Here is a 55566-nt window from a genome sequence, read left to right as displayed (position 1 = left end):
GCCTTCGGCAGCTCCTACAGTAGGTCAGCGTCCCGAAAAGTACAGTGGGGCCAGCGTCTAGAAAATTGAATTGCACACAATTCAATTGCTCGCTATGTTTGGCTCATCATCCTGAAACCGGAGCCTTCTTCATGAGCGACAACCTGCTGAGCATTCCCTGCACCACCATCAAGGGCGAGCAAAAGACCCTGGCGGACTTCGCTGGTAAAGCCGTGCTGGTGGTCAACACCGCCAGCAAATGTGGTTTTACCCCGCAGTACAAAGGTCTCGAAGAACTGTGGCAGACCTACAAGGACCAGGGCCTGGTGGTGTTGGGCTTTCCCTGCAATCAATTTGGCAAGCAAGAGCCGGGCAACGAAGGGGCGATCAGTGAGTTTTGCGAGCTGAACTTCGGTGTCAGTTTCCCGCTGTTCAAAAAGATTGAAGTCAATGGTGCGGATGCCCATCCGCTGTTCGTGCAGCTGAAAAAGCGCGCTCCGGGTGTGCTCGGTTCCCAAGGCATCAAGTGGAACTTCACCAAATTCCTGATCGGCAAGGACGGCCAGTTGGTCAAGCGTTTCGCCCCGGCCACCAAGCCGCAGGATCTGAGCCGCGAGATCGAAGCCTTGCTCAAATGAACAGCTTGTCAGCCGAGTCCCTGGACCTCGACAGCCAGCTCTGTTTCAAGCTTTACGCCGCTTCCCGGGCAGTGATCCGTGCTTACAAACCGATGCTGGATCAGTTGGGCCTGACCTACCCGCAATACCTGGCGATGCTGGTGTTGTGGGAATGGCAGGAGATCACCCCGGATCAACCGACGGTCAAGGCGCTGGGGGAACGTCTGGCGCTGGATTCCGGCACGCTGACGCCATTGCTCAAGCGCCTTGAGCAACTGCAACTGGTTCAGCGTCAACGTTCGGCGCGGGATGAGCGAGAGGTGCACCTGAGCCTGTCGCCAGCCGGCAAGGCATTGCGCGATCAGGTCGGGCCACTCAAGGCTCGCCTACTGTGTGACAGTGGCGTGGACCTCAATCGCCTCAGTGAACTGCGCGAAGGACTTGATCATTTGTTGGGCCAGATCAAGGCACTGTCGTAGCGGGAACCCACGTGTCCAGCAGCGCGGCCAGCTCTTCCCGGCGGAAGGGCTTGGCCAGGTAATCGCTCATGCCCGCCGCACGACAGCGTTCGCGCTCTTCGGACATGGCGTTGGCGGTCAGGGCGACGATGGGCAGCTGGGGCCAGCGGCCGCTGCGTCGGATTTGCCGGCTGGCTTCATAGCCGTCCATCACCGGCATGTTGCAGTCCATCAATACCAGATCGAACTCGCAGCTTTCCAGTTGATCCAGTGCCTCGATACCGTGGGCGGCGACGGTCACGTCGCAGCCGAGTTTGCCGAGCATGCCCTTGGCCACCAGTTGATTGACCGGGTTGTCCTCGACCAACAGCACCCGTGCGCGTCGTTGCGGGGAGTGGGTGTCGACCGGGGGATCGGTGAGGGTGTTGGTTTCCGATCGCAGGATTCGCCGCAAAGTCTGGTGCAGCGCGTTGCGTGCCAAAGGGCGTGCCTGCTGTTGCAAAGGGGCGAGGGCGTTGGCTTGTTCACTGGGCAGGAAACTGCCGTAGGCCGTCACCAGCAGTATCGGTGCGGTGATCGTTGGGCGCAGATTGAACAGGCATTCCGGGCAATCGGTTATCAGCACATCGGGATTCAGGCCGAGTAACGGGTCATCAATCGAACGCTGCTGGTATTGCAGTCCCCAAGTTGGCAACACGCTGCCGAGCAGTTCGGCCAAGCCGCTGCTGGCGGCGGTTATGGCGACGACCTTGCCTTGCAGCGCAGGCGGAACAAGCGCCCTGGTGTGGCGGGGCAGTGGCAGTTCCGCGCAGAACTGGCTGCCAAAACCCGCTTCCGAGCTGATGGTGAGGCGCCCTTGCATGGCTTCACAGAGGTTGTAGGTCAAGGCCAGTCCCAACCCGGTACCGCCGAATTGCCGGGTAATTCCGGCGCCGGCCTGGGTGAAAGGCTGGAAAATTTTTACCTGGGCATCCTGAGGGATACCGATGCCGGTATCACAGACTTCGATCCTCACGCCATCGCCGGCGGTTGACAGGCGTACATCGACTCTCCCGAAACGGGTGAATTTGAGGGCATTGGATAGCAGGTTGCTGACTATCTGCCGCACGCGCGTCGGATCGCCGAGCACCAGCGCGGGAAACTGCGGATCGATCAGACACGTCAGCTCGACACTCGGTGCGGCGTTCTGCGACAACAGGTTGGCCGTGTCTTCAACCAGTGAGCCAAGGTCGAACGGGATGTGTTCCAGCTCAAGTTGGCCGGCATCGAACTTCGACAGATCAAGAATATCGTTGAGCAATTCCACCAGCACTTTGCCCGAATCGTGGGCGATGGCCAGCTGTTGCTGTTGCTCGGCACTCAACGGACCGTCCAGCGAAAGCGCGATCATCCCCAGCAGGCCATTGAGGGGCGTACGAATTTCGTGACTCATGTTGGCCAGGAACACCGATCGCGCTTCGGCCATTTCCAGCGCCGTGCTGCGAGCTGATTCCAGTTCCTGGTTGGATTGGCTGAGGCGGGCATTGATTGCCTTGAGCTCCGCGGTGCGGGCTGAGACGATGTTTTCCAATTGGCTGAGGTAGTCGGTCAGGCGGTTTTCCGCATTGCGTCGCTGCTGGATTTCAGTGGCGACGTTTTCGAATTGTTGGTTGGCCACATTTACCAGCACGCCTATCTCATCGTTGGTGTGCCCGATCGGACACTCCAGTGGCGTCGGTTGCGCGTTGCTTGAATCTCGACCGCTGAGTTCGCGGATGATTCGCACCAAGGGTTTGGTCAGCATCACATAGAACAGCGTCAGCAGAATGCCGGTCAGGATCAGGCTGCGGGCGAAACCATTGAGCATGGTCACCTCTGCCCGACGCAGGAACCGATAGCCGAACGAGTACGTGTCGACGTCCAGTTGCAGTGTGCCAAGGGATTCGCTCGGCAAATGGTCCAGATAGAGGCGGTCTTCGAACTTGCGGTCGGCGCCGAACAACATATCACTGATGACCCGATAGCCACTTTGCAGGCCGGGTCGCTTGACGTTGGCCAGTACGTTGCCGTTGTTATCGGTCAGCCTGGCGCCGATGATTGCCGGGGAACGCAGCAGGCCCAGCGTCAGTTCCTGGGCGAGTTCAGCGTCGATGTTGTAGGCGATGCGAGAGGCGGGGTTGTGGCTGATTTCCAGCAAAGACTGTATTTCGCGGTTGATGGAGGCGTCTTCGCTGGCATAATCGATGCCTATTTGCAGCAGGCTGAGCAGCATGCCAAGAATGAAACCGACGAGCACAGTAAGCCGGGCTTGCTTGTAAGACAGCCGGTTGCTGAATTTGATATCCATGGGGTGTTGAATCACTGTCCGTTTCCCTTCGCTGCTCAAGCATAGTCGATCATGCATGGATACCGATGTTCTCGCGAGCCCTTGTACAAGGGCTTGAGCACGCATTGAACGCTATGTTTCGTCGCTGTACCGCCATCATTACTGTGAACGTGTCCGAGGAAAAGACGTGGATTCCCGATTGAATGCTTTTCTTGAACGTGCCGATGCCGTTCTGGCCCGAATCGAACCGTTGCTGCCCACACCTCGGCAAGCCATTGACTGGACCCATTGCCTGGCCGCGCGCTGGCAGCGCGAAGGGCGCAGCGGTTTTCTGTTGCCGCTGGAAGTCAGCCTCGACATGCGTCTGTCCGACCTGATCGGCGTTGATCGGCAACTGGAGCAACTGGGCCGCAATACCCAGCAGTTCCTCGATGGCATGCCCGCTAACCACGCCTTGCTCTGGGGCTCGCGCGGCACCGGCAAATCATCGCTGGTGCGTGCCTTGCTGGCTGAGCACGCCAAGGCGGGCTTGCGCCTGATCGAGATCGAACGCGATCACCTGGCTGACTTGCCGCGGGTGGTCGAACAGATCGCCAAGCTGCCGCAGCGTTTCGTGTTGTTCTGCGATGACCTGTCGTTCGAATCGGGTGAGGGTGATTACCGGGTGCTCAAAAGCGTGCTCGACGGATCTCTTGAACAAGCGCCGGACAACGTCTTGCTCTACGCCACCTCCAACCGTCGTCATCTGGTGCCGGAAAAAGAAAGCGATAACGAAAACTGGAAACGGGTCGACGGCGAACTGCACCCCAGCGAAGCGGTGGAAGACAAGATTGCGCTGTCGGACCGCTTCGGCCTGTGGCTGTCGTTTTATCCCTTCACCCAGGAACACTATCTCAACGTCGTGGAGCACTGGATCGGTCAACTGGCCGACAAGGCCGGCCTCAAGTGGCAGCGGGACGAGGATCTGGACATCCTCGCGGTGCGTTGGGCCACGGGGCGCGGCAATCGCAACGGGCGTTGCGCGTATCAATTTGCCCGCTATTGGGTGGGGCTGAAACTGTTGGAGCACAAGGCATGATCGATTTACAAAAGAGCGGCCAGGGCCTCGAAGGCTACGGCATGCTGCACGCGCAGCTGGAGTCGCTGCTGGCGGACGAGCGGGATTTCATTGCCAATGCCGCGCAATTTTCGGCATTTTTGTTCAATCAACTCGATGACCTGAACTGGGCGGGTTTTTACCTCAATCGCAACGAAGAGCTGGTGCTGGGTCCGTTCCAGGGACAGATCGCCTGCGTTCGAATTCCGTTTGGTCGGGGTGTTTGCGGGGCAGCGGCGGCGACCTTGCAGACGCAACGGGTTGAGGACGTGCACGCATTCCCGGGGCATATCGCCTGTGACAGCGCATCGAACAGTGAATTGGTCGTGCCGCTGGTCAAGGATGGTCGACTGATCGGTGTGCTCGATCTCGACAGCCCGAAACTGGCGCGTTTCACCACGCAGGATCAGGCCGGTATCGAGCAATTGGCGGCCATTTTCCTGCGCCTGACCGATTGCTGATCAAGCCTTCAGGCCTGCTTTGACCAGCAGGCCTGAAGTGTCTACCGCATCGATTTGTTGAGGGGCGAGGAAGCGCTCGGCGTACAGCAGATAAATGCGTGCATCGATGAATAGCCCGAACAATTGCGGGTCGATGTGGGCGTCCCTGCACATGAACGCCATGATGCCCAGTGCTTCGCTCAAGGACTTGGCTTTCTTGTAGGGGCGGTCGGCGGCAGTCAGCGCTTCGAAAATATCGGCAATCGCCATCATCCGGGCCGCAAGGCTCATCTCCTCGCGTTTCAACCGTTTCGGGTAACCGGTGCCGTCCATTTTTTCGTGATGACCACCGGCAATCTCGGGAACGTTGCGCAGGTGTTCGGGAAAGGGCAGGTGGTTGAGCATCAGAATCGTCTGCACCATGTGGTGGTTGATGATGTAACGCTCTTCACTTGTCAGCGTGCCACGGGAGATGCTCAGGTTGTAGAGTTCGCCGCGGTTGTATTTGTAATGGGGCACATCGAGCTTGAACCCCAATGGGTTGTCCGGCGCTATCAGCTCAGCGTCTGCGCGTTCAAACAGATGCTCGGGTTTGTCGGCCAGCAGCGGTTCAGTGACCGGCAGTGTCGGCGCCGGGGTGCGAGCCTGACGCTGGTTCTCTTCCCAGGAAACACCCAGGCGGTCATCCAGGGTTCGGGTCCAGGTGCGTTGGCCGATGCTGCGCAGACGCTGTTGATCAGTCTCGGCCATAGCCTCACCACCCAGGTTGCAGTGAGCGATGAATGCAAAATCATCGTCCAGCTCCGTCAGGGCTGCATCGCGCTGTTGCTCCAGGTGTTGCTCGTCGCCTCCCCGGGCAATGGCTTGCCAATAATTGATCCAGACGTCGCGCTTGAGCACTTCGACGCGGGTGCGGATTTCGTGGATGCGATCGTTCAGGGCTTCCAGTTTCGTGGCTTTATCGACGACATACTCCGGAGTTGTGACCTTGCCGCAATCATGCAGCCAGGACGCGATGTGCAGCGCTTCCCATTCATCGTCGCTGGGCTGATAGCCGGCGAAGGCCGGGTCCTGACTGGCGGCAGCAGCCTGGGCCAGCATCAGGGTCAGAGCCGGCACCCGCTGGCAATGACCACCGGTGTAGGGACTCTTGGCGTCAATCGCACCGGCCAGCAGTTTGATAAAGGCGTCCAGCAGTTGCTTTTGCCTGGCTTGCAGTCGCTGGCTTTCGATACTGACTGCGGCCGCACCGGATACTGCCTGTAGAAACGCGATGCGATCCGGGCGCAGCTTTTCCAGGTCACTGCGTTCACCGCTATCGGCCAGCAGAAACACCAGCAGCCCGACGGTTTCGTTGTGACGATTGTGCAAACGAATACCGATCAGATGAACCCGCGGACAGGCCATGGCGAGCAGGACTTGCTGCAAATCTGCGGCCTCTTCGAAACCAAGGCTGGTCACGACGTTGTCGGCACCTGACAACTGCTGCATCCACTGCGGGCTCTTTGAGCCTTGCAGGTCGTGCGCACGAATGTCGAATGACGACAGCGGCTGAGCAGCATCATTGATGACCAGGCCTTGGGGTTCCATGCGGTCACCGTCACCTTCGCGCAGGTAAATGATTCCGGCTTGGGCCTGACCGATCTTTACCGTTTCAAACAGCACCCGTTCCAGCAGCGGTTCGAAACGAGTCTCGGCGCTCAGGCTGTCGGTGATTTGGAAGAAGCTCGCCAGGGTGTCTTTCATGCGTGCCATCGACACACTTAGTTGATCGACCTCCAGCACCGGCGAGCGCCGGGACACCGGGAAGTTGAAATCGAAACTGCGTATCGCATCCGCTTCCTGTACCAATGCGCGCAGGGGCTTGACCAGAATCCGCGATGTCAGCCAGCCAAGCGGCAGACATAACAACAATACTGCCAACGTAATCAGCGCTCCCTGCCAGCGCATGCGGTAAGCATCGACGAGCAATTCATCTTCGGGTACCAGCATCGCCAGTTGCAGTCCCCGTGGCCCGCCTTCCTGCATGCTGCTGCGGGCCACGATCCACTCGCGGCCGGCGACATTCAGACGATTGCCTTGCGGTGGGCTGTTGAGCAGTGCGCCAAGACTGGGGCTCAAGTCGGCAGCCTTGATCAGGCGGGCGGTCTGATCGTCGACGATCAGTCGACTGCTGTCTGGGTAGGCAATGGCATTGCCTTGGGCGTCGAACAGCACGATTTCGGTAGCCGGCGTCACCACATGCTTGGCCAGCGTTGCACTGAGTGCGGCCAGGGTCAGGTCAGCGCCCATCACCACACGTTCACCACTACGTCGAGCCAGCGTGGTGCCGACGTTGTGGGTGGAGAAAAAAATGTAGGGTTCGGTAGTGATCTGATCGTTGTCGTGGCTGGCGCTGGAAAACCAGGCGCGGCTACGGGGATCGTAGGTATCGTCGGGGTTGTCGTGACGACTGATATACGTCAGGTTTTGGTCGTAGAACAAGGATTGCGAATTAACCTTGCCACTGGCGTTTCGCTCGATGCTCCATACCTGATAGGCCGCTGTATCGGGGGCTTCCAGCAGGGTTTTCAGCTGCTGGGTGTTCAGCGGGCGGACCATGAAAAAATCACCATTGCTGTAGCCCAGGTACAGCGAAGCCAGATCGGGGTTGTCCTTGAGTGTCTGGCTAAAAGGGGGGAGTAACGCCAGGCGCTGGTCCAGGTTGGGAGCCTGGATTGCCGACATGTGCACCAGCAGGCTCAAGAGATGACGAATCGGCTCGTAGGTAGCGTGCAAATCCAGGCGCACGTCCTGCTCGATTCGATCGAACAGCTTTTCACTGCTGGACAGGATGATCTGCGTAGTGTGGCCATAGTTGAAAATGCCCAGCACCACGCCGGTCAGCAATAGCAGAACGGTGAACATCACGCTGATATGCACGTGCAGGGGAAAACGTCGCTGATCCGCGCGCAGTGGGTTGGGCATGCAAGTCACTCCATGAGGGTTAACACACTGCTCAGCGTCCAAGCATAGTTAAGCCTTTGTCATTCTGCTCTCGTCCTTTTTGCCGATTTTATGCAGCAATTGCTGGTCCAGTTCGAGCATGGCGTGCTCTATGGCGGTGCAACGTTCGGCCACTTTTTCGGGCTGGAACACATCACGACAGGATGCTTCGAGCGCTTCGCAGCTCTCGATCAGTCGGCCAGCCTGAACGATTCGCGCGGCGCCTTTGATTTTGTGAGCAATGTCGAGAAATGGCTGAGGATCCGTTGAACCCGACAACGCCAGCAAGCCCTGGCGGTCCAGGCGGTTGCTGTCTAGCAACTCGCTCAACAATCGCTGATTCAATATCGGGTTACCGCCGGTTAGTTGTTGCAACGCTTGCAGGCTGAAGGCGGGTGTCATAAAAGCAGGCCCTATGCCTTTGACCCATTGACTCAGGGCGGTCAACGTCAGCGGTTTGAACAGGCAATCGTCCATCCCCGCTTGCTTGCAGCGTTGTACTTCTTCCGGTTGTGCGTTGGCGGTAAAGCCCAGGACGGTGCACGGGGGGCGGTGCGTTTGGTGTTCGTATTGGCGAATGGCCCGTGCCAGCTCGTATCCATTCATGACTGGCATGTTGCAATCGACGATCACCAGATCGAAGGAGTCGGCTTTCCACGTTTCGAAGCCTGCCTGGCCGTCTGCTTCCACACGGGATCGATGTCCCAGAAACTCCAGTTGCTGACACATGAGCAAGCGATTGGCGGCGTGGTCATCGACGACCAAAACGGTCAACGGAACTTGCGTGCAGGGTAGCTGTGTTTCGGCTTTTTCCGTCCGGGGCTCGCGGGGCAGTGTGGGTAGAAGGAGCGACATTTGCACTTGTGTACCTACCCCGTGCTGACTGCTCAATTGCAGGCTGCCACCCATCATTTCGCACAGGCTGCGGCTGATGACCAGGCCAAGTCCGGCCCCACCTCGGGCTGACTGCCCGGTAGCAACGGCTTGAGCGAAAGGCTCGAACAAGCGCTGTTGGTCCTGCTCACTGATCCCTTTGCCGCTGTCTTCAACCTGCAACAGCATTTGCACTTGATCAGGTTCTGCGCCTGAGCGAAGGCTGACAGTAATCCTGACCTGGCCTTGCTCGGTAAACTTGATGGCGTTGCTGATCAGATTGGACAGCACCTGCTTGAAGCGCAGCGGATCCAATAGAACATCGATTGTCGGGTCGACTGCATTGAATTCCAGCAGCAGCTCAAGCTCTTTCTGCCGGGCCAGTCCATCGAATATCCGTACCACCGACGCGACGATTTCTTGCGGATTGACGCGTTCAGGACTCAGGCTCAGATGACCGGATTCGATACGTGCGATATCGAGTATGTCGCCGATCAGTTCCAGCAAGTCCTTCGCCGAGTGGTACGCCACATCGATGGCCGGTCGATCGGGGTGGTTGTGTTCAATACGCTTGAGCGTCAGTTCGAGCATGCCGATCACCGCGTTCATTGGCGTGCGGATCTCGTGGCTCATGGTGGCCAGAAATGTGCTCTTGGCCCGGTTGGCTTCATCGGCGCGCTCCTTGGCGCAACGAAGGTCATCGAACAGTTGACGGCGCTCACTGATGTCGATCCAGCCACCGATGATGCCCTGCACCTCGCCGCTTGAGTCTCGGTAGGGAAGGATCCAGTGATAAATCGTCATCCGGCGGCCGCCGATGTGCAGTACGCGGTCAAGAATCAGGGGTTTGCCCTGGGCCACGACGCGCTGGTAGTCAGCCTGATACTCCCGCGCTTCGAATGCGTTGCCCGTCCTGCCCTGGATCACGCTTTTGCCGATGACATCTTCGCGCTCTGCGCTGAAGGCTTGCAGGTAACTGTCGTTGCAGCTTTGCAGCAAGCCCTGGCGGTCACGCACATAAATGGGGTGGGGCGTGCCATTGACCAGTGAGCGCATGAATTCAAGCTGATCGTTCAGTGCTCGCTCAGCGGCCTTGCGTTGATTGATCTGACGTCGCATGTAAGCGTTCCAGGCCACGGAAATCATTAGCAGCACGCCGGCCCCGATAACGATCTGATAGAACAATCGGTGCCAGGTGCGCCAAGTGTTTTGCGAGGATGCGGAATAGCCACGCCAGCGGCTGTTGATGATGCCCAGTTCCTCCGGCGAGATGCTCAATAATGCCTTGTTGAGAATGTCGTTGAGTTCCTTGGCCGTTCGGCCAGTCGCCAGCGAGAAGGCGGCTTGTTCGGTACCGATAGTGGTGCTGATCTGCAGGGTGTGCTCGAACAGGCGCGATGAAATGAAGTAGTTGGCAATCACCAGTGAATTGACCGCGCCTTCTGCCAGCCCCATCGCCAACATCTCTACCGCGCTGAATGAATCCGGGGTTTCGATGAGACTAACCTTCGGGAACTCGTTGCGCAGGTACTCCATCAGTGGATTGCCTTGGGCGATTGCCAGGCGCTTGCCTTGAAGCTGCTCAAGATTGATTGGGCTGTCAGCAGCCTGTCGCGTCAGCAGGACATAGGAGTTTTGCAGGTAAGGGCGGCTGAAATGAAGCAGGGTGTCCCGTTGTGCACTGGGGAGCAGGGCGGCGATCACGTCGGCCTGGTTGTTGTTGATCCGCTGGATCATGTCGCTGTCGCTGCGGCTGCGCTGGATGTCGAAGCGCAATCCGGTGCGAAGCCTGATCAACTCCAACAAGTCCGCGACCACGCCACGAAAGTTGCCGGTGCTGTCAAAAAACGTGAGTGGCGCGAAAGCTTCGTTGACCACCACTCGCACCACTGGATGTTGGGCCAGCCAGCGTTCCTCGCTGTAACTGAGCTCCAGTTTGTGATCGGTTAGCAAAATGTCGCTGCCAGCACTCCAGCGCTTTGCAATGTTTTCTCGAACGCTGGTCGGGACCGCCATCAACATGGCGTTGATGATACTGAGCAGTTGTGGATTGTTCTTGTGTACGGCGAAGCTGAAACCGTGGGCTTCGTGTTTGCCGAAGTTGGCCATGCGAATGTTGTTGAGATAGCCCTTGTTAATCATGTAATGGGTAGAAATGGTATCCCCGAGAAATACATCAGCCTGGTCGAAGGCCACTGCGTTGATAGCGTTTTGATAGGAGGGGTAGGACGCGATGATCGCCTTCGGATACAGCGCTTTGACCTCCTCCAGTGGCAAATAGTGATAGACCATGCTCAGTCGCATGCCGGAGAGGCCATCGGTCAGTGATCTGGTTTCACCTTCACGTGTCACCAGAACAGGTTGATCCACGGCATAAGGCGCGGAAAGTACGATTTCAGCATTGTGTGCTTCAAACCCGTTGGCGGTCCCCAGCAGGTCAACCTCGCCATTCTCCAGTGCCTCGATGGCGGCGCCCCTGGATGCAAAGCGTTTAACCCTGACGGGCAAGGCGGTGGCGGTACCCAGAATACCCGCGTAGTCGGCGGTGAAACCTTCGTAATCATGGCCGCTGAGTGTCAAGTCGAAGGGGGGATAATCCGGTGCTGATGTCCCCAGGACCAATTCACGCTTGCTCATGAGCCATTGTCGTTGCGCGGGATCCAACTGCACATCCAGCTGCCCGACTGTCGAGCGACTTAACAAGGCGTAGTCTTCACTGCCCTGTGCCGTCAGCGATGCAATGCCCAGGCAAAGGCCTGCGGACAGCGATATCAGTTGGACTTTCAAACGACTGAGCATCCTGCTTCTCACACCAGTGCGTTACGTTTTGCCATTTCGATAAGTTCGACCAGTGATTTGGCTTTGAGCTTTTGCATCAGGCGTTTCTTGTAAGTGCTTACAGTTTTGTTGCTCAGAAACATGCCTTTTGCAATTTCCTTGTTGTTCCGACCCTGTGCAAAAAGTTGCAATACCATCAGTTCCCGGTCGTTGACAGACTTGAATAACTCCAGTTCGGCGCATCGTAGTTCATCGCCCCGGACCGGGTTTAACGCTTCGCTGGGGAAATAGTTGTAACCTGATAGTACCGCTTTTATTGCACTGATCAGTTCACTGAGTTCTTCCTGTTTGCAGACATATCCCGAGGCACCGGACTGCATGCAGCGAATACCAAAAAGTGTTGGGCATTGTGCAGTTAATACCAATGTTTTTATCGGGGTGCTCATGGCGTTGAAACGGGCGAGTACTTCCAGACCATCCAGTTTGGGAATACTGATGTCTAGAATGACCAGGTCGGGCATGCATTCTCGAACCATTTGCATGGCGTCGACCCCGTTATCAGTTTCACCGACGACTTTAAAACCTTCGTGCTCAAGCAACATACGGACGGCGAGTCGGATGACAGGGTGATCGTCGACAATAAAAACGGAGTTCATAATCAAGTCCCATGCGAGCTCAAATAAAGCGCGCACCTTAGCTCAGATGATTGAGGTGACGTATGAAAGGGTGTAGCTGTAGCAGCAATATAGGAATGTTCCTACAAGCAAAAAGGAATAGGACTACGTGTCAACTAGGTTTTTTGTGAGGACAAATGAAAGTTGTTTTTACCTGGTTGGTGTTTTGATGAGGTGATTCATGAGTCTTTAGATGTTTTACGTTTGTAGGTTTATAACCATCTTTCTGCGGTGTAGTGGTCAATAGTTTTATAAAATCGGATTGTTTCAATGGCTTTGTCAAACAACCCAGTAAAGGAAGTTGATGGCTGTTAGCCTTGTTTTCAATCCCGTGCAGTTCGGCAGGTGTCAGGCTGCTAAGAAGTATTGCCTTTTTGATCATCCCTAGGCGACTGCCGAGTTTGACCAGATCAATTCCGCACATATCGGGAAGACACTGATCGCATAAAAGAAGATCGAAAGGCTGCTCAGTGCCTAGCATTTCTTGCAAGGCACCTTGGGCACAGTCGGTCGTGATCACTTGGGTGAAACCGAAGCTTTCAAGCAGATATTGAGTTGCAAGGCGCTGGAATGGATGGTCTTCCACCAGCAGGATACGCTGATTGTCTTTGATCATTTATTCACGCTTCTTTTGTAGAACAAAGTAGGCGTGATTGTTTCGCGTCAAAACCGAGCAATCGATCAGTACACTCGTCATCAGCTGTAGGGATATTCCGCGAATGTTGAATGCCTTTGAAGCTTTCGGGGCTGATCGGCCATTACCGATGGGGTAATGGCCGATCCCCATGTCTGTTCAGCGACTGGAGCGACCGGTCATTTCCAGCGCCATATCGCTGGCGTAACTGTCGGTCATGCCAGCGATGAAGTCGATCATTCGTAAAAATGAAGTGTGTAAGGCACCGTGCGGATCGGGTGCATTGTTGCCTAGCAGGTCGAGAATCCGCCGGCTTTTGAAGGACGGCGTTCGACCGTCATGTTGTTCCAGCGCTGCGCCACAGAAGGCGTTGAGCAAAATTTCCAACGTGGTGTAGGCGCCGATTTCGTGCAACGTCTTGCGCTTGTCCTGGAAGATTTTTTTGCGCGCCATGTCCTTTGCATTCAGGACGCAACGCTTGGCCGGGCCGTGCATGTGTTCAACCAGGTCGCCGGGCAGCGTGCCAGCCAGTAATGTGTCTTGCTGTTCGACAAAGGCGCGGGCCGCAGCGTTGGTCAGGTGTTCGATCGCCTTGCCTCGTAAGATGGCGAGTTTGCGTCGCCGGGAGTCCTTGGGGCCAAGCAGACGATAGGTTTCCGGCAAGTCGTCGCCCACCAGGTCCAGCAACAGGGACTCGACTTCGGCGTATTCCAGCAACTCCATTTCCAGGCCGTCTTCCAGATCAATCAACGCGTAGCAGATGTCATCGGCGGCCTCCATCAGGTACACCAGCGGATGACGCGCCCAGCGCTGATCCTCGAGTTGTGGCAAACCGAGTTTCTGGGCGATCTGCTCCAGTAGTGGTAGCTCGCTTTGGTAACAACCGAATTTGTGCTTCTTGTAACCCAGCGAGTCGGCGTGTTTGGCCGTCCATGGGTATTTCAGGTAGGTGCCAAGGGTGGCGTAGGTCAGTCGTGTACCGCCGTCGAACTGGTGGTATTCAAGCTGCGTCAGCACCCGAAAGCCTTGGGCGTTGCCCTCGAAATTAAGGAAGTCATTGCGCTCGGCATCGGTCATTGCATCCAGCCAACCCCGGCCGGCGGCTTGCTGGAACCAGTGACGAATTGCATCTTCGCCAGAGTGTCCGAACGGCGGGTTACCGATGTCATGGGCCAGGCAGGCCGATTGCACGACCATCCCCAGATCGCTCGGATCACACCAGTCGGGCAGGGCGCTGCGGATGGTTTCACCAACGCGCATGCCCAGCGACCGGCCGACGCAACTGACCTCCAGTGAATGGGTCAGGCGTGTGTGGATATGATCGTTGCTGGACACCGGATGAACCTGGGTCTTGCGTCCGAGACGGCGAAACGCCCCTGAGAAAATGATCCGGTCATGGTCTTTGTGAAAAGGGCTGCGCCCGAGTTCTTGCGGGCTGTGCAGAGGCTTTCCAAGGCGTTCGCGGGTGAGCAGGGTATGCCAATCCAAGGCTGGTTCTCTCCGTCAGGTGACTGATTGCCTAGCTTCCCGGTTCGCATCGCGACCTGCAAGTGGAACTACATTCAGGCGGCATCGATATCGAAAGGCCTCCCTGGTAGATCTTGTTGTTTGGATTTGGCTTGGGCACCGGTCCGGCGCGCAGGATTGAACCTCTCGATAAAGAGGTTCATCCGACGTTGTTGAAAGAATGCAGCCAGACAGTAGCTACTTAGTGTTTGCGCGAGGAGCCCTGCATGATCAACTTGATCAGTGGCCCCAACGTGGTGCCCAGCCGAATAAGCCGAGTCAGGCTACTGATGCCGCCGCCGTTTTTTGCACCCTTGCCGGTCAGAAATCCGATCAGGGTCACGGCAGCCACGCCCCATAGCGGGGCGTGCTTGATGCCCAGGCTGTCGTGCAGGTTGTGCGTCATGCCGCGAACCCGCTGCAAGGGTTGCAGCAGTTGTGCGGATTCGTGGCGGATTTCCTGGCGATGCATTTCCATGCGCAGGCGAATCAGTACTTTGCGCATTTCCGTTCGCGAACTATTGGCAGGGAGTTCAGGCAGGCTCATGGCAGCAGGCGCTCCCGATCATTGGCCAGTTCTTCCAGAGTGCCGTGGAAGGGCGAAGATTCATCGAAAATCGCTGCTCTCAAGCGTATGCCACAGAAGATCGCCGCGAGGGCATAGAACACGCAAAGTCCGATGATGGCCGCCAGGCGATAGGTGTCCCAGAACAGGATCAACACCAACGTCGACAGCCCCACCAGCAACAGCAAGGCAAACACCAGCGCCAGGCCTGCGAACAGCAGCAGGCTGACGGTGCGGGCTTTTTGCTCCTGCAATTCAATGCCGAAGAGTTCGACATGACTGTGTAGCAATCCAAGGAACGCGGCGCCTAAACGCCGCGGTGAGGAGCCTGGGCCTGTCTCGGACGAGCCGAAATCACCGATCGCCATATCAGCGCCGGGTCGCCAAAAGGCCAATCAGGAAGCCCACGCCGGCCGCGATCCCAACCGATTGCCATGGATTGGCCTGGACATAATCCTCGGTTGCGGTGACGGCTGCCTTGCCGCGTTCGCGCAGGGAGTCTTCGGTCAGTTTCAGGGTTTCGCGCGCGCGCAGCAGGCTGTCGTGGATCTGCTCACGCAGTTCATCGGCCTGATCACCCGCCAGGGATGCGGTGTGTTCCAGCAACCGTTCGGTGTCGCTGACGAGTGTTTGAAAATCGCTCATCAGGATTTCTTGAGCAGTCTTTGCCTGGGTGCTGGCCATTGGTGATCTCCATAGGTGGCTTCTGAATCGTTCGAGTATGAGCCTTGCGCGAAGGTTCAGTACAAATGACTGGTACAACTTTTGCTGTGTCGTGGTGCGTCAGTCAGCGCAGTCGCGCTGTTGCTGGGCATGATTTCAGTAAAACCATAACTCAAACAATCGAAACCCGCGTGAATAGCCGGTCAAGATTGGCCGTGACGAACCCAGTGCGCCAAAACGGTTCATCTGGAGTGGTCTGCTCTTAATGAGGGGCCACAACTTGGTGCATGGATTGCCCGCGCGAACTGCTTTGGTGCTTTTTTCAGCCTTAAGGTCTGCCAAATCCATGGAAAATATGCAAAGCGCTGTGGACAGTCTGGTTCATAGCTCCAACACGTTGTTCATTCTGATCGGTGCAGTCATGGTACTTGCCATGCACGCCGGTTTCGCCTTCCTTGAAGTGGGCACGGTGCGGCAAAAAAACCAGGTCAACGCACTGTCGAAAATCCTCAGCGACTTCGCGGTTTCGACATTGGCTTACTTCTTTATAGGCTATTGGATTTCCTACGGGGTCACCTTTATGCAACCGGCGGCGGTGATCAATGCCGATCACGGTTATGGCCTGGTGAAGTTTTTCTTTTTGCTGACTTTTGCCGCAGCGATCCCGGCGATCATTTCCGGTGGTATCGCCGAACGTGCGCGATTCGTTCCGCAACTGTGCGCGACAGCGCTGATCGTGGCGTTCATCTATCCCTTTTTCGAAGGCATGGTGTGGAACGGCAACTTTGGTTTGCAAGCCTGGTTGCTTGAGCGTTTTGGCGCCGGTTTCCATGACTTTGCCGGATCCGTGGTGGTCCACGCCATGGGCGGCTGGCTGGCGCTGGCGGCGGTGTTGCTGCTTGGGCCTCGCAATGGTCGATATCGTGAAGGGCGCTTGGTCGCGTTCGCTCCGTCGAGTATTCCATTTCTGGCATTGGGCTCGTGGATTCTCATTGTCGGCTGGTTCGGATTCAACGTGATGAGCGCGCAAACCCTGCAAGGTGTCAGCGGGTTGGTAGCGGTCAACTCGCTGATGGCCATGGTTGGCGGCACTGTGTCGGCCTTGATTGTTGGTCGCAACGACCCGGGCTTTCTGCATAACGGCCCATTGGCTGGACTGGTCGCGATCTGCGCAGGCTCCGATCTGATGCATCCGGTGGGCGCGCTGGCGACCGGTGCTGTGGCGGGGGCACTGTTCGTTTGGTGCTTTACCGCCGCGCAGGGCAAATGGCATATCGACGACGTGCTGGGTGTCTGGCCGCTGCATGGTTTGTGCGGCGTGTGGGGCGGTATTGCCTGCGGCATCTTCGGCCAGAGTGCGCTGGGCGGCTTGGGTGGCGTGAGTTTGATCAGCCAGTTGATCGGCACCGCATTGGGTGTGGTTGTCGCATTGGCCGGCGGCTTTGCGGTCTACGGCGCGATCAAGGCGCTGCATGGTTTGCGCCTGAGCCAGGAGGAAGAGTATTACGGCGCGGATTTATCGGTGCACAAGATCGGTGCTGTCAGCCAGGATTGAGTTCCCGCCTGCTGGGCGCTCGACGACTTTTCGGGGCCGGCCTAGAATAGTCACTTCAATTTTATGGTTAAGCGCTCATGCTTCCTGAATGTCAGCTGTTCGGCACCCTGGGGTGCCATCTGTGTGAAGTGGCCGAAGCCCTGCTGATGGAGTTTGTCGAGCGCGGCCTGCTGGTGGAGCTGGTGGACATTGCCGACGATGAAACCTGGTTCCAGGCTTATAGCCTGCGCATTCCGGTCTTGCGTCGGGTTGATACCGGAGCTGAACTGGGCTGGCCGTTCGGCTCCGACGATGTGGCGGACTTTCTGCGTTAAACGGTTTTCGTGATAATCGGGTCCACCGGTCTAACTTCACGATTGATCCCCTTGGCTTTACCTGTGTAATTCGGATACTGTATGCGCATACAGTTATTCGGGTTGTTGCCTGCTGTCCCCGGTTCAGGGTCGAGCGGGCAAATCCGGGCGTGAGAGGGATGAATCGTGGTCAATGTCGAGCAATTGAAGAGCAGCGTTAACCGGATGTCGGTGGACGTGGTACGCGAGGCAGTCCTCGAATTGCGTCTGGACGGGCTGGTGACGGAAGGGAAGACCCCCTTCAACAAAGTGCATTTCAATACCTGTTTTGCTGAAATCGAAGCCTTGTTCCAGCGTGCGGGTTATCACCGACAACTGGACGTCGTGGGATATCAGGGCTTGCTGTACGCGCTCTATGATCCGGGGCGCTGGGAAGCGGTCGATGTGCTGCGCTGGCTCAAGGAGTACACCGAGGCGGCGCGCACGCAGATACCGGCCTGACGAATCTCTGCTAGGTTCGATCCTGTCGCTGTTGGATAATGCCGCCCTGAAATGAGGGTTAGAGCTTTCGAATGTCCACGTCATCTTTTTCTGCCGCACACAGCCAAGCCAGCACACTCTACCTGCCACCGGGTTCGTGGCAGACCGTGCTTGATTGCCTGTGTGAACACTTCAGCGCCATCGGTCGAGAACAGTGGCTGGACAGAATTGCCCGTGGCCGTGTCCTCGATGGACACGGTGCGCCAATTGCGATTGATCTGCCGTACAAGGAAGGTCTGCGGATTCATTATTTTCGCGAAGTGCCGGACGAAAAACCGATACCGGTGATCGAGTCGATCCTGTACGCGGACGAGCATTTGGTGGTGGCGGACAAGCCGCATTTTTTACCCGTGACCCCGGCGGGTGAGTACGTGGAGCAAACATTGTTGAGACGGTTGATCCGCCGTCTGGATAACCCGCATCTTGTTCCGTTGCATCGCATTGACCGGCACACGGCAGGTTTGGTGCTGTTTTCCGCCAACCCCCAAAGTCGTTCGGCCTATCAGTCGTTGTTTCCTACGCGTCAGATCGAAAAACGCTACGAGGCTATTGCCCGCGCATTGCCTGAATTGTCTTTTCCGCTGATCCATAAAAGCCGGCTCATCGATGGCGAGCCATTCTTCCGCATGCAGGAAGGGCCGGGTGTACCGAATACCGAAACGGCCGTAGCGGTCAAAGAGAAAAATGGTGACCTCTGGCGGTACAGCCTTTCCCCGGTGACAGGCAAGAAGCATCAGTTACGGGTTCACATGACTGCGTTAGGCGCAAGCATCTGCAACGACCCGTTTTATCCGCAAGTGCTCAAGGATGTGGAAGACGACTACGCTAATCCTTTGAAGCTGTTGGCTCAGGGATTGAAATTTGTTGATCCGGTCACGGGCGAGCACAGAGAGTTCGAGAGCGCAATTACCCTGCAGTGGTAAGCGTGGGCCTTAAAAAATCGAATTCCTGCGCCGATAAACAGTCATTTGTTCAGGCACCACGAATGTGGCGTTCAATGACCTCGGCACAGCAGTCAGATCGGCAGCACCGAGACCTTCCAAGCCAGGAGATACTCATGAAACGTACCGTTTTCGCTGGAATGTTCATTTGCGCTGCAGTGTTGGCCTCTCCCGTATTCGCTGCAGACCACGACCTTTGCATGATCAAGCTCCAGGAGCTCAGGGATAAAGTCACCACCCTGCCGGCTACCTCCGAAAACACCGCCATGGAAGTCAAACGATTGCAGGCCAGCGCGGAAGCTGCAAACGCATCGAACGACGACAAAAAGTGCATCACTGAAGCTACGCAAGCAATAACCCGCGTGGACAAGTTGGCGAAAGAACCTAATCCGTAACTCAGCGGGATCCAGATAACAAAATGCCCCGACAAGTCGGGGCATTTTTATGTATCCGGCAGTTTTCGCGAAGATTACAACTCTTTGACAGTACGAACCTGATCCTTGTTGATGCGGGTCTGTTTGCCATCCAGCTGTTCGAATTCGTAGAAGCCTGAATCTTTATCGTATTTTGGTGTATCGACGGCCTGGATTTCGCGACCGTCATTCAAGGTGATCACTGAAGGCGATGCGCAACCGGCGAGGGTAGCCAGGCCCAGTGCGAGCATGAAAGTGGCCAGGGTCCGTTGAGTCATGGATGTGTCTCCGAAAATGAATTCTTTTGGTTACCTGAGCTTGAGACGTAAACAGCGCCAGCAAGTTCCTTGGGTAATGTCAGTCTGACACAGTGGCGTGTGTGCTTAAAAGTTGCGGGGTATTGAGGTTTGCCAGGCGCGGGTCGTTGTCGGGGCACTGCAATGCAGTCGCGCCCAGCTTGCGCATCAATCGGCCGGGACTGCGCTCACCCTCACTCCATGCGGATTCGAAATCAGCGCGAAGCGCCACAGGGATAATGCAGAGCAAAGGTTCCCAATGCTCGCCATGGCGCAACATCAAGGGTTTGTCTGGATGCTGGCTGGCGGCTTCGCGCATGCTGGCAAGCAGCGCGGCATCGATACGCGGCACGTCACACGGCAATACCAGAAGATGCCGATGGCGGGCCACTTTAAGGCCTGCACGAATACCGGCCAGTGGCCCCGGAAAGTCGCCTTCGTCGTCATGAACCAACTGGTCGGCGAAGGGCGCGTACTTTTCCAGATTGCGGTTGCAAGAGATGATCAGGTCATCGCTCAGTGGACGCGTCTTGCGATGCAAATGCGCAATCAGTGGTTCGCCGTGCCATTCCAGCAGTCCTTTGTCCTGACCGCCCATGCGTTGGCCGCGACCACCTGCCAGGAGCAGAATGGAGCAGGGCGGCAACTGATTGGTGGTCATGGCAGTTTCCATCAAATGAGGGGGCGGCGAAAAAATGGAGTGCTGTGATATAACACCGGGCTGTTTCTCCTACAACTGGATGAGCCTATGAAAGCCAAGGCTGATGTACCTTTCGCGCCGCTGAACATTGCGGTGTTGACGGTCAGCGATACCCGCACCCTGGAAACCGATACCTCTGGTCAGGTCTTCGTCGACCGCTTGACGGCCGCCGGCCATAACCTGGCTTGCCGGGTATTGCTCAAAGATGATCTCTACAAAATCCGTGCGCAAGTGGCGAACTGGATTGCCGACGATGTCGTACAGGTGGTGCTGATCACTGGCGGCACCGGTTTTACCGGGCGCGACAGCACGCCTGAAGCGGTGAGCTGCCTGCTCGACAAACAAGTCGATGGATTTGGCGAGCTGTTCCGGCAGATATCCGTGGCTGACATCGGCACGTCGACGGTTCAGTCCCGCGCTTTGGCCGGCCTGGCCAATGGAACGCTCGTGTGCTGCCTGCCAGGTTCGACCAATGCAGTGCGCACTGGTTGGGACGGCATCCTTGGCGAGCAGCTGGACTCACGCCATCGCCCGTGCAACTTCGTTACTCATTTGAAACAGGCAGCGCCTTGTGAATCCCGTGGGTAAGCCGGGCAAGACGGGCAGTTTGATGCCGGTCGAGGTAGCGCTGGCGCGGTTGCTGGAAATGGCTGACGCCTCGAGGATCGTTGAACGAGAGCACTTGCCGTTGGCGCAGGTTCAGGGTCGGGTACTGGCTGATGATCTGGTATCAACGCTTGATCTGCCGCCGTGGCCCAACAGTGCCATGGACGGTTATGCGCTGCGCATGGCGGACTGGACAGGCGAGCCTCTGGTCGTCAGTCAGAAGATTTTCGCTGGCCAGGCTCCCGCTCCATTGAAGGCGGGCACCTGTGCCCGGATCTTCACAGGAGCACCTGTTCCCGCCGGAGCGGACTGTGTCGAGATGCAGGAGAATGCTCAAGTCCAGGCGGATGATCGAGTGGCTTTCACTGAAGTCATGACCGCTGGACAGAACATCCGTCCACAGGGCCAGGAAACGACGGTCGGTGAGCTGATTTTGCCGGCAGGTACGCGCCTGGGGCCGATCGAGCAAGGTTTGGCTGCATCGCTGGGTTGTGCCGGGCTGGACGTGATTCGCAAGGTCCGCGTTGCAGTGCTGTCCACCGGGGATGAGCTGGTTGAACCGGGACAAGCGTTGGGGCCTGGGCAGATCTATAACAGCAACCGCGTCCTGCTCTGCAGCTGGCTACAGCAGTTGGGTTGTGAAGTGGTTGACGCCGGTATTCTTCCGGATGATCTGATGGCCACGCGCACGCGTCTTGGCGAATTGAACAATGTCGATCTGATCCTCTCGACCGGTGGCGTATCGGTGGGTGAAGCTGATTTCCTGGGTGTTGCCTTGCGGGAGGAGGGGGAGTTGAGTTTGTGGAAGCTCGCCATCAAACCCGGCAAACCGCTGACATTCGGGCATTTTCGCGGCGTGCCGGTGATTGGCTTGCCCGGTAATCCGGCGTCGACGCTGGTGACCTTTGCCTTGTTGGCCAGGCCTTTCCTCTTGCGTCGTCTGGGTGTTCAAGCAGTCGAGCCGTTGAAGGTTCAAGTGCAGGCCGGGTTTGACTGGCCGATCGCTGGCAATCGACGCGAATACTTGCGCGGACGGTTGGAGAATGGTCGGGCGATCATCTACAAAAATCAGAGTTCCGGGGTGCTGCGCAGTGCCGCTTGGGCTGATGGACTGGTTGAAGTGCTTGAGGGTCGCACGCTGGTAGCAGGTGACAGCGTCAGCTTTATCCCCTTGAGCGAAGTACTGAGCTGATTCGTACGGTTTCTCTCTGCAAAACCCGGTCGATCGACCGGGTTTTGCGTTTTTGTCTGCTCAATGGGCCAGCAGCAGTGTGACGAGTTGCTCGAAACGGCTATTGGCAATCCATCCCAGGAGTGCAAGAACCACTACCGTACCGCCAGCGGAGTAGGCCAGCCTGTGCTTGATGGATTTGACGTCATTGCGCGCTTCTTCCATGTCTCGACGAATGTATTTGAGGTGTTTCTCCAGTTCAGTGACGCGAGGTTCCATGTCAACTTCTCCTTTGGATTTTGTGCCGCTGATGGCTGAAATACGTGGACACCAAAGTGTACTAATCATGATTTTTGGTCAATTGAGCCGATTCCTCATGTTTTGTAAGAAAAATCTCGCTGTCTAGGACCAAAAGCCATTTGCCTGGAAAAAATTCATTGTCTTGCGACCTTTAAGGGGCGCGACGAGGTCAACATCTCCCATACGCCATTCAATTCCAGGAGTGAACGCTATGAGCGAACGCAAGGCGCTGTTGATTCTGCATGGCAAGCAAGCGCTCAACGAGCAAGTGCGCACTGCCGTCCAAAGCAAGCGCGAACAAGGCTGGGAGCTTGCCGTGAGGCTGACATGGGAGGCAGGCGACGCCCAGCGATTGGTGGGCGAGGCGCTGGCTGCTGGTTATCGGCAGATCGTTGCCGGCGGTGGTGACGGTACTTTGCGCGATATTGCCGAGGCTATGGCCGCGCATTCGACGCAGGTCAGCCTGGTGTTGATGCCGCTGGGAACCGCCAATGATTTTGCGCGGGCTGCCGGGGTTCCACTGGAGCCGGCGCAGGCCCTGGATCTGCTGGACGTCGCTGCGACTGCCATTGATCTGGGCGAGGTCGGCGGTCAAGTGTTTCTGAACATGGCCACTGGTGGTTTTGGCAGCCAGGTGACAGCCAATACCTCCGAGGAACTGAAAAAGGTGCTCGGGGGCGCGGCTTACCTGTTCACAGGTTTGTCCCGGTTCAGTGAGCTGCATGCGGCTTACGGCGAGTTGCAGGGACCAGGATTCAACTGGAGTGGCGAGTTGCTGGCCTTGGGAATCGGTAACGGCCGACAGGCGGGCGGTGGTCATGTGCTATGTCCACAGGCGCTGGCTGACGATGGATTGCTCGATATCAGTATTTTGCCGGCGCCACAGGAGGTGGTTGGCACCTTGAAAAACCTGTTGACCGACGGGTTCGGCATCGACAGCCTGTTTGTCCGGGCGCGTCTTCCATGGGTCGAGATCAAGGTCGCAGAGGGCCTGTACATCAATCTCGATGGCGAACCACTGGAGGGCGACAATCTGCGTTTTTCAGCGCGACCGGGAGCGTTGTTGGTCCATTTGCCTGAGGGCTCGCCGTTGTTGAGTGCGACGGAGCCTGTCAGTCGTCCAGACTGATGATTTGTTCGCGTACGGCGAACAGTACAAGGCCTGCCACATCGTAGATCTGCAGACGCTTCATGATCTGCGAGCGATGGGTCTCGACGGTTTTGACGCTCAAACCCAGGCCGTTGGCGATTTCCCGCGTGGATTTCCCACGCACGATCAGCCGCAGGATTTCCAGCTGGCGAGCCGTCAGGTTGTGCGAGTCCGCAGGTTCGGGGCTTTTCTGGGTTCGGATCAGCGCCTGGGTAATCACGGTATGGGCGATGGCAGGGCTGAGGTAGCGTTCATTATTACGCAGGGCTTCCAGTGCATGCTCCAGTTCGGTGGCCGTGGTGTCCTTGAGCAGATAGCCGTGGGCACCGGATTCCAGCGCTTGCATGATCAGCGCAGGGTCGGTGTGCATCGACAGGATCAGCACCTTGCTCTGCGGACGAATCCGCTTGAGTTGCGCCAAGGCTTCAAGGCCTCCGGTCTGCTTCATGGAAATATCCAGCAGCACGATGTCCGGGCACAAGTGCTCGACCATCGTGAGCAGTTGTGAGCCGTCATTGGCTTCACCGATGACCGCGTAGCCAGGAAGGTCCAGTACCAAGGCACGCACGCCGGCCCTGATCAGCGAGTGGTCATCCACCAGAAGTAAGTTACAAGTCAATGCAAAACCTTATCCGTACTGGCCCGTTCAAGCGCACGGGGCGCCCAGGGAAAGAGAGCTTCGATTTGGGTGCCTTTGCCCGGTTCGCTGGTGACGGCCAAAGTGCCGCCCAGTTGTTTGATCCGTTCCGACATCCCGGCCATTCCGCGTTGGCCCTCGCGGCCCGGGTCAGTGGCTGGTGCGAAACCCTGGCCATCGTCACTGATCAACAGGCTCAGGCCCTGGGGTAGACGTTGCAGGCAGACCAGCAGGTTTTTTGCCTGGGCGTGCCGCAGAATGTTGGTGACCGCTTCCTGGGTGATGCGAAAGGCTGCCACCGCCATTTCTTCCGGTATCCCGGTCAGGCGCTGATGGCACTCAAGACTCCAGTGAATCGGAGTGTTGGCCAGTGTCTTGAGCAGGTGCGCGCGCAGGCTGGCCTCCAGGCCAAGGCTGGTCAATTGCCGCGGATTGAGAATGGCCGAAACATCGCGCACTTTGGTGAGTGTTTCTTCCAGCGTGTCGCAAAGCACCGCGCACTGTCCCTGAAGTTCTTCCGGCATTCGGCGTTTGAGCCATTCACTTTGAATTTTTGCGGCGGTCAGCAACTGTCCGATGTCGTCATGCAGTTCCCGACTGAGCCGGTGACGTTCATTCTCCTGGACCTGCAAAAGGCGGTCGGCCAGTTCTTGAGGTTGAAACTTGATCGATTTTCGCGACAGGCGATATTGCACCCAGACGCAACCCAGGGCCGCGATATCGAGCGCCAGAAGACTCAGTGGCAGGTGAGTGGACAGGGCATAGATCACCAGACTGCCGAGCGTCGAGCAGGCACACAGCAATAGCGTGAACCGGCGAGCGTTTTCTCGGGAGGGTCGCCACAGGGAGATTGACTTGAGGCTGGCGTACATAGCGGATGGAGCCAATGGAGGTTCGCTGCGGGTAGACCGGTCATGCTGGTTGACCGATCTCTGTTTTGTAGTGTTTTGCATCGACTTCTACGGAGGGTACGTTTTTGTATAAGAAATCCAGGCAAGAACTTGATTATTACAGCCGTCGGCAATCACCTTGTGATTAATTGACGCCAACTAATGGGCGGCATAATAGCACTTAAGATACCGTTGGTCGCGCTTGCGATATATGTCCGTCGCGTCAGGAAAGACGCCATTATGGACTGGGGTCCACATTGGAAAAGTGTGGTTTTTGTCGGCGCAGCAGCCTGTTATCCGTGGCTTTTGGTCTTTTGATGCCAGGCAAAACCTTAGTCAAGGCACGCGGGCAACTGCCGAAGGGAATAGTTGTTTTTTCGAAGGGTGTCGCTAATGGATATGTAATATTCAATAACGACCTGAAGATGCGCAAAAGTTACGCAGTGCCTTGGCCGTGAAACAGATGGAGCTCGGCTCCATTCTTTGAATTCAGGCCTGACGTTCCATATAAGAGACGAGTGTGAACGCTCGGGAATTAACCGCAGGCTGGTACTGATGGTGACCGATCTGGAAGGCGAAGGCTTCGATCAGGGTCGTCTGCTCACTTTCATCGAGGCTCAGTTGGCCGGTCTTTTGATCGATCAGTTCAAGTTGCCAGGCGATCAGGGTCAGACAGTCCTTCAGCGCGCTGAGGGCTTCGTCATGCAGGTCCATGTGATGTTGAGCCTGGTTGAGCAAACCATGGATATGCAGCGAAAACTCCGAAACGGCTGCCAGTGCGAGGGCATCTGCTTTGCTGGCGAGCTTGAGAAGGGTAGTGAGCATGCAGTCGATGGCGTCCTTGTCATTGCTGATCAGCTGCAGATGACTCAGGCATTCCTCGGTTTTTGCCAGAAGTGTTTCGGCTTCAACGAGAAACTCCGGGACCCGCTTTGCCCACTCTGTACGATTGTTCGGCATGCTTATCTCCACAACGTCTTGTCAAATGAGGGGATGTCGTGTGTGCCGACGAGGACGAATGGCGTCCCGACGTAACCGGTTTGGCATGAGATCGCGCTCTGGCCGGCTGGAGCGCAGGCTAGAGATGTCGAAAGGGTGGAAAGCCACTGACCTGCGATCGCAAACAAAGCCTGACTCCATTCATGCAGTGAGAATGGCGTCACATTAATGGCTATTGGAAATTGCGAATATCAGGTTGTACCTGATTGTTGCTAGGGGAATCCCTTATATAGCGGAACTAGACGGGAAAATTAATGTCGCGCCGCAGAGAATGTAGCAGATGAAATCACTACGCCAGTAAAGCATGATGCTAATGTGACATCAATGTATGAGCGTTGCATTTTATAGCGGGTCAAGCTCCGGTAAAAACAGCCGATAACTCTCTATTAGTGAATTCATCAGTACAAGCCCAGGAGTCATTGATGGCCGGCATTCTCGATACGGTAGACCAACGTACGCAACTGGTGGGTGAGAATCGCCTGGAAATTTTGATGTTCCGGCTCGCCGGGCGGCAATTGTTCGCTATCAACGTGTTCAAAGTGCAGGAGGTCCTGCAACTGCCGAAGTTGACGCTGATGCCTCAGCGTCACCCGTTCGTGTGCGGCGTGGTCAACCTGCGTGGCCAGACTTTGCCGGTGATCGACCTGTCCCAGGCGATCGGCATGCGTCCGCTGGTGCCCGGTCCTGACAGTACGATTATCGTCACCGAGTACAACCGCTCGGTGCAGGCATTCCTGGTGGGTGGCGTGGATCGCATCGTCAACATGAACTGGGAGGCAATCCTGCCGCCGCCGAGCAGCGCAGGTCGCCAGCATTACCTGACGGCCATCAGCAAGGTTGACGATCAATTGGTGGAAATCATCGACGTCGAAAAGGTTTTGGCCGAAATCGTCCCCTACAACGCCAAGGTATCCCGGGACAAACTTGAAGATCCGGTGCTCGAGCGTGCCCGTGGCCGTGAAGTGCTGTTGGTGGATGACTCCAATGTTGCGTTGGCACAGTTGCGCGACACCCTGGGGCAGCTCGGCGTGAAGATGCACATTGCCAGCGACGGTTTGAAGGCACTGAACATGCTCAAGGCCTGGGCCGATACGGGCGTGAACATGACCGACAAACTGCTGATGGTCTTCACCGACGCAGAGATGCCGGAGATGGATGGTTATCGCCTGACCACCGAAATCCGCAACGATCCACGCCTGCGTGGCCTGTATGTGGTGCTGCACACGTCATTGTCCGGCAGCTTCAACGACTCGATGGTCAAGAAGGTGGGCTGCGATAACTTCCTTTCGAAGTTCCAGCCGGACAAACTCGTCGATGTGGTGCGCCAGCGTCTGATGCTCGATGCGGTACCTGCCTAAGACGGGCTATCGCTCCTGTAATAGGAGCTGCCGCAGGCTGCGATCTTTTGATCCTGCTTTGAAATCAAAAGATCGCAGCCTCGTCGCACTCGTCAGCTCCTACAGGGGGGGGTTGGTTTTTCGCCTTTGATTCGGCGACCCAGCTCGTATAGGGTGGCTTTTTTGCCTACCAGGGAGCTGGCAATGCTGCGTTTGAGCGCGCTTTATCGTTATCCGTTGAAATCCGGCAAGGGCGAGTCCCTGCAACAGATCGGCCTCGACAAGCTCGGGCTCGATGGCGATCGACGCTGGATGCTGGTGGATGAAGCCAGCGGGCGCTTCCTGACCCAGCGGGCGGTGGCGCAGATGAGCCAGCTGTCGGCGTTGTGGAATGCCGAGGGCGGCTTGACCCTCCAAGCCCCTGGTCACTCCATGATCAATATCGCCTTACCTGACAGTGATGCCCAATTGCGCGGCGTGACCATCTGGCGCGACACATTACGGGTGCCGGACGCCGGTGATGCGGCGGGTGCCTGGGTCAGCGAATTCATTGGCAAACCGACGCGGTTGGTGCAGGTGCCGCTCCAGCGTGCCCGTACCACTCAGGCGGGTTACGGCAGGGACGACGATCAGGTGGCGTTCGCCGATGGCTTCCCCCTGTTGCTGATCGGCCAGGCGTCGCTGGAGGATCTGTCGCAACGGGTCGGTCGCCCCATGGAAATGTTGCGTTTCCGACCGAATCTGGTGATCGAGGGCAGTGAAGCCTTTGCTGAGGATGGCTGGAAACGCATTCGCATCGGCGATGTCGAGTTCCGCGTGGTCAAGTCGTGCTCACGCTGCATCCTGACCACCATCGATCCGCAAACCGGTGAGCGCAGTGCCGATCGCGAACCCTTTGCAACCTTGCAGAATTACCGTGGCACAGCCGATGGCCCGATGTTCGGTCAGAATCTGGTCAATGACAGCAACGGCCAGCTCGAAGTGGGAATGCCGGTAGAAATTCTCGAGTAAATGCCCAGCACAATGAAAAATGCCCGTGTCCTTGGACACGGGCATTTTTTACGCTGTGAAACTATCGCACTGTAAAACCTTAGCCGCGGTATTCGCACAGGTAAGCGGTGTCGACGGCCACTTTCAGCTGGAACTTGCTGTTGGCAGGTACGTTGAACTGGCTGCCGGCGGAAAAGGTTTCCCAGTCAGTGCTGTCTGGCAGTTTGACGGTCAGCGCGCCGGACACCACGTGCATGATTTCACGCTGGGCGGTGCCGAATTCGTATTCGCCCGGGGCCATGACGCCGATGGTCGCCGGACCTTCAGCGGTGCCAAAGGCGATCGACTTGACGGTGCCGTCGAAGTACTCGTTGACTTTAAACATGGGCGATTCCTCGAAAAGGGCTAAAAAGGGCCGGCCAGTATGCACAAGGCCCAAAGCCTAGTCACCTGTCTAAAGCGGAAGCACCAGCGGCAACAGCCGTGCGGTATTGCGGGCATCTTCAAGCGCCCGATGTTGCTGCCCGGTGAATTGCAGGCCAGCCAACTGCAGGGCGCCATTGAGCCCCAGCGGACGTTCCAGTCGCCGGGCCTTGGCGAAGCGTTGTTTGAGATTCATGTGCGCCACCTGGCTCAACACACTGTCAAGTTGCAGGCGCTGCCATTCCTGAAGCAGTTGTTTGCGATCGTAGTCGCCCCAACTGGCCCAGCCCTCCAGGCGTGTGTGATGTTGGCCGAGCCAGCGTTCAAACGCGGGCCAGACGTCGGCCAGTGGCTGCGCGCTATCGATGTTGGCCTGGGTGATATGCGTCAGTTCCCGGCAAAACGGTGTCAGCAACGGCCTGCGCAACGGCCGCACGAAGCGTTGGAAGTGGTCCACTTCGCGCCCTTTGCGGTCCACCAGGGTGGCACCGATTTCGATAATTTCCATTTCCGTTATCGGCCAACCACCTTCATCGGTGGTGGCTTCCAGATCAATGACCAGCCAATGAGGCATTGCAGGGTTCCTGGTATCCGCGTCCTGATAGGTTTTGAGCGTAGCCAAACCCGACGCATCCGCCTAGCGGCTTATTCGACCTCCAGCAAAATCTGGCGGTTTTTCACCTGATCGCCGACCTGCACCTGCAAGCGTTTGAGCACACCATCGATACTCGATTTAAGCGGATGCTCCATTTTCATGGCCTCCAGCACCACCAATAGCTGGCCTTTGCTGACTGTGCTTCCTTCGCTGACCAGCACATCGACAATCGCTCCATCCATGGGCGCCTTGAGGGTGCCGCAGCTGATGCTGGCCTGGCGGCTGACCAACGCCTGCGTCCGATCCTCCAACCGCAGGCTGCCCGGGCGCGTGAACAGGCACAGACTCCCGGGCTCCAGTCGCCCAGCTTCCAATCGGTAGCCATGGCGCTGGCGGATGCCATCCACTTCCACGGTGGCCCAGTGTCCGTCGCTGTGGATAACCTTCAGTTCGAGGGTGCGGTCAGCGACCAGGATTCGGTACGCCTCGCCTGGCACGGCATGCAACGCCACCGACCATTCCTGATTCTCCAGGCCCAGACGATAGTTCAGCGGCACACTGGCGTTGTTGCGCCACCCGGCCAATGAGGCACGGTGGGCCTGGGTCGAGGCCTGATAGAGCAGGGCGGTGGCAATCGCCAACTGCTCAGCGCTCGGCACATAAGGGTGCAAATTCGGATGGTCAGCAAAATGCTGTGCGATGAAACCGGTGCTGAATTCTGCGCGGGTGAATGACGGGTGTTGCAGCAAGTCAGCGAGTAAGCGCTGATTGCTTTGCACGCCCAGCAGCACACTGTCTTGCACCGCCCGCAGCAACTTGCGCCGGGCTTCATCACGGGTGGCGCCGTGAGCGATGATCTTGCCAAGCATCGGGTCATAGAAGGGGCTGATGTCCTGGCCTTCGATCAGGCCGTGGTCGACTCGCACACCGTCCCGCAAGCCCGGCTCCCAAGCTGCGATTCGCCCTGTTTGTGGCAGGAAGCCCAACGCGGGGTCTTCGGCATACAAGCGCACCTCCATGGCATGGCCGGTGAGCTGCACTTGATCCTGGCGCAACGGCAGCGGTTGTCCTTCGGCGATGTTCAATTGCCAGGCCACCAGGTCCAGCCCGGTGATCAACTCTGTCACCGGGTGCTCCACTTGCAGGCGGGTGTTCATTTCCAGGAAGTAAAACTGCCCCCGCGCATCCAGCAGGAACTCCACGGTGCCAGCGCCGACGTAGTTCACTGCACGCCCGGCCTTGAGTGCCGCTTCGCCCATGGCCTGGCGCAGCTCGCTGGTTATCACCGGGCAGGGGGCTTCTTCGATGACTTTCTGGTGACGACGCTGGATAGAACAATCGCGCTCACCGAGGTAGATCAGGTTGCCGTGCTGGTCGCCGAACAGTTGAATTTCGACATGCCGAGGCTCGATCAACGCCTGTTCGAGGATCAGTTCATCACTGCCAAATCCATGCAGGGCCTCTGAACGAGCAGTGCGGATTTGTTCGAGCAAATGGCTGGCATCGTGCACCAGACGCATACCGCGCCCACCGCCACCGGCACTGGCCTTGATCATCAACGGATAGCCGATGCGTTCGGCTTCCCGGCTCAGGGTCGCATCATCCTGTTCGGCGCCTTGATAGCCTTTGATGCACGGCACGCCCGCTGCAATCATGGCGACCTTAGACAGGCGTTTGCTGCCCATCAGTTCGATGGCTTCGGGGCTGGGACCGATGAAGGTGATGCCGGCCTGTTGGCAGGCAAGGGCAAATCGTGCGTTTTCCGAGAGGAACCCGTAACCCGGATGGATCGCGTCTGCGCCGGTGCGTCGAGCGGCGTCGATGATCGCCGGGATGTTCAGGTAAGACTGCTGCACCGGGGCCGGGCCGATATGTACGGCTTCGTCGGCCATTTGCACGTGGAGTGCATCGGCATCGGCATCGCTGAATACAGCGACGGTGCGATAGCCCAGCGCCTGGGCGGTGCGCTGAATGCGGCAGGCGATTTCACCACGGTTGGCGATGAGGATTTTGCTGAGTCCGGGCATGGGGCTTCTCTCAAGATTAGCGGTGTCAGTGAGGGCTTCATCGCGGGCAAGCCCGCTCCCACAGGGTCATCACAATCCTTGTGGGAGCGGGCTTGCCCGCGATGCTTTTCAGGAGGCCCACCCCGGTTTGCGTTTTTGCACGAAGGCCATGGTTCCTTCGACCCCTTCCGCACCGGTCACCGCTTCACTGAACCACTCGGCGGCTTGATCCAGCAGCGCATCCGAGGGTTGCCCGGCACTGGCCAGCAACAGTTTCTTGGTCGCCGCATTCGCTTCCGGCGCGCAGCACAGTGCATGGGCCAATACCCCATCAAGGCGCTCGGCCAGTGCTTGCGGGTCGTGTTCGACGAAGTGCACCAGGCCCATTCGTCGTGCCTGGGTGCCATCGAAGCGCGCCGCCGTCAGCGCCAGTCTTCGGGCCTGGGTCAGGCCGATGCGCTGGACCACGAACGGGGCGATCTGTGCCGGCAACAGGCCAAGGCTGGTTTCCGGCAAGCCGAATTGGGCCGAGTGATCGGCCATGGCGATATCGCTGACACAGGCCAGGCCCAAACCACCGCCGAGCACAGCGCCTTGCAATACGGTGATCACCACTTGCGGCGCCTGTTGCACGTCTTGCAGCAGTGCGCCGAATACCCTGTTCAAATCGCGATGTGCGCTTGAGCCCTGGGCGCGGGCATTGGCCATGTCCTTGATGTCGCCACCTGCACAAAAATGCCCACCGGCACCGCCGATAACTACCGCCCGAACACCTCGATCGTCAAGCACCGCCGCAAACACTGCGCGCAGTTCGGAGACCATCTGCAAGCTCATGGCATTGCGGCTTTGCGGGCGATTGAGGGTGATGTGCAACACGCCGTTGTGCAGTTCCAGCAACAGGGTCTGGCTATCCGGGAGGCCGTTCATTTCTTTTTCCCCGGCAGGATGCCCATGAGTTTGCAGATGATCCCCAGCATGATTTCATCGGCACCGCCACCAATCGACACCAGCCGCACATCGCGGTAAGCGCGGGCCACCGGGTTGTCCCACATGAAACCCATTCCGCCCCAATATTGCAGGCAACTGTCGCTGACCTCGCGGCCCAGGCGCCCGGCCTTGAGCTTGGCCATGGAGGCCAGGCGTGTCACATCCTGGCCTTTGATGTATTGCTCGGTGGCTTGATAGACCAGTGCCCGCAGGCATTCGATTTCGGTTTGCAGTTCGGCCAGACGGAAGTGAATCACCTGATTGTCGATCAGCGCGCTGCCGAAGGTCCTGCGCTCCTTGCAGTACTCGATGGTGCTGTCGATGCAGTATTCCAGGCCCTTGATCATGTTGGCCGCGCCGAACAGGCGTTCCTCCTGGAACTGCAGCATCTGCATCATGAACCCCGCGCCTTCATGGCCGATGCGGTTGCGCTGCGGTACGCGCACGTTGTCGAAAAACACTTGGGCGGTTTCCGAACTGCGCATGCCGAGCTTGTCCAGGTGTGAGCTCAGGCTGATGCCCGGCGTGTTCATCGGCACCATGATCAGCGACTTGTTGATGTGCGGCTTGTCATCCGAAGTATTGGCCAGCAGGCAGATGAAGTCGGCACTGGGCGAGTTGGTGATCCACATCTTGCTGCCGTTGATCACATAGTCGTCGCCGTCCTTGCGCGCCGTGGTTTTCAATCCGGCCACGTCGGAACCGGCACCCACTTCGGAGACGCCGATGCAGCCTACCTGCTCGCCGCTGATGGCTGGACGCAGGAACTCGTCGCGCAACTCATCGGAGCCGAAACGGGCCAGGGCTGGCGTACACATGTCGGTCTGCACGCCGATGGACATCGGAATGCCGCCGCAATGGATGGTGCCGAACTCTTCGGCAGCGACGATCGAATAGCTGTAGTCCAGGCCCATCCCGCCGAATTTTTCTGGCTTGGAGATCCCCAGAAGACCGAGGTCGCCGGCCCTGCGGAAAATATCGTGGATCGGAAACCGCCCGGCCTTTTCCCATTCCTCGACGTGCGGATTGATTTCGTGCTCGACGAATTGGCGGACGGTGCGACGCAGTGCTTCGTGTTCCCGGGTAAAGATCATTTTTATTGTTCTCCCTTTAGTCGTCGGCCTAGAACCGGGCTACGCCAAAACTGTTGGCTTGCAGCGGCCGCACCTCGGCCTCGTGACAGATATCCAGCAGGTAACCGAGCAAGGTCCGGGTATCGCGCGGATCGATCAAACCGTCGTCCCACAGATTGGCACTGCCATAGAGCGCCGTGGACTGGCTGTCGAGTTTCTGCGCAGTGACCTGTTCCAGCATGTCGAGCATTTTCGGGTCGGGCACCAGTCCGTCCTTGGCCTGTTTGGCTTCGGTGACGATGCGCAGCACTTTGCCCGCTTGCGCGCCGCCCATCACGGCGGTGCGGCTGTTGGGCCAGGCGAAGATAAAGCGCGGGTCCAGGCCACGGCCGCACATCGCGTAGTTGCCGGCGCCATAGGAACCGCCGACGACGATGGTCAGCTTTGGCACCCGGGCATTGGCCACTGCCTGAATCATCTTGGCGCCGTGCTTGATCACACCTTGTTGCTCTGATTCGGTGCCGACCATGAACCCGGTGGTGTTGTGGAAAAACAGCAGCGGTGTGCGGCTCTGGTCGCAGAGCTGGATGAACTGCGCCGCCTTGCTCGCACCCTTGGGTGTGATCGGTCCGTTGTTGCCAATGAAGCCGCAAGCGCGACCCTGGATTTTCAGATGGCCGCACACGGTCTGTTGATCGAACTCGGCCTTGAACTCAAGGAAGTTCGATCCGTCGGCGATACGGGCGATGATTTCGCGCACGTCGTAAGGTTTTTTCGGGTCGTCCGGGATCAGCCCCAGCAGTTCGTCGATGGGGTAGAGCGGTTCTGCCCATTGTGGTTCAGGTTGCCATGGCAGTTGATCGTTCCATGACAGCAGGCTGACGATCTCGCGCACCTGGCGCACGCCATCGGCATCGTTTTCGGCCAGATATTCGGCAGTGCCGGCCGTTTGCGCGTGCATCTCGGCGCCGCCCAACTCTTCGTCCGTGGCGATTTCACCGGTCGCCGCTTTCAACAGCGGAGGGCCGGCGAGAAACAGCTTGGCCTTGCCGCGCACCACCACAACGTAGTCCGAGAGACCTGGCTGGTAAGCACCGCCCGCCGTGGCCGAGCCGTGTACCACCGTGATCTGCGGCAGGCCCATGGCTGACATCCGCGCTTGATTGGCAAAGCTGCGCGCGCCTTCGACGAAAATTTCCGCGGCGTAATTGAGGTTGGCACCACCGCTCTCAGCGAGGGTGATCACCGGCAGTTTGTTTTCCATGGCGATCTGTTGCAGGCGCAGGGATTTTTTCAAACCGCTGGGGGAGATGGTCCCGCCCTTGATCGCGCTGTTGTTCGCCACCACCAGCGCACGCACGCCGGACACGTAACCGATGCCGACGATCAAACCACCACCGGCTGAACTGCCGTCCTTGTCGTCGTGCAGTTTGTAGCCGGCGAGGCTGGATAGTTCAAGAAAGGGTGCACCGGGGTCCAGCAGCAAGTTGAGACGTTCACGGGGCAGCAATTGGCCGCGCTTGTCGAATTTGGGTTTGGCTTCGGCGGCCTTGTCCAGCAGGTTCTGTTCGAGTGCGCGCAACTGCTCGATGTCCGCCAGCATCGCCGCCCGATTACGGGCGAACTGTTCGCTGAGTGCGTCCACCTGTGTCTGAATGACCGGCATGGGTTATTCCTTGTCCTTGAGCACGTCAGGAAGGTAGGCACGATGGAAGCCGTTGTACGACTCACTGTTGGTAGCCTTGTGAATCGGCCATGCCCGCCCGCCGAGGCTGGCGGCACCATCGATACGCAAGGTGCTGCCGCTGATGAACGCGGCCGCCGGGCTGAGCAGGAAAACGATCGCCGCGCTGACTTCCGATTCGGTACCGATGCGCTTGAGCGGAACGTGTTCGCGCAAGGTCGGTATCACAGCCTTGAACGCACCTTCATAGGTGTCCATGCCGCTGGACGCGACCCAACCCGGCGCCACGGCATTGACCCGCACCCCGGCGTAACCCCACTCGAATGCAGCTGTCTTGGTCAGGTTGTCCATGCCCGAACGCGCCGCGCCCGAATGGCCCATGCCTGGCATGCCACCCCACATGTCGGCCAGCATGTTGACGATGGCGCCGCCGTGCTTGCTCATGGATTGGTTGAACACTTCCCGGGCCATCAGGAAACCGCCCACCAGGTTGGTGCGCATTACGGTTTCGAAACCTTTCTGATTGATCGACGCCAGGGGCGAGGGGTACTGTCCGCCGGCATTGTTGACCAGGCCGTGAATCGGGCCGTGCTGGCGGATCAGTTCGCTGACCAGCTGCGTCACCGCTTCTTCCTCGCGAATGTCGCAGGTTCGCCAGTCGGCTTTGCCACCGTCCTCGATGATTTCGGCGGTGACGGCTTTGAGTTTGTCGGCCTTGCGACCGACCAGGATCACATGGGCGCCCAGGGCCGCCAGTTCATGGGCGGTGCAACGGCCAATGCCACTGCCGCCGCCGGTCACGATAATGGTCTGGCCGGCAAACAGATCAGTTCTGAAAATCGAATCGTAAGCCATGGCGACTGTCCTCTAGTTGAGCTGGTCGGCGATGCGCTGGGGCACCGGAATCTGGATCTGCAGCAACTGCTGGGCGAACGCCTTGCCTTGGGGGTCGATCCGCAGGCTGGCGACACCGCCGCCACCCAGGGCGTTTTCCAGCAGGAAATTCAGACTGTGGCTGGCGGGCAGATACCAACGCTCGACGCGCCCAAGTACCGGATCGAGGACATGGCTCATCCAGTCGACGATGACCGCAGGCGTCAGCGCTTCGGCGATCCACGGCAGGTACTCGGGATCGCGGGCCATGACACCGATGTTGCTGTGGTTGCCCTTATCACCTGAACGCGCGACCGCAAGCTTTACCAGCGCGATGCTGGCGTCGGCCAGTCCCCTCGGTCTCGGTGGCTCAAGCGGTGCAGGCAAGTCGGCGGTGTCGAGCGCATCAAGGGCGGGCAGGGTGCACGGATGGCGCTGGCCCATGAAATCAATGTCCAGCGTGCAGGCGGTTTTGTCGATCAGGAACGAGAACAGCCGGATCAGTGGGTAAACCGTGGGGCGACCGCCAACGATGCCGGTCAGCCCCGGCGCCATACCGGTGGCGGCCTGGGCGATTTCCCGGGAAAAGACGATCAATGCCTGTTTGTTCGGATGGCGCACCGCGAGCTTGATCACCACTTCGCGGGTGTCATGGCGCTGGCCATGGGGGCCGTAGGTTGCCTCGCTTCCCAGCAGTTCGATGCTCACTTCGCTGTAGGGCGCCCAGCCGCGCTGAGTGAAGATTTCCGAGGTCTTGTTGATGATGGCTGCGCTGACTCGCCGGGCCTTGTCCACGGCATCGATGCCGACGATCAGGCAACTGGCGGTGCAGCGGAAACCATCCGGATACGTGGCGCTGACTTTGTACTGATCGGTTGGCGGCAGGCCTTTGGCGCCGTGCACCTGGACTCTGTTTTTGCCTTGCTGGTGCAATTTGACCTGGGTGAAATCGCACACCACGTCCGGCAGCAGATAGGCCCGCGGGTCACCAATTTCATACAGCATCTGCTCGCCCACCGTCAGCGGTGTGACCAGGCCGCCTGAGCCTTCCGGTTTGCTGACGATGAACTGGCCATCGGTGCTGACCTCGACGATGGGAAAACCGATGTGTTCGTAGTCGGGCACATCGCGCCAATCGGTGAAGTTGCCGCCGGTGCACTGGGCGCCGCATTCGATGATGTGACCGGCCAGCGCGGCCTGGGCCAGTTTGTCGTAGTCGTGCCACGACCAGCCGAACTCATGCAACAGCGCGGCACTGACCACGGCACTGTCGACCACGCGCCCGGTGATCACAATATCCGCCCCCAGTCGCAAGGCCTCGACGATGCACGGTGCACCGAGGTAGGCATTGGTCGAGACGCACATGGCAGGTAGCGCAGCCCCGCTGAACATTTCATGGATGCCCAGGGTGCTCAGCTGTTTGAATTGCGGTTGCAGGTCATCGCCCAGTAGCACGGCGATCTTCAACGCGACCCCGGCCTTGTCACAGGCCGCTTGCAGGGCGGCGGCGCAGGCTTGCGGATTGATGCCGCCCGCATTACTGATCACTCGGATTTGTTGTTCGGCGAGTTGTGGAAGCAGGGGGCTGAGGACTTCGATGAAGTCGTTGGCATAGCCGCTCAACGGATCTTTCATCCGTGCCCCGGCCATGATCGACATCGTGATTTCGGCAAGGTAGTCGAATACCAGGTAGTCCAGATTCCCACCTTCCACCAGTTGCGCGGCAGCGGTGGAGGTATCGCCCCAGAACGCGCTGGCACAACCGATGCGAATCTTTTCAGGCGCAGTCAACTCCATAACCACCTCCGAGAGAAGTGTTTCGAGACTACCAAGCAAGCGCTTGGTTTGTAAACGAGATAAATATCTTCTTCCCGAGCGCTTGCTTGGTTGCTGGCACCAGCTTAAATTGCCCGCGCAACCCCCGCTGTTTTAGCGGTGATCACGACTGTAGGAGAGAACGGGTGGATGAGCAAAAAGCCCTGAGGGTCATGCGCGAACTGGTCGACGACGGCCAGTTGACCGATCCGGACAGCGCCCGTGGCAAGCTACTGCAAGTGGCGGCCCACCTGTTTCGCAACAAAGGCTACGAGCGCACCACCGTGCGCGATTTGGCCGGCGCCGTGGGCATTCAGTCGGGGAGCATCTTTCATCACTTCAAAAGCAAGGATGAAATCCTGCGGGCAGTGATGGAAGAGACCGTTCGCTATAACACCGCGTTGATGCGAGCGGCCCTCGCCGAGGCCGGTAGCGTGCGCGAGCGGGTGCTGGCGCTGATCCGCTGCGAATTGCAGTCGATCATGGGCGGCAGCGGCGAAGCGATGGCGGTGCTGGTCTATGAATGGCGCTCGCTGTCCGAGGAGGGTCAGGCCAAGGTGCTGGCACTGCGCGACATCTATGAAGACATCTGGTTGCAGGTGCTGGGTGAAGCCAAGAGCGCCGGTTTTATCCGTGGTGATGTGTTCATTGCCCGGCGTTTTCTGACCGGGGCGCTGTCCTGGACCACCACCTGGTTTCGCGCCGATGGCAGCATGAGCCTGGACCAACTCGCTGACGAGGCGCTGATTCTGGTGCTCGAGGAGAAGTAAATAGCTTGTAACAGTCAGCCGGAAACTGGCTAACTAGGCCAAACCACCTGGCTTGATTGCATTGATGCAGTATTTTGGGGAGCAACTTGTGTTGATGTCTTCGCCAATTCGGACGGCTTCGCAGCTTTTGCTGGCGACACTTGTCGCGTCATGGATGCTGCCATCCCAGGCTGCGCAACTGGTGCGAATCGGTGCCGCCCACTTTCCCCCCTATACCGTGCGCCCTGAACAAGGTGCTGATACAGGCTTGCTCCCGCAATTGGTCGAAGCACTCAATGCTTCGCAAAGCGACTATCAATTCGTTCTGGTGCCCACGTCCATCCCTCGACGCTTTGGTGATTTCAAGCAGGGTAGGATCGACATGGCGATTTTCGAAAACCCTGCCTGGGGTTGGAAAGAAATTCCCCACACCGATGTCGACATGGGGCTTGAAGACGCGGAAATTTTCGTCGCGCAACGCCAACCCGAGAATCAACAGGTTCGCCAGCAGGATTACTTTGCCGAGCTTGCCGGCAAGCGCCTGGCGTTGTTCAGTGGTTATCACTACGCCTTCGCCGACTTCAATCCCGAACCCCAGTACCTCGCCAAAAACTACAACGCGACCCTGACCTACTCCCACGACAGCAACCTGCTGATGGTGCTGCGCGGTCGCGCGGATATCGCGTTGGTCACACGGTCCTACCTCAGCGATTACTTTTTGCGCAATCTGAGTGTCGTCAACGAGTTGCTGGTGTCCGAGCGTGTCGATCAGGTTTATCACCACTACGCCATCCTGCGCCCGACCGCGCCCATCACCGGCGAAACATTCGGCAAGTTGCTGCAAGGCTTGCGAGACAACGGTCAGATGCTGAAGATTTTCGATCCCTACAAGATTGCGGTTGTACCGGTGCCCGGTAACTGAAATCCCACGCTTCTCTTAAATTCCCCGCCTCGGCTCACGTCCCATCGTAGAACTGTCGACGATATCGTGAGCCCGACCCATGCCCAATTTGAACGATCTGGCGGCCCTGTGTTTACCCACAGGCAGTCGCCTTTTAGCTGATGAAACCGAAAACCGACTGAGCCTCTGCCTTGACGGCCAATCGCTGATCCAGCTGCAGCTGACCCGTAACCCCGAACTGATGGTGCAATTGCAAGAGGGTCGTCCTGACAGCCTGGCCCTGTGGAGTGCGTGTTACTGGCTGTTCGCCCGTGATCCGGCCTGCCAGCGCCTGACCTGGAAACTCGATGAGCAACCGACACAAGCGCTGCTCAGCGGTTTGCTGATCCCCGCCCCAGTCAGCGGCGAATATCACTGCGAGCGCACCCTGTTCTGGCAATTGCCGCAGCCTTGGCTGGGGCAGTCGTTGACCGGCAGCTATCCGCAGCAAATGGTCATCAGTGCGGGCAAGCGACATCCGCTACGACCGGTGAAACCGCAAGGTGAGGTTTATCGGCGTTTTGATGCGCGGCTGGGCATGTGGATTTCCCTGCGTACGGTGGATATCGACCTGGACCTGGCCCGTTTCAATCGTTGGCAGAACAGTGCGCGGGTCGCGAGTTTCTGGCAGGAGGAGGGCAGCCTCGAACAGCATCGCGAGTACCTGACCAAACTTCAGGCCGATCCCCATACCCTGACATTGATCGGCTGTTTCGACGATCAACCGTTTGCCTATTACGAAGCCTACTGGGCCAAGGAAGATCGCATCGCACCGTTCTACGATGCCGGTGATTACGACCGTGGCATTCACATGCTGGTGGGTGAAGAAAATCATCGCGGCCCGCACAAGGTGGCGAGCTGGTTATCAGCGCTGGTGCATTACCTGTTTCTTGATGACCCGCGTACCCAACGGGTGGTCGCCGAGCCGCGTGCCGACAACGCCAGGATGATCGGGTACATGCAGGATCAACGATTCCATTGCGAAAAAGAGTTCGACTTCCCGCACAAGCGTGCAGCGTTGATGGCGCTGGGGCGTGAGCGGTTTTTTGATCGGTGTGATTTGTCTTGATGCGCTGGGCTCAAGATCTGTTGTGGTCTTGAGCCAGTCATCGCTGGCAAGCCAGCTCCCACAGGTTTCGCGGTTTGATCGTTCCCACGCTCTGCGTGGGAATGCAGCCCGGGACGCTCTGCGTCCCCATCAAAATGCAAATTTCAGATCTTAACGACGAGCAATGCTGCCCGCACGACTGCCCGACACCTTGCGGCAGTGCACCAGCGCATCGCGGATCATGAAGTTCACCAGGGTTGGCGAGACGCCCAGTTCCTTGGCGATGTCTTTCTGCGGCACGCCGTGCAAACGGTACATCTCGAAGGCATAGCGGGTCCGGCTTGGCAGCTCGGTCAGCGCGTCGGCGATGTTTTCCAGGGTCGAAAAATTGATGTGCGAGGTTTCTGGCGAAGCCCCCTGGATCACCACATTCAGGCCTTCTTCTTCAGGCCCGGAATACTTCTGCTCCAGCGCCTGTTTGCGGTAGTGGTCGATCGCCAGGTTGCGCACGATCTGGAACAGGTAGCTCAGCTGAGCCTTGAACGAAGACGTGATCTGCGGCGCGGACTGCAGTCGGAAAAACGCGTCCTGCACCACATCTTCAGCGCGTGACCGGCAGCCGGTGATGCGGGCCGCAATCTTGACCAGAATCAGTCGATTGTCGACGAATGCCTGAAGTAACGGCGAATCGCACCTGCTTGTGGAAACCTGTTCCGTCATGGAGATCACCCTGCTGCCAAAAGGTTAGTGGGACGACAAGAAGACCTGGGCCGTCCTACACATCGAGCGACAAATTATTCGTAATGATAATTATTGTCAAATGAGAAATATAACCAATGATCCATGAAGGTGCAGAGTGAGAACTGCGGCACGTTGACGCCCCCGCTTGCAGCCCATGGCCCGATTAGCGTTCAAACCGACCGACTAATTATTTGCAGATGTCATCCGTTCTCATTGGTGGAAAACACTGGGATATCTGATTACTGAACTCCTACAGGAGCGAGCGCGCTCGCGATGGGCATGAGAACGCTGCGGGGTGTCAGGCACCCATCGTCATCGTTGACGACCATCGCGAGCAAGCTTGCTCCTACAGGTATTCACTCGTCCCAAAACCGATTTCACCATGCAAGCCGAATTCAGGCAGGAAACCTCATGACCGACGCGTTCGAACTCCCCAGCACACTGGTCCAAGCCCTTCAGCGCCGTGCGGCCTCGACGCCGGATCGAGTCGCCTTGCGTTTTCTCGCCGAAACCCAGGATCAGGCTGTGGTGCTCAGTTATCGCGAGCTGGATCAGCGTGCGCGAACGATTGCTGGCGCGTTGCAAGCCGAGGCTGACTTTGGTGATCGTGCGGTGCTGCTGTTTCCCAGCGGCCCGGATTACGTCGCCGCGTTTTTCGGTTGCCTGTACGCCGGCGTAATCGCCGTGCCGGCTTATCCGCCGGAGTCGACGCGCCGTCATCACCAGGAACGTTTGTTGTCGATCATCGGCGATGCCGAGCCGCGCCTGCTGCTGACCAGCGCCGGTTTGCGTGATTCGTTGCTGCAAATCGAAGGTGCGCCGCCGCTGCTGTGTGTCGATACCCTCGACGACACATTGTCCGATCGTTGGGTTGCGCCGGATCTGCAAGGCGATCACATCGCCTTCCTGCAATACACCTCCGGCTCCACTGCGTTGCCCAAAGGCGTGCAAGTCAGCCACGGCAATCTGGTCGCCAATGAGCTGCTGATTCGCCACGGCTTCGGCATCGACCTGAACCCCGATGACGTGATCGTCAGCTGGTTGCCGCTGTACCACGATATGGGCCTGATCGGCGGCCTGTTGCAGCCGATTTTCAGCGGCGTACCGTGCGTGTTGATGTCGCCGGCCTACTTCCTCGGCCGACCGTTGCGCTGGCTTGAAACGATCAGCGAATACGGCGGCACCATCAGCGGCGGGCCGGACTTTGCCTATCGCCTGTGCAGCGAGCGGGTCAGCGAGTCAGCGCTGGAACGCCTGGACTTGAGCGGCTGGCGCGTTGCGTACTCCGGGTCTGAGCCAATCCGGCTCGACACCCTGGAGCGTTTCGCCGAGAAATTCGCCACCTGCGGTTTCACTGAAGACAGCTTCATGGCCTCTTATGGCCTGGCCGAGGCCACCTTGTTCGTCGCCGGTACACCACGTGGTCAAGGCATTGGCAATCTGCGCGTGGACGAACAGGCCCTGACGCAAAACCGCGCAGAAGCTGGCGAAGGCAGCGCGATCATGAGCTGCGGCATCAGTCAGCCGGAGCACGCGGTGCTGATTATCGATCCGGTATCGCTTGTGGAACTCGCGGACAACGCCGTCGGCGAAGTCTGGGCTGCCGGCCCGAGCATCGCCCACGGCTACTGGCGCAACCCTGAAGCGTCCGCCAAAACCTTCGTCCAGCACGCTGGCCGTACCTGGCTGCGCACCGGCGATTTGGGTTTCATGCGCGACGGTGAACTGTTCATCACTGGTCGCCTGAAAGACATGCTGATCGTGCGCGGCCACAACCTTTATCCACAGGACATCGAGCAGACCGTCGAGCGTGAAGTGGAAGTGGTGCGCAAAGGGCGCGTCGCTGTGTTTGCCGTCAACCTGGACGGTCAGGAAGGCATCGGCATCGCGGCGGAAATCAGCCGCAGCGTGCAAAAAATCCTGCCACCCGAAGCGTTGATCAAAGCCATTCGCCAAGCCGTCGCCGAAGCCTGTCAGGAAGCCCCGAGCGTGGTGGTGCTGCTCAATCCGGGGGCGCTGCCCAAGACTTCCAGCGGTAAATTGCAGCGCTCGGCGTGCCGCAGTCGTCTGGCGGACGGTAGCCTCGACAGCTATGCCGTGTTTCCTTCGGCAGCTACCGAAAGCGCCGCTCATTCCGAGTCCGGCTCGGAGCTGCAAAGCCTGATCGGTCGGATCTGGTGCGAACAGCTGCAGGTCGAACAGGTTGGCGCCGACGATCACTTCTTCCTTCTTGGCGGCAACTCCATCGCGGCCACGCAAGTGGTGGCGCGGCTACGAGAAGAACTGGGGCTGGAGTTGAATCTGCGCCTGCTGTTCGAAGCGCCGACCCTTGGCGCCTTCGCTGATGCGGTCGCCGGTCAGCAACAGGACGGTGGTCTGGCCCAAGGCGCCATCACCGCGCTGTCGCGCCATCAAGCGCTGCCGCAATCGCTGGCACAGAACCGTCTATGGATGACCTGGCAACTTGACCCATTGAGCACTGCCTACAACATTCCCGGTGCTTTGCGCCTGCGTGGCGAACTGGATGAAGACGCTTTGCGCGCCAGTTTCCAGCAACTGATCGAACGCCATGAATCTCTGCGCACACGCTTCTTCGAACGTGATGGAGTGGCGCTGCAACAGGTCGATGCGGCCGGTGAGTTCAATCTTCAGTTGATCGACATCAGCGACCGGCCCATGGCCGAGCGTGAAGCTCGCGCGCAACAAATCCGCGAGGACGAGGCCCACACCCAGTTCGATCTGGAGAAAGGCCCGCTGCTCTGGGTAACCCTGATACGCCTCGATGAAGACGACCATCAGTTGCTGGTGACGATGCATCACATCATCGCTGACGGTTGGTCGCTGAACGTTTTGATCGACGAATTTTCGCGGCTGTACGCGGCGATCTCTCAAGGCCAGCAAGCGACACTTGCCCCCTTGCCGATCCAGTATGTCGACTACGGCAGCTGGCAACGCCAATGGCTGGCGCAAGGGGAGAGAGAGCGCCAACTGTCGTATTGGAAAGCACAGTTAAGTGATGAACACCCCACCCTGAGCCTGGCCACCGACCATCCACGCTCGGCACAACGTCTGCACAGCGCCGCCCGCCACACCGTGCGGCTGGATGCCGCCCTCGGCAATGCAATTCGCCAGTGCGCCCAGGCCCATGAATCGACAGCCTTTATGCTGCTGCTCGCGGCGTTCCAGGCCTTGTTGCATCGCTACAGCGGCCAGCGTGACATCCGCATCGGCGTGCCGAACGCCAACCGTCCACGCCTGGAAACCCAGGGCCTGATTGGCTTCTTCATTAACACTCAGGTGCTACGCGCCGAGATGGACTCGCCACTGCCGTTCAGTGAGTTGCTGGGGCATACCCGTCAGGCGGCGTTGGGCGCACAAGCGCATCAGGACCTGCCGTTCGAACAATTGCTCGAAGCCTTCCCGCAGGCCCGTGAACAGGGCCTGTTCCAGGTCATGTTCAACCACCAGCAACGCGACCTCAGTGCATTGAAACGCCTGCCCGGGTTACTGGCGGAAGAATTGCCGTGGCACAGCCGCCAGGCCAAGTTCGATTTGCAATTGCACAGTGAAGAAGACCGCAACGGTCGCCTCAGCCTGTCCTTCGACTACGCCAGCGAGTTGTTCGACGGCGCGACCATCGAGCGTCTGGCCGAGCACTACGCCAACCTGTTGCGCGGGGTCTGCGAGCGTCCGCAAACTGCACTCGGCGACCTGCAATTGCTGAGCGAAACCGAGCACCATCAGCAAGCCAATTGGGCCGTTGCACCCTGCACGCCGGCCAACCAATGGCTGCCCGAGCTGCTCAATGATCAGGCGCGACTGACGCCAGAGCGCATTGCGTTGCAGTGGGACGGCGGCCAGATGACATTCGCCGAACTGCACACCCGGGCCAATCGCCTGGCCCACTACCTGCGCGACAAAGGCGTGGGTCCGGATGTCTGCGTGGCGATTGCCTACGAGCGTTCACCGCAGTTGCTGATCGGCCTGCTGGCAATCATCAAGGCCGGCGGCGCCTACGTGCCGCTGGACCCGGATTACCCCGCCGAGCGACTGGCCTACATGCTCAACGACAGCGGTGTCGAGTTGCTGCTGACACAAACCCAATTACTGGAAGGCTTGCCAGCGACCGATGGCGTCAGTGTGATCGCCCTGGACGCCCTGCATCTGGAGAGCTGGCCAAGCCATGCGCCGGGCCTGCATCTGCATGGCGACAACCTGGCCTATGTGATTTACACCTCCGGCTCCACCGGGCAACCCAAAGGCGTCGGCAACACCCACGCAGCCCTCGCCGAGCGCTTGCAATGGATGCAGGACACCTATGGCCTGAACGACTCCGACGTGCTGATGCAAAAGGCGCCGATCAGTTTCGACGTGTCGGTGTGGGAGTGCTTCTGGCCCTTGATCATCGGTGCGCGTTTGCTGATGGCCGGCCCCGGCGAGCACCGCGATCCGCATCGCATCGCGCAACTGGTTCAGCAATACGGCGTGACCACGCTGCACTTCGTGCCACAGCTGCTTTCGCTGTTCATCGACGAACCGCTCAGTGCCGAATGCACCAGCCTGCGTCGATTGTTCTCGGGTGGCGAAGCCTTGCCTTGCGAACTGCGCAACCGGGTTCTGGAGCAACTGCCGGCTGTGCAACTGCACAACCGTTACGGCCCGACCGAAACCGCGATCAATGTCACTCATTGGCATTGCAGTCGCGCCGATGGTGAACGCACGCCGATTGGCCGGCCATTGGGCAATGTGGTTTGCCGTATTCTCGACAGCGATCTCAATCCCGTGCCGACCGGCGTGCCGGGTGAATTGTGCATCAGCGGCAGCGGCCTGGCCCGAGGTTATCTGGGGCGCCCGGGCCTGACCGCCGAGCGTTTCGTGGTCGATCCGTCGGGCGAGCAGGGCGCGCGTTTGTACCGCACCGGTGACCGTGCTCGCTGGACCGCCGATGGCGTGATTGAATACCTGGGGCGTCTCGACCAGCAGGTCAAACTGCGTGGCTTTCGTGTCGAACCCCAGGAAATTGAAGCGCGACTGCTGACGCAGGACGGCGTGGCCCAGGCCGTGGTATTGGTTCGCGAAACCTCGGCGGGTGACCAACTGATCGGTTACTACACCTCCACCGATTGTTCTGAACCCGTGGATGCACAAACAACTCGGCTGAAAGCCGCGTTGGCGGCGCAACTGCCCGAATACATGGTTCCGGCACAGCTGATGCGCCTGGAGCAAATGCCCCTTGGCCCGAGCGGTAAACTCGACCGTCGAGCGTTGCCCGAGCCGCAGTGGCAGGTTCGTGAACACGTCGAACCGGTGACTGAACTGCAGCGGAAAATCGCCGGCATCTGGCGTGAAGTGCTCGGTTTGGCGCACGTCGGTCTGCACGATGATTTTTTTGCCCTCGGTGGGCACTCGCTGCTGGCCACGCAAATCATCTCCCGCACCCGTCAGGCCTGTGACGTCGAGTTGCCGTTGCGAGCACTGTTCGAGCACAGTGAGCTGGCGACGTTTGCCGATCAGGTGCGCCTGATCCAGGCCAGCGGCAGCACCAACAAACAGCCGCCGATCGAGAAGGTCGACCGCAGCCAGCCGGTGCCGCTGTCTTATTCCCAACAGCGCATGTGGTTCCTCTGGCAGATGGAACCGGAAAGCCCCGCGTATAACGTCGGTGGTATGGCGCGCCTGCGCGGGTTGCTGGATGTCGATCGTTTCGACGCTGCCTTGCAAGCGCTGATCCTGCGCCACGAAACCTTGCGCACCACATTCCCGAGCATCGATGGTGTCGCTCGCCAGCACGTGCATGCCGAGACGGGCGTGCGCCTGGAAAGGAAGGATTTCACCGAACTGGATGCCGATAGCCGTGAGTGGCAGGTCCAGCATCTGGCCGATGATGAGGCACACAAGCCATTTGATCTGGAAACCGGGCCGCTGCTGCGCGCCTGCCTGGTCAAGACCGCCGAGCATGAACATTACTTTGTACTGACCCTGCACCACATCGTCACTGAAGGATGGGCGATGGACATCTTTGCCCGTGAACTCAGCGCGTTGTACGAAGCGTTCGTCGATGATCGCGAGTCGCCGCTGCAACCGCTGCCCGTGCAGTACCTGGATTACAGTGTCTGGCAGCGTCAGTGGTTGGAGTCCGGCGAACGTCAGCGCCAGCTCGACTACTGGACCACGCAACTGGGCCGCGAACATCCGCTGCTGGAATTGCCGGCCGACCGTCCGCGTCCACCAGTGCAAAGCCACCAGGGCGAGCTGTTCCGTTTCGACTTGAGTGATGACCTCGCCGCACGGGTCCGCGCTTTCAACGCGCAAAACGGCTTGACCCTGTTCATGACCATGACCGCAACCCTCGCCACGCTGCTGTACCGCTACAGCGGCCAGACCGATCTGCGCATTGGCGCGCCGGTGGCCAACCGGATTCGTCCGGAGAGCGAAGGGCTGATCGGTGCGTTCCTCAACACCCAGGTGCTGCGTTGCCAGCTCGACGGGCAGATGCCCGTGGCTCAATTGTTCGAGCAGGTTCGCCACACGGTGATCGAAGGCCAATCCCACCAAGACCTGCCGTTCGATCATCTGGTGGAGGCCTTGCAGCCGCCGCGCAGTGCCGCCTACAACCCGTTGTTCCAGGTGATGTGCAATGTGCAGCGCTGGGAGTTCCAACAGAGCCGTACCCTGGCCGGCATGACCGTCGAGTACCTGGCCAACGATGCCCGTGCGACCAAGTTCGACCTCAACCTGGAAGTCACCGACCTCGACCATCGCCTGGGTTGCTGCCTGACCTACAGCACGGATCTGTTCGACGAGCCGCGCATTGCCCGCATGGCTGCGCACTGGCGCAATCTGTTGGAGGCGCTGATCGCCGATCCTTCGCGGCGTCTGAGTGAATTGCCGTTGCTCGACGCCACGGAGCAGCAAAGCCTGCTCGACAGCCTCGGCGTCGAGCCGGGCGAGCATCGTCTTGATCAATGCATCCATCACCTGTTCGCCGAGCAGGCACGGGTGCGTAAGGATGCACCGGCGCTGACGTTCGCCGGGCAAACCCTGAGCTATGCCGAGCTCGACAGCCAAGCCAATCGCCTGGCCTGGATGCTGCGCGAGCGCGGAGTCGGCCCACAAGTGCGGGTCGGCCTGGCGTTGGAGCGTTCGCTGGAAATGGTCATCGGCCTGCTGGCGATCCTCAAGGCCGGTGGCGCCTATGTGCCGCTGGACCCGGAATACCCGCTCGAGCGCCTGCATTACATGATCGAAGACAGCGGCGTCGGCCTGCTGCTCAGCGATACGGCGATGTTCAATGCCTTGGGCGAATTGCCGTCAACCGTCAACCGCTGGTGCCTGGAAGAAGACGCCGCAAAACTGGCCCAGTACCCGGACAGCGAACTGCCGTTTATCAGCCTGCCACAACATCAGGCGTACCTGATCTACACCTCGGGCTCCACCGGTAAACCGAAAGGTGTGGTGGTTTCCCACGGCGAAATTGCCATGCACTGTCGCGCGGTGATCGAGCGTTTCGCCATGCGCCCTGACGATTGCGAACTGCATTTCTATTCGATCAACTTCGACGCCGCCACCGAGCGCCTGTTGGTCCCTCTGTTGAGCGGCGCTCAAGTGGTGCTGCGTGCACAAGGCCAGTGGGACGCCGAGGAAATCTGCGGCTTGATCCGTACCCATCACATCAACGTTCTCGGGTTTACCCCAAGCTATGGCAGCCAGTTGGCGCAATGGCTGGCAACTCGCAACGAGATTCTGCCGGTGCGCATGATCATCACCGGTGGCGAGGCGCTGACCGGCGAACACCTGGCGCGCATTCGGGCAACGTTCAAACCGAGTGTGTTCTTCAACGCCTACGGCCCGACGGAAACCGTGGTCATGCCACTGGCCAGCCTGGCGCCTGAAGTACTGGAGGACGGCTTGGGCAGCGTGCCGATCGGCAGCGTGATCGGCGACCGCGTCGCGTACATTCTCGATGCCGATCTGGCACTGGTTCCGCAAGGCGCGACGGGTGAGTTGTACGTCGGTGGCGCGGGTCTGGCCCAGGGGTATCACCAACGTCCGGGCATGACCGCTGAACGTTTTGTGGCGGATCCATTCACCGTCAAAGGCGGGCGTATCTACCGCACTGGCGACCTGGTGCGTCAGCGTGCCGATGGTCTGGTGGAGTATCTGGGCCGTATTGATCACCAAGTGAAGATTCGCGGTTTCCGCATCGAATTGGGTGAAATCGAAACCCGCCTGCTGGAGCATGAATCGGTACGTGAGGCCGTGGTGCTTGCGCTGGATGCCCCAAGTGGCAAGCAGCTGGTTGGGTATCTGGTATCCGATGTCGCGGAGCAGGACGAAGCGCAGCAAAGCGCTTTGCGTGAATCGCTCAAGGCCTGCCTGAAAGCGCAACTGCCGGACTACATGGTGCCTATGCATCTGATCTTGCTCGCCAGCATGCCGCTGACCGCCAATGGCAAACTCGACCGTCGCGCACTGCCGGCGCCGGACCCGGAGCTGAACCGCCAGCACTATGTGGCGCCGAGCAACGCCCTGGAAATCACACTGGCGCAGATCTGGTGCGAAGTGCTGAACGTCGATCAGGTCGGTCTCAACGATAACTTCTTTGAGCTGGGCGGTGACTCGATCCTGTCGATCCAGGTGGTCAGCCGTGCGCGGCAGCAGGGTATTCACTTCAGCCCCCGCGACCTGTTCCAGCACCAGACCGTACAAACCCTCGCCGCAGTGGCGACCCGCACCGAGCAGGTCACAGCCGAGCAAGGACTGATCAGCGGTGAGTCACGCCTGACGCCGATCCAGCACTGGTTCTTCGATACCGACATTCCACAGCGCCAACACTGGAACCAGGCGCTGTTGCTGCAACCGACCGTGCCTCTGGAACCCCATCGCCTGGAGAAAGCACTGCTGGCGGTGATTGAACAGCACGATGCCTTGCGCCTGCGCTTCAGCCAGGTCGCCAGCCAATGGCACGCGCAGCACCAGGCAATTTCCGATACGCCGCTGCTATGGCAGGTGCGCGTGACATCCATGGACAAATGCGCGGCACTGTTTGCCGACGCTCAGCGAAGCCTTGATCTTGAAAATGGGCCGCTGATGCGCGTGCTGCTGGTCGATGGTCCCGAGGATCAGCAACGGTTGTTCATCGCGATTCACCACCTGGTGGTCGATGGCGTTTCATGGCGTGTGCTGCTGGACGATCTGCAAACCGTATATCGCCAACTCGACGCGCAGCAAGCGGTGAAACTGCCGGCCAAAACCAGTGCCTTCAAGGACTGGGCCGCACGCTTGCAAGCCTATGCCGGTAGCGAATCCCTGCGTGAAGAGCTGAGCTGGTGGCAGGCGCAATTGGCAGGGCCGAGTGCGCAGCTACCCTGTGATCGTCCCGAAGGTGGCCGCCACAATCGACATGCACAAACCGTCAGCGTGCGACTGGACAGCGAGCGCACCCGGCAATTGCTGCAACAGGCACCGAGTGCCTATCGCACCCAGGTCAACGACCTGCTGCTGACGGCGCTGGCCCGCGTGCTGTGCCGCTGGACCGGCGATACATCGGCGTTGATTCAACTGGAAGGCCACGGACGTGAAGCGCTGTTCGACGAGATCGACCTGACCCGTACGGTCGGTTGGTTTACCAGTGCTTACCCGTTGCGCCTGACCCCGTCGAACATTGAAGAGGCGGCCGGGCAGGGCGCGTCGATCAAGGCCATCAAGGAGCAATTGCGCGCCGTGCCGCACAAGGGCTTGGGTTATGGCGTGCTGCGTTATCTTGCCGACGACCTGAGTCGCCAGCGCATGGCCGAGTTGCCGGTGGCGCCGGTCACCTTCAACTATTTGGGGCAGTTCGATCAGAGCTTCGGTGCCGACGCGTTGTTCCATCCGCTGGATGAAAGCATCGGCGCGGCCCACGACGCGAATGCACCGTTGCCCAACGAGCTGAGTGTCGACAGTCAGGTCTACGGCGGCGAACTGGTTCTGCGCTGGACGTTCAGCGCCCAGCGTCATGATCCGCAGACCATTACCGAACTGGCGCACGCTTATGTGGGCGAGTTGCAAAGCCTGATCGAACATTGCCTGCGCAACGAGGTGGGCGGCCTGACACCGTCGGACTTCCCGCTGGCGAAACTCAGCCAGACGCAACTGGATGCGTTGCCGATTCCTCCCGCCCAGATCGAGGACGTCTATCCGCTGACGCCGATGCAAGAGGGCATGCTGCTGCACACCTTGCTGGAACCGGGCACCGGTCTGTACTACATGCAGGATCGCTACCGCATCAACAGCGAACTCGATCCGCAGCGTTTCGCCCAGGCCTGGCAAGCGGTCATCGCCCGCCACGAAGCCTTGCGTGCATCGTTCTGCTGGAACGTCGGCGAAGACATGCTGCAGGTTATCCACAAGCCTGGCAGCACGCCGATCGAATACCTCGACTGGAGCGATATCGCCGAAACCGAGCAAGAACCTCGGCTGCAAACCTTGCTCAAGACTGAGCGCGAGGCCGGGTTCGATCTGCTCAACCAGGCGCCGTTCCACCTGCGCCTGATCCGCGTGGGCGCGGCGCGCTACTGGTTCATGATGAGCAACCACCACATCCTCATCGATGCCTGGTGCCGCTCGTTGCTGATGAACGATTTCTTCGAGATCTACATGGCCCTCGGCGAAGGTCGGGAAGCACAGCTGGCCGTGCCGCCGCGCTATCGCGACTACATTGGCTGGCTGCAACGCCAGAGCCTGGCCGAAGCGCGGCAGTGGTGGAAAACCAACCTGCAAGGCTTCGAACGGACCACGCCGATCCCGAGCGACCGGCCGTTCCTGCGTGAACATGCCGGCGACAGCGGCGGCATGATCGTCGGCGACCGCTACACCCGACTCGACGCCCGTGACGGTGCAAAACTGCGTGAACTGGCCCAGGCCCATCAGCTGACCATCAACACATTCGCCCAGGCGGCGTGGGCCTTGGTGCTGCGTCGCTTGAGCGGTGATCGCGATGTGTTGTTCGGCGTCACCGTAGCCGGGCGCCCGGTGGAAATGCCGCAGATGCAACGCACCGTCGGCCTGTTCATCAACAGCATCGCGCTGCGGGTGAAGATGCCTGAGGACGACCAGCGTTGCAGCGTGCGCCAATGGCTCACCGGGTTACTCGACAGCAACATGCATTTGCGCGAGTACGAATACCTGCCGCTGGTGAGCATTCAGGAAAACAGCGAGTTGCCCAAAGGCCAACCACTGTTCGACAGCCTGTTCGTGTTCGAAAACGCCCCGGTGGAAGTCTCGGTACTGGACCGTGCACAAAGCCTGAACGCGACTTCTGATTCGGGGCGGACCCACACCAACTTCCCGCTGACGGCGGTGTGCTACCCAGGCGATGACCTTGGCTTGCACCTGTCCTACGACCAGCGTTACTTCGATGAAATCACAGTCGAGCGCATGCTCGGTGAGTTCAAGCGTTTGCTGCTGGCGCTGGTCGAAGGTTTCCACGGTGAAATGGTGGACCTGCCGTTGCTGGGCGCTGAGGAACAGGACTTCCTGATCCACGGTTGCAACCAGAGCGAGCACGCTTACCCGCTGGAGCAGAGCTACGTCGCCTTGTTTGAAGCGCAGGTTGCGCGGCATCCGCAGCGGATCGCCGCCAGTTACCTGGATCAGCAGCTCAGCTACGTTGAGCTGAACCAGCGCAGTAACCGACTGGGTCATGCCTTGGTGGCTGCCGGTGTCGGGCTGGATCAACCGGTGGCGCTGCTGGCCGAGCGTAATCTGGATCTGCTGGGCATGATCATCGGCAGCTTCAAGGCCGGGGCCGGTTACCTGCCGCTGGACCCAGGCCTGCCGAGCCAGCGCCTGAGCCGCATCATCGACTTGAGCCGCACGCCGTTGCTGGTCTGTACCCAAGCCTGTCGCGAGCAAGCCATTGCACTGCTGGAAGAATTCGGTTGTGCCAATCGGCCTCGCTTGCTGGTGTGGGAAGAGGTGCAGGCCAGCCATGTTTCGGTGACCAACCCGGGCATTTACAGCGGCCCGGACAATCTCGCCTACGTGATCTACACCTCGGGCTCCACCGGTTTGCCCAAGGGCGTGATGGTCGAACAGCGCGGCATGCTCAACAACCAATTGAGCAAGGTGCCGTACCTGGACCTGAGCGAGTCCGACGTGATCGCCCAGACTGCTTCGCAAAGCTTCGACATTTCCGTGTGGCAGTTCCTCGCCGCACCGTTGTTCGGTGCGCGGGTCGACATCGTGCCAAACACCATTGCCCACGATCCGCAGGGCTTGCTCAGCCATGTGCAGAGCCAGGGCATTACCGTGCTCGAAAGCGTGCCGTCGCTGATCCAGGGCATGCTCGCCCAGGAGCGCATGAGCCTCGACGGTCTGCGCTGGATGCTGCCGACCGGTGAGGCGATGCAGCCGGAACTGGCCCATCAGTGGCTGCTGCGTTATCCGGACATCGGCTTGGTGAATGCCTATGGTCCGGCTGAATGCTCGGATGACGTGGCCTTTTTCCGCGTGGATTTGGCCTCCACTCGCGGCAGCTATCTGCCCATTGGTACGCCGACTGACAACAACCGTTTGTACCTCCTCGACGGCTCGCTGGAGCTGGTGCCGTTGGGCGCGGTAGGCGAGTTGTGCGTCGCCGGTACCGGCGTCGGGCGTGGTTATGTCAGCGATCCACTGCGTACCGCGCAGGTGTTTGTGCCCAACCCGTTTGGCGCACCGGGCGATCGTCTGTACCGCACCGGCGACCTGGCCCGCCGTCGCACTGACGGTGTGCTGGAATATGTCGGGCGTATCGACCATCAGGTGAAAATTCGCGGCTACCGTATCGAGCTGGGTGAAATCGAAGCGCGCCTGCACGAACAACCGGAAGTCCGCGAGGCGGCGGTCGGAGTGCAGGAGGGTGTCAACGGCAAGCATCTGGTGGGCTATCTGGTGGCGGCGAATGCCACGCCGGATTCGGCAGAATGTCTGGAGCGTATCAAGCTACGCCTGCGCGCTGAGCTGCCGGAATACATGGTGCCGCTGCACTGGTTGTGGCTGGACAAAATGCCGCTCAACGCCAACGGCAAACTGGACCGCAAGGTACTGCCGGTGCTGGAGATCGGTCAGCTGCAAAGCCAGGATTACCAGGCGCCGCGCACTGATCTGGAGCAGACATTGGCCGCTATCTGGGCCGAGGTGTTGAAGGTGGAGAAGGTGGGTGTGCGCGACAACTTCTTCGAGCTGGGCGGGCATTCGCTACTGGCCACGCAGATCGCTTCCCGGGTCCAGAAAACCCTGCAACGGGATGTGCCGTTGCGGGCGATGTTCGAATGCAGCACGGTGGAGGAGCTGGCGCAGTACATCGACGGCCTGGCGGCCAGCGACATCACCGAGGAAAAGGTGGATCGGCTGAATGACCTGATGGCGGAGCTGGAGGGGTTCTGAGCGGCGAAAAAATACTGTGGGAGCCTTCTAGCGATAGCGGAGTGTCAGCGACCATCAATGCTAAAAGTGATGGCCTCATCGCTAGCAGGCTAGCTCCCACAGTGGTCGGTGGTGGACACGACACTTGTGGATACCCAGGTCCCTTGTGGGAGCTAGCCTGCTAGCGATGGCGGCAGGTCAGACAACATTGATGTTGGGTTTGCCGGCCTCTTCGCGGGCAAGCCCGCTCCCACAGTGGCAGGTGGGGTGGGTGGATTTTGTGATCGACGCAGGACCCTGTGGGAGCCGGCTTGCTGGCGATGGCGTCGTGTCAGGCGCCATCAATGTTGAATGTGCCGGCCTCTTCGCGGGCAAGCCTCGCTCCCACAGTGGCCGGTGGGGTTGGCGGATTTTGTGATCGACGCAGGACCCTGTGGGAGCCGGCTTGCTGGCGATGGCGTCGTGTCAGGCGATATCGATGTTGGATGTGCCGGCCTCTTCGCGGGCAAGCCTCGCTCCCACAGTGGCCGGTGGTGTTGGTGGATTTTGTGATCGACGCAGGACCCTGTGGGAGCCGGCTTGCTGGCGATGGCGTCGTGTCAGGCGATATCAATGTTGAATGCGCCGGCCTCTTCGCGGGCGAGCCTCGCTCCTACAGTGGCCGGTGGGGTTGGTGGATTTTGTGATCGACGCAGGACCCTGTGGGAGCCGGCTTGCTGGCGATGGCGTCGTGTCAGGCGATATCGATGTTGGATGTGCCGGCCTCTTCGCGGGCAAGCCCGCTCCCACAGTGGCAGGTGGGGTGGGTGGATTTTGTGATCGACGCAGGACCCTGTGGGAGCCGGCTTGCTG

41 protein-coding genes and 1 pseudogene are annotated in these 55566 nt (G+C 59.0%); 18 read left to right on the top strand and 24 right to left on the bottom strand.

Going from position 1 to position 55566, the window contains the following annotated elements:
* The first annotated feature begins 131 nt into the window (after positions 1–131).
* Together ACRESJ_RS32030 and ACRESJ_RS32025 are read left to right on the top strand one after the other, a co-directional pair.
* Positions 132–617 carry a glutathione peroxidase gene (locus ACRESJ_RS32030; protein WP_431761485.1) on the top strand — a complete coding sequence of 162 codons (486 nt, stop codon included), beginning with the start codon at positions 132–134 and terminating at the stop codon, positions 615–617.
* Positions 614–1075: a MarR family winged helix-turn-helix transcriptional regulator gene (locus tag ACRESJ_RS32025; protein WP_431761484.1), complete on the top strand. Its 462-nt coding sequence runs from the start codon at positions 614–616 to the stop codon at positions 1073–1075. Before ACRESJ_RS32030 ends, ACRESJ_RS32025 begins: the two co-directional genes overlap by 4 nt.
* Here ACRESJ_RS32025 and ACRESJ_RS32020 read toward each other — a convergent pair.
* Positions 1059–3380, bottom strand: a complete 2322-nt coding sequence (locus tag ACRESJ_RS32020; protein WP_431761483.1) for an ATP-binding protein — start codon at positions 3378–3380, stop codon at positions 1059–1061. The genes ACRESJ_RS32025 and ACRESJ_RS32020 overlap by 17 nt on opposite strands.
* 166 nt (positions 3381–3546) lie before the next feature.
* On the opposite strand from ACRESJ_RS32020, the gene ACRESJ_RS32015 reads away from it, so the two are divergent.
* Positions 3547–4437 carry an ATP-binding protein gene (locus ACRESJ_RS32015; RefSeq protein ID WP_431761482.1) on the top strand — a complete coding sequence of 297 codons (891 nt, stop codon included), beginning with the start codon at positions 3547–3549 and terminating at the stop codon, positions 4435–4437.
* A complete protein-coding gene (locus tag ACRESJ_RS32010; RefSeq protein WP_431761481.1) occupies positions 4434–4916 on the top strand; it encodes a GAF domain-containing protein in 483 nt (160 codons plus the stop codon). The genes ACRESJ_RS32015 and ACRESJ_RS32010 overlap by 4 nt, the downstream gene beginning before the upstream one ends.
* Here the strand turns inward: ACRESJ_RS32010 and ACRESJ_RS32005 are convergent, their stop codons facing one another.
* From ACRESJ_RS32005 to ACRESJ_RS31970, 8 genes and pseudogenes are all read right to left on the bottom strand, one after another.
* A complete protein-coding gene (locus tag ACRESJ_RS32005; protein ID WP_431761480.1) occupies positions 4917–7862 on the bottom strand; it encodes an HD domain-containing phosphohydrolase in 2946 nt (981 codons plus the stop codon).
* 48 nt (positions 7863–7910) lie between these two features.
* Positions 7911–11552 carry a transporter substrate-binding domain-containing protein gene (locus ACRESJ_RS32000; protein ID WP_431761479.1) on the bottom strand — a complete coding sequence of 1214 codons (3642 nt, stop codon included), beginning with the start codon at positions 11550–11552 and terminating at the stop codon, positions 7911–7913.
* Positions 11553–11560: 8 nt separating this feature from the next.
* On the bottom strand, positions 11561–12187 hold the full coding sequence (locus ACRESJ_RS31995) for a response regulator (RefSeq protein WP_431761478.1): 627 nt from the start codon (positions 12185–12187) through the stop codon (positions 11561–11563).
* Positions 12188–12434: 247 nt separating this feature from the next.
* A pseudogene (locus ACRESJ_RS31990) lies at positions 12435–12821 on the bottom strand (response regulator); the annotation flags it as partial.
* Positions 12822–12998: 177 nt separating this feature from the next.
* Positions 12999–14327: a deoxyguanosinetriphosphate triphosphohydrolase gene (locus ACRESJ_RS31985; RefSeq protein WP_431761477.1), complete on the bottom strand. Its 1329-nt coding sequence runs from the start codon at positions 14325–14327 to the stop codon at positions 12999–13001.
* 220 nt (positions 14328–14547) lie between these two features.
* Complete coding sequence (locus ACRESJ_RS31980) at positions 14548–14892, bottom strand: hypothetical protein (protein WP_431761476.1); 345 nt, start codon at positions 14890–14892, stop codon at positions 14548–14550.
* Positions 14889–15278: a phage holin family protein gene (locus tag ACRESJ_RS31975; RefSeq protein WP_431761475.1), complete on the bottom strand. Its 390-nt coding sequence runs from the start codon at positions 15276–15278 to the stop codon at positions 14889–14891. Before ACRESJ_RS31975 ends, ACRESJ_RS31980 begins: the two co-directional genes overlap by 4 nt.
* Position 15279: 1 nt before the next feature.
* On the bottom strand, positions 15280–15594 hold the full coding sequence (locus tag ACRESJ_RS31970) for a DUF883 family protein (protein WP_431761474.1): 315 nt from the start codon (positions 15592–15594) through the stop codon (positions 15280–15282).
* Positions 15595–15919: 325 nt separating this feature from the next.
* On the opposite strand from ACRESJ_RS31970, the gene ACRESJ_RS31965 reads away from it, so the two are divergent.
* The 5 genes from ACRESJ_RS31965 to ACRESJ_RS31945 all read left to right on the top strand — a co-directional run bounded on the left by ACRESJ_RS31965 (position 15920) and on the right by ACRESJ_RS31945 (position 19297).
* A complete protein-coding gene (locus ACRESJ_RS31965) occupies positions 15920–17128 on the top strand; it encodes an ammonium transporter (RefSeq protein ID WP_431761473.1) in 1209 nt (402 codons plus the stop codon).
* A 77-nt stretch (positions 17129–17205) separates the two neighbouring features.
* The gene (locus ACRESJ_RS31960) at positions 17206–17442 is read left to right on the top strand and encodes a glutaredoxin family protein (protein WP_431761472.1); all 237 of its coding nucleotides are present in this window, start codon (positions 17206–17208) and stop codon (positions 17440–17442) included.
* 165 nt (positions 17443–17607) lie between these two features.
* Positions 17608–17922 (top strand): transcriptional regulator, encoded by a 315-nt coding sequence (locus ACRESJ_RS31955; RefSeq protein ID WP_431761471.1) that lies wholly within the window; start codon positions 17608–17610, stop codon positions 17920–17922.
* A 71-nt stretch (positions 17923–17993) separates the two neighbouring features.
* The gene (locus ACRESJ_RS31950; protein ID WP_431761470.1) at positions 17994–18884 is read left to right on the top strand and encodes a pseudouridine synthase; all 891 of its coding nucleotides are present in this window, start codon (positions 17994–17996) and stop codon (positions 18882–18884) included.
* A gap of 134 nt (positions 18885–19018) precedes the next feature.
* A complete protein-coding gene (locus ACRESJ_RS31945) occupies positions 19019–19297 on the top strand; it encodes a hypothetical protein (protein ID WP_431761469.1) in 279 nt (92 codons plus the stop codon).
* A gap of 74 nt (positions 19298–19371) precedes the next feature.
* Here ACRESJ_RS31945 and ACRESJ_RS31940 read toward each other — a convergent pair whose 3' ends face one another.
* A complete protein-coding gene (locus tag ACRESJ_RS31940) occupies positions 19372–19593 on the bottom strand; it encodes a YgdI/YgdR family lipoprotein (protein WP_431761468.1) in 222 nt (73 codons plus the stop codon).
* A gap of 79 nt (positions 19594–19672) precedes the next feature.
* Complete coding sequence (mobA, locus tag ACRESJ_RS31935; RefSeq protein WP_431761467.1) at positions 19673–20272, bottom strand: molybdenum cofactor guanylyltransferase MobA; 600 nt, start codon at positions 20270–20272, stop codon at positions 19673–19675.
* Between the two features lie 87 nt (positions 20273–20359).
* On the opposite strand from mobA, the gene moaB reads away from it, so the two are divergent.
* Positions 20360–20899 carry a molybdenum cofactor biosynthesis protein B gene (gene moaB, locus ACRESJ_RS31930; RefSeq protein WP_020796825.1) on the top strand — a complete coding sequence of 180 codons (540 nt, stop codon included), beginning with the start codon at positions 20360–20362 and terminating at the stop codon, positions 20897–20899.
* Positions 20883–22109 carry a molybdopterin molybdotransferase MoeA gene (locus ACRESJ_RS31925; protein WP_431761466.1) on the top strand — a complete coding sequence of 409 codons (1227 nt, stop codon included), beginning with the start codon at positions 20883–20885 and terminating at the stop codon, positions 22107–22109. The genes moaB and ACRESJ_RS31925 overlap by 17 nt, the downstream gene beginning before the upstream one ends.
* Before the next feature lie 60 nt (positions 22110–22169).
* Here ACRESJ_RS31925 and ACRESJ_RS31920 read toward each other — a convergent pair whose 3' ends face one another.
* Positions 22170–22436, bottom strand: a complete 267-nt coding sequence (locus ACRESJ_RS31920; protein WP_431761465.1) for a hypothetical protein — start codon at positions 22434–22436, stop codon at positions 22170–22172.
* A 163-nt stretch (positions 22437–22599) separates the two neighbouring features.
* On the opposite strand from ACRESJ_RS31920, the gene yegS reads away from it, so the two are divergent.
* On the top strand, positions 22600–23517 hold the full coding sequence (yegS, locus tag ACRESJ_RS31915) for a lipid kinase YegS (protein WP_431761464.1): 918 nt from the start codon (positions 22600–22602) through the stop codon (positions 23515–23517).
* On the opposite strand, the gene ACRESJ_RS31910 is transcribed toward yegS, so the two are convergent.
* The 3 genes from ACRESJ_RS31910 to ACRESJ_RS31900 form a co-directional block, all read right to left on the bottom strand.
* The gene (locus tag ACRESJ_RS31910; RefSeq protein ID WP_431761463.1) at positions 23501–24157 is read right to left on the bottom strand and encodes a response regulator; all 657 of its coding nucleotides are present in this window, start codon (positions 24155–24157) and stop codon (positions 23501–23503) included. The genes yegS and ACRESJ_RS31910 overlap by 17 nt on opposite strands.
* A complete protein-coding gene (locus ACRESJ_RS31905; RefSeq protein WP_431761486.1) occupies positions 24154–25047 on the bottom strand; it encodes a sensor histidine kinase in 894 nt (297 codons plus the stop codon). Before ACRESJ_RS31905 ends, ACRESJ_RS31910 begins: the two co-directional genes overlap by 4 nt.
* A gap of 507 nt (positions 25048–25554) precedes the next feature.
* Positions 25555–26025, bottom strand: a complete 471-nt coding sequence (locus ACRESJ_RS31900; protein ID WP_431761462.1) for a hypothetical protein — start codon at positions 26023–26025, stop codon at positions 25555–25557.
* Positions 26026–26486: 461 nt separating this feature from the next.
* On the opposite strand from ACRESJ_RS31900, the gene ACRESJ_RS31895 reads away from it, so the two are divergent.
* Together ACRESJ_RS31895 and ACRESJ_RS31890 are read left to right on the top strand one after the other, a co-directional pair.
* Positions 26487–27422, top strand: coding sequence for a chemotaxis protein CheV (locus tag ACRESJ_RS31895; RefSeq protein ID WP_431761461.1), 936 nt, complete (start codon positions 26487–26489; stop codon positions 27420–27422).
* 183 nt (positions 27423–27605) lie between these two features.
* Positions 27606–28412 carry an MOSC domain-containing protein gene (locus ACRESJ_RS31890; RefSeq protein WP_431761460.1) on the top strand — a complete coding sequence of 269 codons (807 nt, stop codon included), beginning with the start codon at positions 27606–27608 and terminating at the stop codon, positions 28410–28412.
* Positions 28413–28491: 79 nt separating this feature from the next.
* Here ACRESJ_RS31890 and ACRESJ_RS31885 read toward each other — a convergent pair whose 3' ends face one another.
* From ACRESJ_RS31885 to ACRESJ_RS31850, 8 genes are all read right to left on the bottom strand, one after another.
* Complete coding sequence (locus tag ACRESJ_RS31885; protein WP_431761459.1) at positions 28492–28776, bottom strand: pyrimidine/purine nucleoside phosphorylase; 285 nt, start codon at positions 28774–28776, stop codon at positions 28492–28494.
* Between the two features lie 69 nt (positions 28777–28845).
* The gene (locus ACRESJ_RS31880; RefSeq protein ID WP_431761458.1) at positions 28846–29388 is read right to left on the bottom strand and encodes an exonuclease domain-containing protein; all 543 of its coding nucleotides are present in this window, start codon (positions 29386–29388) and stop codon (positions 28846–28848) included.
* A gap of 71 nt (positions 29389–29459) precedes the next feature.
* Positions 29460–31436: an acetyl/propionyl/methylcrotonyl-CoA carboxylase subunit alpha gene (locus ACRESJ_RS31875; RefSeq protein ID WP_431761457.1), complete on the bottom strand. Its 1977-nt coding sequence runs from the start codon at positions 31434–31436 to the stop codon at positions 29460–29462.
* 108 nt (positions 31437–31544) lie between these two features.
* Complete coding sequence (locus ACRESJ_RS31870) at positions 31545–32342, bottom strand: enoyl-CoA hydratase/isomerase family protein (RefSeq protein ID WP_431761456.1); 798 nt, start codon at positions 32340–32342, stop codon at positions 31545–31547.
* A complete protein-coding gene (gene atuD / locus ACRESJ_RS31865) occupies positions 32339–33496 on the bottom strand; it encodes a citronellyl-CoA dehydrogenase (RefSeq protein WP_431761455.1) in 1158 nt (385 codons plus the stop codon). The genes ACRESJ_RS31870 and atuD overlap by 4 nt, the downstream gene beginning before the upstream one ends.
* Positions 33497–33524: 28 nt before the next feature.
* On the bottom strand, positions 33525–35141 hold the full coding sequence (gene atuC, locus ACRESJ_RS31860; protein WP_431761454.1) for a geranyl-CoA carboxylase subunit beta: 1617 nt from the start codon (positions 35139–35141) through the stop codon (positions 33525–33527).
* A 3-nt stretch (positions 35142–35144) separates the two neighbouring features.
* Complete coding sequence (locus ACRESJ_RS31855; RefSeq protein ID WP_431761453.1) at positions 35145–36014, bottom strand: SDR family oxidoreductase; 870 nt, start codon at positions 36012–36014, stop codon at positions 35145–35147.
* A 12-nt stretch (positions 36015–36026) separates the two neighbouring features.
* Positions 36027–37829: an acyclic terpene utilization AtuA family protein gene (locus tag ACRESJ_RS31850; RefSeq protein WP_431761452.1), complete on the bottom strand. Its 1803-nt coding sequence runs from the start codon at positions 37827–37829 to the stop codon at positions 36027–36029.
* Positions 37830–37993: 164 nt separating this feature from the next.
* Between ACRESJ_RS31850 and ACRESJ_RS31845 the strand changes: the two genes are divergently transcribed.
* The 3 genes from ACRESJ_RS31845 to ACRESJ_RS31835 all read left to right on the top strand — a co-directional run bounded on the left by ACRESJ_RS31845 (position 37994) and on the right by ACRESJ_RS31835 (position 40605).
* Positions 37994–38617 carry a TetR/AcrR family transcriptional regulator gene (locus ACRESJ_RS31845; RefSeq protein ID WP_431761451.1) on the top strand — a complete coding sequence of 208 codons (624 nt, stop codon included), beginning with the start codon at positions 37994–37996 and terminating at the stop codon, positions 38615–38617.
* Positions 38618–38711: 94 nt separating this feature from the next.
* Positions 38712–39518, top strand: coding sequence for a substrate-binding periplasmic protein (locus ACRESJ_RS31840; RefSeq protein ID WP_431761450.1), 807 nt, complete (start codon positions 38712–38714; stop codon positions 39516–39518).
* Positions 39519–39597: 79 nt separating this feature from the next.
* Positions 39598–40605, top strand: coding sequence for a GNAT family N-acetyltransferase (locus ACRESJ_RS31835; RefSeq protein WP_431761449.1), 1008 nt, complete (start codon positions 39598–39600; stop codon positions 40603–40605).
* A gap of 150 nt (positions 40606–40755) precedes the next feature.
* On the opposite strand, the gene ACRESJ_RS31830 is transcribed toward ACRESJ_RS31835, so the two are convergent.
* Positions 40756–41304 (bottom strand): RNA polymerase factor sigma-70, encoded by a 549-nt coding sequence (locus ACRESJ_RS31830; protein ID WP_431761448.1) that lies wholly within the window; start codon positions 41302–41304, stop codon positions 40756–40758.
* A gap of 432 nt (positions 41305–41736) precedes the next feature.
* On the opposite strand from ACRESJ_RS31830, the gene ACRESJ_RS31825 reads away from it, so the two are divergent.
* Complete coding sequence (locus ACRESJ_RS31825; RefSeq protein WP_431761447.1) at positions 41737–54735, top strand: non-ribosomal peptide synthetase; 12999 nt, start codon at positions 41737–41739, stop codon at positions 54733–54735.
* Positions 54736–55566: the final 831 nt, after the last annotated feature.

The sequence above is a fragment of the Pseudomonas sp. genome, from assembly GCF_050739655.1.
Lineage (GTDB): Bacteria > Pseudomonadota > Gammaproteobacteria > Pseudomonadales > Pseudomonadaceae > Aquipseudomonas.
This window is presented reverse-complemented; position numbering and strand designations above follow the sequence as displayed.

Bases quoted from the DNA above. Each gene is read 5' to 3' on its own strand.
- mobA (WP_431761467.1), bottom strand. From the start codon at position 20,272: ATGACCACCAATCAGTTGCCGCCCTGCTCCATTCTGCTCCTGGCAGGT.
- atuC (WP_431761454.1), bottom strand. From the start codon at position 35,141: ATGCCGGTCATTCAGACACAGGTGGACGCACTCAGCGAACAGTTCGCC.
- ACRESJ_RS31850 (WP_431761452.1), bottom strand. From the start codon at position 37,829: ATGGAGTTGACTGCGCCTGAAAAGATTCGCATCGGTTGTGCCAGCGCG.
- ACRESJ_RS31920 (WP_431761465.1), bottom strand. From the start codon at position 22,436: ATGATTAGTACACTTTGGTGTCCACGTATTTCAGCCATCAGCGGCACA.
- ACRESJ_RS31950 (WP_431761470.1), top strand. From the start codon at position 17,994: ATGTCCACGTCATCTTTTTCTGCCGCACACAGCCAAGCCAGCACACTC.
- ACRESJ_RS31870 (WP_431761456.1), bottom strand. From the start codon at position 32,342: ATGAACGGCCTCCCGGATAGCCAGACCCTGTTGCTGGAACTGCACAAC.
- ACRESJ_RS32000 (WP_431761479.1), bottom strand. From the start codon at position 11,552: ATGCTCAGTCGTTTGAAAGTCCAACTGATATCGCTGTCCGCAGGCCTT.
- ACRESJ_RS31885 (WP_431761459.1), bottom strand. From the start codon at position 28,776: ATGTTTAAAGTCAACGAGTACTTCGACGGCACCGTCAAGTCGATCGCC.
- ACRESJ_RS32030 (WP_431761485.1), top strand. From the start codon at position 132: ATGAGCGACAACCTGCTGAGCATTCCCTGCACCACCATCAAGGGCGAG.
- ACRESJ_RS32010 (WP_431761481.1), top strand. From the start codon at position 4,434: ATGATCGATTTACAAAAGAGCGGCCAGGGCCTCGAAGGCTACGGCATG.
- atuD (WP_431761455.1), bottom strand. From the start codon at position 33,496: ATGATCTTTACCCGGGAACACGAAGCACTGCGTCGCACCGTCCGCCAA.
- yegS (WP_431761464.1), top strand. From the start codon at position 22,600: ATGAGCGAACGCAAGGCGCTGTTGATTCTGCATGGCAAGCAAGCGCTC.
- ACRESJ_RS31875 (WP_431761457.1), bottom strand. From the start codon at position 31,436: ATGCCCGGACTCAGCAAAATCCTCATCGCCAACCGTGGTGAAATCGCC.
- moaB (WP_020796825.1), top strand. From the start codon at position 20,360: ATGAAAGCCAAGGCTGATGTACCTTTCGCGCCGCTGAACATTGCGGTG.
- ACRESJ_RS31890 (WP_431761460.1), top strand. From the start codon at position 27,606: ATGCTGCGTTTGAGCGCGCTTTATCGTTATCCGTTGAAATCCGGCAAG.
- ACRESJ_RS31830 (WP_431761448.1), bottom strand. From the start codon at position 41,304: ATGACGGAACAGGTTTCCACAAGCAGGTGCGATTCGCCGTTACTTCAG.
- ACRESJ_RS31855 (WP_431761453.1), bottom strand. From the start codon at position 36,014: ATGGCTTACGATTCGATTTTCAGAACTGATCTGTTTGCCGGCCAGACC.
- ACRESJ_RS31840 (WP_431761450.1), top strand. From the start codon at position 38,712: ATGTCTTCGCCAATTCGGACGGCTTCGCAGCTTTTGCTGGCGACACTT.
- ACRESJ_RS31900 (WP_431761462.1), bottom strand. From the start codon at position 26,025: ATGCCGAACAATCGTACAGAGTGGGCAAAGCGGGTCCCGGAGTTTCTC.
- ACRESJ_RS31965 (WP_431761473.1), top strand. From the start codon at position 15,920: ATGGAAAATATGCAAAGCGCTGTGGACAGTCTGGTTCATAGCTCCAAC.
- ACRESJ_RS32020 (WP_431761483.1), bottom strand. From the start codon at position 3,380: ATGGATATCAAATTCAGCAACCGGCTGTCTTACAAGCAAGCCCGGCTT.
- ACRESJ_RS31940 (WP_431761468.1), bottom strand. From the start codon at position 19,593: ATGACTCAACGGACCCTGGCCACTTTCATGCTCGCACTGGGCCTGGCT.
- ACRESJ_RS31825 (WP_431761447.1), top strand. From the start codon at position 41,737: ATGACCGACGCGTTCGAACTCCCCAGCACACTGGTCCAAGCCCTTCAG.
- ACRESJ_RS31995 (WP_431761478.1), bottom strand. From the start codon at position 12,187: ATGAACTCCGTTTTTATTGTCGACGATCACCCTGTCATCCGACTCGCC.
- ACRESJ_RS31980 (WP_431761476.1), bottom strand. From the start codon at position 14,892: ATGAGCCTGCCTGAACTCCCTGCCAATAGTTCGCGAACGGAAATGCGC.
- ACRESJ_RS31945 (WP_431761469.1), top strand. From the start codon at position 19,019: ATGAAACGTACCGTTTTCGCTGGAATGTTCATTTGCGCTGCAGTGTTG.
- ACRESJ_RS31960 (WP_431761472.1), top strand. From the start codon at position 17,206: ATGCTTCCTGAATGTCAGCTGTTCGGCACCCTGGGGTGCCATCTGTGT.
- ACRESJ_RS31880 (WP_431761458.1), bottom strand. From the start codon at position 29,388: ATGCCTCATTGGCTGGTCATTGATCTGGAAGCCACCACCGATGAAGGT.
- ACRESJ_RS31975 (WP_431761475.1), bottom strand. From the start codon at position 15,278: ATGGCGATCGGTGATTTCGGCTCGTCCGAGACAGGCCCAGGCTCCTCA.
- ACRESJ_RS31895 (WP_431761461.1), top strand. From the start codon at position 26,487: ATGGCCGGCATTCTCGATACGGTAGACCAACGTACGCAACTGGTGGGT.
- ACRESJ_RS31905 (WP_431761486.1), bottom strand. From the start codon at position 25,047: ATGTACGCCAGCCTCAAGTCAATCTCCCTGTGGCGACCCTCCCGAGAA.
- ACRESJ_RS31970 (WP_431761474.1), bottom strand. From the start codon at position 15,594: ATGGCCAGCACCCAGGCAAAGACTGCTCAAGAAATCCTGATGAGCGAT.
- ACRESJ_RS32025 (WP_431761484.1), top strand. From the start codon at position 614: ATGAACAGCTTGTCAGCCGAGTCCCTGGACCTCGACAGCCAGCTCTGT.
- ACRESJ_RS32005 (WP_431761480.1), bottom strand. From the start codon at position 7,862: ATGCCCAACCCACTGCGCGCGGATCAGCGACGTTTTCCCCTGCACGTG.
- ACRESJ_RS31835 (WP_431761449.1), top strand. From the start codon at position 39,598: ATGCCCAATTTGAACGATCTGGCGGCCCTGTGTTTACCCACAGGCAGT.